Origin of the sequence: Pseudomonas sp. H3(2019) (assembly GCF_007713465.1) — a bacterium.
Classification (GTDB): domain Bacteria; phylum Pseudomonadota; class Gammaproteobacteria; order Pseudomonadales; family Pseudomonadaceae; genus Aquipseudomonas.
In genome coordinates this window covers 1-55536 of sequence record NZ_VMSG01000017.1, presented here as the reverse complement: position 1 = coordinate 55536, position 55536 = coordinate 1, and the positions used below count along the sequence as shown (strand labels likewise).

62 protein-coding genes and 1 tRNA gene (1 of these 63 only partly in view) are annotated in these 55536 nt (G+C 55.3%); 28 read left to right on the top strand and 35 right to left on the bottom strand.

What is annotated here, in order from left to right; all coding sequences use genetic code 11:
• Positions 1–157, top strand: partial view of a YajQ family cyclic di-GMP-binding protein gene (locus FPT12_RS17805; RefSeq protein WP_019693270.1) — the 3' portion only. The gene continues 329 nt to the left of window position 1, outside the view; 157 of the gene's 486 nt are visible here — the last part of the coding sequence; its start codon lies off the left edge, out of view; it ends in the stop codon at positions 155–157.
• 139 nt (positions 158–296) lie between these two features.
• Positions 297–1133: a mechanosensitive ion channel family protein gene (locus tag FPT12_RS17800; RefSeq protein WP_145017927.1), complete on the top strand. Its 837-nt coding sequence runs from the start codon at positions 297–299 to the stop codon at positions 1131–1133.
• 229 nt (positions 1134–1362) lie between these two features.
• Here FPT12_RS17800 and FPT12_RS17795 read toward each other — a convergent pair whose 3' ends face one another.
• Positions 1363–2721 (bottom strand): OprD family porin, encoded by a 1359-nt coding sequence (locus FPT12_RS17795; protein WP_145017925.1) that lies wholly within the window; start codon positions 2719–2721, stop codon positions 1363–1365.
• Between the two features lie 921 nt (positions 2722–3642).
• Here FPT12_RS17795 and FPT12_RS17790 point away from each other — a divergent pair.
• Both FPT12_RS17790 and FPT12_RS17785 read left to right on the top strand, forming a co-directional pair.
• Positions 3643–4068, top strand: a complete 426-nt coding sequence (locus FPT12_RS17790) for an HIT domain-containing protein (RefSeq protein ID WP_145018126.1) — start codon at positions 3643–3645, stop codon at positions 4066–4068.
• A 3-nt stretch (positions 4069–4071) separates the two neighbouring features.
• Complete coding sequence (locus tag FPT12_RS17785) at positions 4072–4278, top strand: SlyX family protein (protein ID WP_145017923.1); 207 nt, start codon at positions 4072–4074, stop codon at positions 4276–4278.
• A gap of 95 nt (positions 4279–4373) precedes the next feature.
• On the opposite strand, the gene FPT12_RS28215 is transcribed toward FPT12_RS17785, so the two are convergent.
• Positions 4374–4976: a cold-shock protein gene (locus FPT12_RS28215; protein ID WP_145017921.1), complete on the bottom strand. Its 603-nt coding sequence runs from the start codon at positions 4974–4976 to the stop codon at positions 4374–4376.
• Between the two features lie 614 nt (positions 4977–5590).
• Here FPT12_RS28215 and FPT12_RS17775 point away from each other — a divergent pair.
• From FPT12_RS17775 to FPT12_RS17690, 17 genes are all read left to right on the top strand, one after another.
• Positions 5591–5926 (top strand): ribbon-helix-helix domain-containing protein, encoded by a 336-nt coding sequence (locus tag FPT12_RS17775; RefSeq protein WP_145017919.1) that lies wholly within the window; start codon positions 5591–5593, stop codon positions 5924–5926.
• Between the two features lie 167 nt (positions 5927–6093).
• Positions 6094–6315, top strand: coding sequence for an FmdB family zinc ribbon protein (locus FPT12_RS17770; protein WP_010457489.1), 222 nt, complete (start codon positions 6094–6096; stop codon positions 6313–6315).
• Positions 6316–6423: 108 nt separating this feature from the next.
• Positions 6424–8199 carry an aspartate--tRNA ligase gene (aspS, locus tag FPT12_RS17765; RefSeq protein ID WP_145017917.1) on the top strand — a complete coding sequence of 592 codons (1776 nt, stop codon included), beginning with the start codon at positions 6424–6426 and terminating at the stop codon, positions 8197–8199.
• A gap of 130 nt (positions 8200–8329) precedes the next feature.
• Entirely contained in the window at positions 8330–9091 is a 762-nt protein-coding gene (locus FPT12_RS17760) for a YebC/PmpR family DNA-binding transcriptional regulator (RefSeq protein WP_145017915.1), read from the top strand.
• 190 nt (positions 9092–9281) lie between these two features.
• Positions 9282–9806, top strand: coding sequence for a crossover junction endodeoxyribonuclease RuvC (ruvC, locus tag FPT12_RS17750; RefSeq protein ID WP_019693260.1), 525 nt, complete (start codon positions 9282–9284; stop codon positions 9804–9806).
• A 118-nt stretch (positions 9807–9924) separates the two neighbouring features.
• Positions 9925–10533, top strand: a complete 609-nt coding sequence (ruvA, locus tag FPT12_RS17745) for a Holliday junction branch migration protein RuvA (protein ID WP_019693259.1) — start codon at positions 9925–9927, stop codon at positions 10531–10533.
• Positions 10534–11595: a Holliday junction branch migration DNA helicase RuvB gene (gene ruvB / locus FPT12_RS17740; RefSeq protein WP_103315014.1), complete on the top strand. Its 1062-nt coding sequence runs from the start codon at positions 10534–10536 to the stop codon at positions 11593–11595.
• 139 nt (positions 11596–11734) lie between these two features.
• A complete protein-coding gene (gene ybgC / locus FPT12_RS17735; protein ID WP_019693257.1) occupies positions 11735–12202 on the top strand; it encodes a tol-pal system-associated acyl-CoA thioesterase in 468 nt (155 codons plus the stop codon).
• On the top strand, positions 12192–12887 hold the full coding sequence (tolQ, locus tag FPT12_RS17730) for a protein TolQ (protein WP_145017913.1): 696 nt from the start codon (positions 12192–12194) through the stop codon (positions 12885–12887). Before ybgC ends, tolQ begins: the two co-directional genes overlap by 11 nt.
• A 23-nt stretch (positions 12888–12910) precedes the next feature.
• Positions 12911–13363 (top strand): protein TolR, encoded by a 453-nt coding sequence (gene tolR / locus FPT12_RS17725; RefSeq protein WP_162174768.1) that lies wholly within the window; start codon positions 12911–12913, stop codon positions 13361–13363.
• On the top strand, positions 13363–14442 hold the full coding sequence (tolA, locus tag FPT12_RS17720) for a cell envelope integrity protein TolA (protein ID WP_145017911.1): 1080 nt from the start codon (positions 13363–13365) through the stop codon (positions 14440–14442). Before tolR ends, tolA begins: the two co-directional genes overlap by 1 nt.
• 47 nt (positions 14443–14489) lie before the next feature.
• Entirely contained in the window at positions 14490–15740 is a 1251-nt protein-coding gene (gene tolB / locus FPT12_RS17715; protein ID WP_371922574.1) for a Tol-Pal system beta propeller repeat protein TolB, read from the top strand.
• Positions 15741–15792: 52 nt separating this feature from the next.
• Positions 15793–16290 (top strand): peptidoglycan-associated lipoprotein Pal, encoded by a 498-nt coding sequence (gene pal, locus FPT12_RS17710; RefSeq protein WP_054593710.1) that lies wholly within the window; start codon positions 15793–15795, stop codon positions 16288–16290.
• Positions 16291–16296: 6 nt separating this feature from the next.
• Positions 16297–17130 (top strand): tol-pal system protein YbgF, encoded by an 834-nt coding sequence (gene ybgF / locus FPT12_RS17705; protein ID WP_054593709.1) that lies wholly within the window; start codon positions 16297–16299, stop codon positions 17128–17130.
• Between the two features lie 169 nt (positions 17131–17299).
• Complete coding sequence (gene queE, locus FPT12_RS17700) at positions 17300–17947, top strand: 7-carboxy-7-deazaguanine synthase QueE (RefSeq protein ID WP_123584226.1); 648 nt, start codon at positions 17300–17302, stop codon at positions 17945–17947.
• Between the two features lies 1 nt (position 17948).
• Positions 17949–18641: a 7-cyano-7-deazaguanine synthase QueC gene (gene queC, locus FPT12_RS17695; protein ID WP_145017907.1), complete on the top strand. Its 693-nt coding sequence runs from the start codon at positions 17949–17951 to the stop codon at positions 18639–18641.
• Positions 18642–18704: 63 nt separating this feature from the next.
• Positions 18705–18780 (top strand) — tRNA-Lys (locus tag FPT12_RS17690).
• Between the two features lie 374 nt (positions 18781–19154).
• Here the strand turns inward: FPT12_RS17690 and xerC are convergent.
• Positions 19155–20507 (bottom strand): tyrosine recombinase XerC, encoded by a 1353-nt coding sequence (gene xerC / locus FPT12_RS17685; RefSeq protein ID WP_145017905.1) that lies wholly within the window; start codon positions 20505–20507, stop codon positions 19155–19157.
• The gene (gene mobH / locus FPT12_RS17680; protein WP_145017903.1) at positions 20504–22384 is read right to left on the bottom strand and encodes a MobH family relaxase; all 1881 of its coding nucleotides are present in this window, start codon (positions 22382–22384) and stop codon (positions 20504–20506) included. The genes xerC and mobH overlap by 4 nt, the downstream gene beginning before the upstream one ends.
• Positions 22385–22573: 189 nt before the next feature.
• Between mobH and FPT12_RS17675 the strand changes: the two genes are divergently transcribed.
• A complete protein-coding gene (locus FPT12_RS17675; RefSeq protein ID WP_145017901.1) occupies positions 22574–23035 on the top strand; it encodes a hypothetical protein in 462 nt (153 codons plus the stop codon).
• A 130-nt stretch (positions 23036–23165) separates the two neighbouring features.
• On the opposite strand, the gene FPT12_RS17670 is transcribed toward FPT12_RS17675, so the two are convergent.
• Both FPT12_RS17670 and FPT12_RS17665 read right to left on the bottom strand, forming a co-directional pair.
• On the bottom strand, positions 23166–23522 hold the full coding sequence (locus FPT12_RS17670) for a type II toxin-antitoxin system RelE/ParE family toxin (protein WP_145017899.1): 357 nt from the start codon (positions 23520–23522) through the stop codon (positions 23166–23168).
• A gap of 2 nt (positions 23523–23524) precedes the next feature.
• A complete protein-coding gene (locus tag FPT12_RS17665) occupies positions 23525–23815 on the bottom strand; it encodes a type II toxin-antitoxin system ParD family antitoxin (protein ID WP_145017897.1) in 291 nt (96 codons plus the stop codon).
• Positions 23816–23951: 136 nt separating this feature from the next.
• Here FPT12_RS17665 and FPT12_RS17660 point away from each other — a divergent pair, with 136 nt between their 5' ends.
• A complete protein-coding gene (locus FPT12_RS17660; protein WP_145017895.1) occupies positions 23952–24308 on the top strand; it encodes a hypothetical protein in 357 nt (118 codons plus the stop codon).
• Between the two features lie 58 nt (positions 24309–24366).
• Here the strand turns inward: FPT12_RS17660 and FPT12_RS17655 are convergent, their stop codons facing one another.
• The 17 genes from FPT12_RS17655 to FPT12_RS17575 all read right to left on the bottom strand — a co-directional run bounded on the left by FPT12_RS17655 (position 24367) and on the right by FPT12_RS17575 (position 40544).
• Positions 24367–25887 carry a conjugal transfer protein TraG N-terminal domain-containing protein gene (locus tag FPT12_RS17655; RefSeq protein ID WP_145017893.1) on the bottom strand — a complete coding sequence of 507 codons (1521 nt, stop codon included), beginning with the start codon at positions 25885–25887 and terminating at the stop codon, positions 24367–24369.
• Positions 25884–26264 carry a hypothetical protein gene (locus FPT12_RS17650; protein WP_145017891.1) on the bottom strand — a complete coding sequence of 127 codons (381 nt, stop codon included), beginning with the start codon at positions 26262–26264 and terminating at the stop codon, positions 25884–25886. The genes FPT12_RS17655 and FPT12_RS17650 overlap by 4 nt, the downstream gene beginning before the upstream one ends.
• Positions 26265–26274: 10 nt before the next feature.
• Positions 26275–27633, bottom strand: coding sequence for an integrating conjugative element protein (locus tag FPT12_RS17645; RefSeq protein WP_145017889.1), 1359 nt, complete (start codon positions 27631–27633; stop codon positions 26275–26277).
• Between the two features lie 22 nt (positions 27634–27655).
• Positions 27656–28561, bottom strand: a complete 906-nt coding sequence (locus tag FPT12_RS17640; protein ID WP_371922573.1) for a TIGR03756 family integrating conjugative element protein — start codon at positions 28559–28561, stop codon at positions 27656–27658.
• Between the two features lie 32 nt (positions 28562–28593).
• On the bottom strand, positions 28594–29025 hold the full coding sequence (locus FPT12_RS17635; protein ID WP_178098800.1) for a TIGR03757 family integrating conjugative element protein: 432 nt from the start codon (positions 29023–29025) through the stop codon (positions 28594–28596).
• A gap of 163 nt (positions 29026–29188) precedes the next feature.
• On the bottom strand, positions 29189–31711 hold the full coding sequence (locus FPT12_RS17630; protein WP_145017886.1) for a hypothetical protein: 2523 nt from the start codon (positions 31709–31711) through the stop codon (positions 29189–29191).
• A gap of 160 nt (positions 31712–31871) precedes the next feature.
• A complete protein-coding gene (locus FPT12_RS17625; protein ID WP_256676794.1) occupies positions 31872–32504 on the bottom strand; it encodes a DsbA family protein in 633 nt (210 codons plus the stop codon).
• A gap of 29 nt (positions 32505–32533) precedes the next feature.
• On the bottom strand, positions 32534–32830 hold the full coding sequence (locus tag FPT12_RS17620; RefSeq protein ID WP_145017882.1) for a hypothetical protein: 297 nt from the start codon (positions 32828–32830) through the stop codon (positions 32534–32536).
• Positions 32827–35814, bottom strand: a complete 2988-nt coding sequence (locus FPT12_RS17615; protein ID WP_145017880.1) for a conjugative transfer ATPase — start codon at positions 35812–35814, stop codon at positions 32827–32829. Before FPT12_RS17615 ends, FPT12_RS17620 begins: the two co-directional genes overlap by 4 nt.
• Complete coding sequence (locus FPT12_RS17610; RefSeq protein ID WP_145017878.1) at positions 35814–36257, bottom strand: TIGR03751 family conjugal transfer lipoprotein; 444 nt, start codon at positions 36255–36257, stop codon at positions 35814–35816. Before FPT12_RS17610 ends, FPT12_RS17615 begins: the two co-directional genes overlap by 1 nt.
• Positions 36235–37719, bottom strand: a complete 1485-nt coding sequence (locus FPT12_RS17605) for a TIGR03752 family integrating conjugative element protein (RefSeq protein ID WP_145017876.1) — start codon at positions 37717–37719, stop codon at positions 36235–36237. Before FPT12_RS17605 ends, FPT12_RS17610 begins: the two co-directional genes overlap by 23 nt.
• On the bottom strand, positions 37709–38572 hold the full coding sequence (locus FPT12_RS17600; RefSeq protein ID WP_145018120.1) for a TIGR03749 family integrating conjugative element protein: 864 nt from the start codon (positions 38570–38572) through the stop codon (positions 37709–37711). The genes FPT12_RS17605 and FPT12_RS17600 overlap by 11 nt, the downstream gene beginning before the upstream one ends.
• A gap of 33 nt (positions 38573–38605) precedes the next feature.
• Positions 38606–39259 carry a PFL_4703 family integrating conjugative element protein gene (locus FPT12_RS17595; RefSeq protein WP_145017874.1) on the bottom strand — a complete coding sequence of 218 codons (654 nt, stop codon included), beginning with the start codon at positions 39257–39259 and terminating at the stop codon, positions 38606–38608.
• Positions 39256–39636, bottom strand: a complete 381-nt coding sequence (locus FPT12_RS17590; RefSeq protein ID WP_145017872.1) for a TIGR03750 family conjugal transfer protein — start codon at positions 39634–39636, stop codon at positions 39256–39258. Before FPT12_RS17590 ends, FPT12_RS17595 begins: the two co-directional genes overlap by 4 nt.
• 12 nt (positions 39637–39648) lie before the next feature.
• Entirely contained in the window at positions 39649–39987 is a 339-nt protein-coding gene (locus tag FPT12_RS17585; protein ID WP_145017870.1) for a TIGR03745 family integrating conjugative element membrane protein, read from the bottom strand.
• Positions 39988–40005: 18 nt separating this feature from the next.
• Complete coding sequence (locus FPT12_RS17580; RefSeq protein WP_145017868.1) at positions 40006–40245, bottom strand: TIGR03758 family integrating conjugative element protein; 240 nt, start codon at positions 40243–40245, stop codon at positions 40006–40008.
• Positions 40242–40544 (bottom strand): RAQPRD family integrative conjugative element protein, encoded by a 303-nt coding sequence (locus tag FPT12_RS17575; protein ID WP_256676800.1) that lies wholly within the window; start codon positions 40542–40544, stop codon positions 40242–40244. Before FPT12_RS17575 ends, FPT12_RS17580 begins: the two co-directional genes overlap by 4 nt.
• A 253-nt stretch (positions 40545–40797) precedes the next feature.
• Here FPT12_RS17575 and FPT12_RS17570 point away from each other — a divergent pair, with 253 nt between their 5' ends.
• The gene (locus FPT12_RS17570; protein ID WP_178098798.1) at positions 40798–41631 is read left to right on the top strand and encodes a DUF6710 family protein; all 834 of its coding nucleotides are present in this window, start codon (positions 40798–40800) and stop codon (positions 41629–41631) included.
• Between the two features lie 59 nt (positions 41632–41690).
• On the opposite strand, the gene FPT12_RS17565 is transcribed toward FPT12_RS17570, so the two are convergent.
• The 10 genes from FPT12_RS17565 to FPT12_RS17520 all read right to left on the bottom strand — a co-directional run bounded on the left by FPT12_RS17565 (position 41691) and on the right by FPT12_RS17520 (position 51374).
• Complete coding sequence (locus tag FPT12_RS17565; RefSeq protein ID WP_145017864.1) at positions 41691–41996, bottom strand: hypothetical protein; 306 nt, start codon at positions 41994–41996, stop codon at positions 41691–41693.
• A 74-nt stretch (positions 41997–42070) separates the two neighbouring features.
• Positions 42071–43546 carry a UvrD-helicase domain-containing protein gene (locus FPT12_RS17560; RefSeq protein ID WP_145017862.1) on the bottom strand — a complete coding sequence of 492 codons (1476 nt, stop codon included), beginning with the start codon at positions 43544–43546 and terminating at the stop codon, positions 42071–42073.
• A 9-nt stretch (positions 43547–43555) separates the two neighbouring features.
• Positions 43556–44308 carry a TIGR03747 family integrating conjugative element membrane protein gene (locus FPT12_RS17555; protein WP_145017860.1) on the bottom strand — a complete coding sequence of 251 codons (753 nt, stop codon included), beginning with the start codon at positions 44306–44308 and terminating at the stop codon, positions 43556–43558.
• A gap of 26 nt (positions 44309–44334) precedes the next feature.
• On the bottom strand, positions 44335–46563 hold the full coding sequence (gene traD, locus FPT12_RS17550) for a type IV conjugative transfer system coupling protein TraD (protein WP_145017857.1): 2229 nt from the start codon (positions 46561–46563) through the stop codon (positions 44335–44337).
• Between the two features lie 15 nt (positions 46564–46578).
• Entirely contained in the window at positions 46579–47082 is a 504-nt protein-coding gene (locus tag FPT12_RS17545) for an integrating conjugative element protein (RefSeq protein WP_145017855.1), read from the bottom strand.
• Complete coding sequence (locus FPT12_RS17540; RefSeq protein ID WP_145017853.1) at positions 47079–47636, bottom strand: lytic transglycosylase domain-containing protein; 558 nt, start codon at positions 47634–47636, stop codon at positions 47079–47081. Before FPT12_RS17540 ends, FPT12_RS17545 begins: the two co-directional genes overlap by 4 nt.
• Entirely contained in the window at positions 47621–48400 is a 780-nt protein-coding gene (locus tag FPT12_RS17535) for a TIGR03759 family integrating conjugative element protein (protein WP_145017851.1), read from the bottom strand. Before FPT12_RS17535 ends, FPT12_RS17540 begins: the two co-directional genes overlap by 16 nt.
• A gap of 9 nt (positions 48401–48409) precedes the next feature.
• Positions 48410–49120, bottom strand: coding sequence for a methyl-accepting chemotaxis protein (locus FPT12_RS17530; RefSeq protein WP_145017849.1), 711 nt, complete (start codon positions 49118–49120; stop codon positions 48410–48412).
• A 200-nt stretch (positions 49121–49320) separates the two neighbouring features.
• A complete protein-coding gene (locus tag FPT12_RS17525) occupies positions 49321–50694 on the bottom strand; it encodes a heavy metal sensor histidine kinase (protein ID WP_145017847.1) in 1374 nt (457 codons plus the stop codon).
• A complete protein-coding gene (locus FPT12_RS17520; protein WP_145017845.1) occupies positions 50691–51374 on the bottom strand; it encodes a heavy metal response regulator transcription factor in 684 nt (227 codons plus the stop codon). The genes FPT12_RS17525 and FPT12_RS17520 overlap by 4 nt, the downstream gene beginning before the upstream one ends.
• A gap of 214 nt (positions 51375–51588) precedes the next feature.
• On the opposite strand from FPT12_RS17520, the gene FPT12_RS17515 reads away from it, so the two are divergent.
• The 4 genes from FPT12_RS17515 (at position 51589) to FPT12_RS17495 (ending at position 54045) form a co-directional block, all read left to right on the top strand.
• Positions 51589–51777 (top strand): co-regulatory protein PtrA N-terminal domain-containing protein, encoded by a 189-nt coding sequence (locus tag FPT12_RS17515; RefSeq protein WP_145017843.1) that lies wholly within the window; start codon positions 51589–51591, stop codon positions 51775–51777.
• Positions 51778–52350: 573 nt separating this feature from the next.
• Positions 52351–52794, top strand: a complete 444-nt coding sequence (locus tag FPT12_RS17505; RefSeq protein WP_256676793.1) for a DUF411 domain-containing protein — start codon at positions 52351–52353, stop codon at positions 52792–52794.
• A gap of 150 nt (positions 52795–52944) precedes the next feature.
• On the top strand, positions 52945–53220 hold the full coding sequence (locus tag FPT12_RS17500) for a hypothetical protein (RefSeq protein WP_145017839.1): 276 nt from the start codon (positions 52945–52947) through the stop codon (positions 53218–53220).
• A 162-nt stretch (positions 53221–53382) separates the two neighbouring features.
• Positions 53383–54045 carry an isoprenylcysteine carboxylmethyltransferase family protein gene (locus tag FPT12_RS17495; protein ID WP_145017836.1) on the top strand — a complete coding sequence of 221 codons (663 nt, stop codon included), beginning with the start codon at positions 53383–53385 and terminating at the stop codon, positions 54043–54045.
• Positions 54046–54308: 263 nt separating this feature from the next.
• Here FPT12_RS17495 and FPT12_RS17490 read toward each other — a convergent pair whose 3' ends face one another.
• On the bottom strand, positions 54309–54668 hold the full coding sequence (locus tag FPT12_RS17490; protein ID WP_145017834.1) for a copper-binding protein: 360 nt from the start codon (positions 54666–54668) through the stop codon (positions 54309–54311).
• On the bottom strand, positions 54665–55536 hold an 872-nt coding region (locus FPT12_RS17485; RefSeq protein WP_145017832.1), incomplete at its 5' end, for an efflux RND transporter permease subunit. The genes FPT12_RS17485 and FPT12_RS17490, both read right to left, overlap by 4 nt.

The window sequence follows — 55536 nt, the reverse complement described above, 5'->3', positions numbered from 1 at the left end:
TCACGTCAAAGACGCCAAGCTCAAGGTCCAGGCCGCCATCCAGGGCGAGCAGGTACGGATCACCGGCAAGAAGCGTGACGACCTGCAGGAAGCCATTGCGGCACTGCGCGCCAAGGAATTTGGCATGCCGCTGCAGTTCAACAACTTCCGCGACTGATCAGTCTTCAGGGAACCTCCGGGCGTTAATGGCGTCCGAGGCCCATGTAACGGCAGAAACGATTGAGCCATCAACACGGGCTCGATCTTTCTGTCGTGCAGTTTTTACGTGCCGGGTAGCCGGGAATCAGGAGAGATAGATGGACATAAATGCTGAAGTGGACAACCTGGTCAAGGCTTCCCAGGCCTGGATCCCGATGATCATGGAATACGGCAGCCGTGTGCTGCTGGCGGTCATCACTCTGGCCATTGGTTGGTGGCTGATCAACAAGCTGACCCAAAAAGTCGGCAAGCTGCTGGCCCTGCGCAATGCCGATCTGGCGTTGCAGGGGTTTATGAGCAGCCTGGCGAACATCATCCTCAAAGTGTTGCTGATGGTGAGCGTCGCTTCGATGGTGGGTGTTGAGACTACCTCGTTTGTCGCGGCCATCGGCGCTGCGGGCCTGGCGATCGGTCTGGCGTTGCAAGGCAGCCTGGCGAACTTCGCTGGCGGGGTGCTGATTCTGTTGTTCCGTCCGTTCCGTATCGGTGACGTGATCGAAGCCCAGGGCATTACCGGCACGGTCGACAGCATTCAGATCTTCCATACCCTGCTGCGCACCGGTGACAACAAAACCGTCATCGTGCCTAACGGTAATCTGTCGAACGGCATCATCACCAACCACAACCGTCAACTGACCCGTAAAGTGGTGTTTGACGTGGCTGTGAATTACGACGCCGATTTGCAGAAAGCGCGTGAGGTGCTGCTGGAGTTGGCCAAGGATGAGCGCGTGTTGGCTGATCCTGCGCCGGTAGCAGTGGTCTCGACCCTGGGCGATAGCTCGATTACGGTTTCCCTGCGCGTGTGGGTGAAAACCGCGGACTACTGGGATGTACTGTTCCAGTTCAACGAGCACTCTCGCGATCGTCTGAAGGCGGCAGGTATTGATATTCCGTATCCACAGCGCGTGATTCGTATGGTTCAGGAAACGGCGTAACCTACTTGGCCTGTTGGTCAAGTATCGGAAACGAACTCAAGGGGCGATAAGCCCCTTGAGTGTTTTTACAGTCTGCTGTTTTGTTGTTCTGAAAGCGGAATAGAACGTTGGCTTATTATTAGCTGGCTATTTATTAAAGTTGATTTCGTGCTGTCATCAAGCAGTCATAAAAAAAGGCCCATCACTGATGGGCCTTTTTTATATCAAGCGAACACTGTAGTCGTAGCGATTACAGGAAGTTGATTGGGTACTCGGTGATCAGGCGGAACTCGTCGATATTGCCTTCGGCCTGGTCGCTGTTGCCTCTGTGCCAAGCTTGGCGAGCACGGAAGGACAGGTCTTTAAGAGGACCAGTCTGGACAACATATTTGGCTTCCAGGTTGGTCTCGTTGTGACGACCGTCTTCGCCGTAGCCGTAGAGACGGTAAGGGCTGTCAGCAGCCATTTTGGTGCCGTCGATGCCTTGACCGTGAGCATAACGAGCCATGAAGCTCAGGCCTGGTACGCCGTACTCAGCCATTTTCAGGTCATAACGTACCTGGATGGATTTTTCTTCAGGGCCGTTGAAGTCAGAGTACTGAATCGAGTTGGCCAGGAAGATCGAGTCGCCACCACGGTTGTTATCGCCTACACCGATGTAGTCGAATGGCGTATCACCGTGAACCTGTTGGAATGCCAGGGTAACAGTGTGTGCCTTCAGGAAGGAGTAGGCAGCCGCCAGCGAGTAGGTGGTGTTGTCGATTTTGCCTGCTTTCGCTGCACCGGTATCGTTGGTCTGATACAGGTTGAAGTCGAAGTTCAGGGACTGGTCAGTCGCCAACGGAATGGTGTAGTTCGCGTTGCCGTAGTACTGGGTCCAGGTGTCCTGGAACTTGGCACCGTAGAGGGAAACGGTCAAGTTGTCGTTGATGCCGTATTTACCACCGAGGTAATCGGCAGCCTCGACCTTCGTGCCAGCATACTGGGTCCAAAGCTCGCCATTGTGACGGGTTTGGTCCTGGCTGCTACCGCCGGTGAAGTGACCGGCTTCCAGGTCGAGGTTTTTAATCTCGCTGCTCTGCAGTTGGAAACCGCTCGCGGTCTGCTGGAACATGCGGGAGCCACCAACAGCGAATACCGGGGCGGTGCTAGGTTGGAAGTCGCCGACTTTCAGCTCGGTTTTGGAGATGCGGACCTTCAGTGCTGCACCCGCTTTACCCATTTCGCTGTTGACGTCGTGGCCAATAACGTTGCCGTTTGCGTCGCGGAGGGTGGTGCGGCTCATGTTGCCCGTACCCGACTGCGCGTCAGTACCGTCCAGTTTAAAGGCGGCATCGCCGTAGGCTTCAACGCCCACGCCAACAGTACCCTGGGTATAGCCAGAGTTGAACTTGCCCAGTACGCCCTGAGTCCAGTCTTTCTGGTCTTCAGCGCCATTTCTGTTGTTGCGGTTGAAGTAGTAGTTCTTCAGTACCACGCCAGCGGAGGCGCCTTCAACGAAACCTTTTGCGTCAGCCTGGTCGGTTACAAACGGTTCGGCCATAGCGACTTGAGTGCCGGTAGCTGCAGTTACAGCCAGGGCGATCATGCTCCACTTCATCACGCGCATCGTGATTTGCTCCTTTGGTTTTTAGAAGAGTACTGCCGTCCCACCTGATTTATTATCTGGGCGGCTCTTTCTTTTTGTGTCGGCGCAAACTTATATCACGCCGACAATGTTGGCGATACTTGCGTATCTAACCTTTCAGCTTCTTTACGGCCCTGTCGCAAAATGCGCTGTAGAGGTCGTAATTTCACAATTTTTTTGCCTTCGGACTGACAACTTCAGCGTTGTTTTCCAAGGCTTCAGTATCAGAAAAAGAAATCCTTGTCCTGCACTTGAAGCTCCTTGGGCAGCCATGCCGCTATTGTTATGAGCCTTAAGGTTCCGGCTTCCAGCGGATGCCTTACAGGCGATGTGTGTATGAATGCAACAAGCGTGCACAAATCGGCTTTTTGTTGCCGGTTTTTTCAAAATTCCCTGTCCTAATGACTGAAACCTAATAAAACCGGGGCTTTCAAGGTCGATCTGTTTAAGCTTGACGTCGTGGTTCTTCTAGTGTTGCACCATCAAAGAGCATGGGTATTAGCACACAAATGTTACTGGTCCACCCTCGCGGGTGAGTAGACGGCGGATGCTCGACATTTTCAGCGTAGACGCAGTGTGCAGATTTGGTGCAAAAAATTTTCAAAGCTGTACGAAATTCGTACAGTGAAGACCTCGAATACAGGTCTATATCCGCTGGTAGGTCGTTGATTTTTTGACGAAGCGCCGAGGTCTGGTGCTGAGGTGGTGCGTCGAGAATGAAAATGTTCAGTACCGGGGCACTCGTGCGTTGAGCGTTTGTATCGGGTCGCCGACTCGAGGGGGGGCCTGTTTTTTCGCAGTGATCCGTGCGGCGTTCGCGGGTATGCTGCTGTTATATACGGGCGGTTAGCCTTCGGGCTGGGCGCTAAACTGAGTCTCATGCAAAGTGCGGGAGTGCACGCGGTGTTCGCCTTAGATCCACGACTTGAACAAGACACCCTGCCGATTGGGGATTTCCCACTAAGTCGGTTGTTGCTGTCCAATGATTCGAATTATCCCTGGTTCATCCTGGTGCCGCGTCGGGAGGATATCAGCGAGTTGTTTCAACTGGATGTCGCCGACCAGCAGCAATTGTGGCGGGAAACAACCGAGTTGGCCGAAGCGCTCAAGGATTCGTTCGACGCCGACAAGTTGAATGTCGCGACCCTGGGTAATGTTGTCAGTCAGCTACACATGCATGTCATTGTGCGTAAGCGCAATGATGCCGCCTGGCCAGCCCCGGTTTGGGGAAAACACCCGGCCAAGCCTTACAGTGCCGAAGAAGTGGCAGTAATTCGCGAACGGCTGCGTTTGGTTTTGACCGATGAATTCACGTTTCTGGAGGGCTGAATCATGAGCCTGGAAGAGCGCGTTACCGAACTTGAAAGTCGTCTGGCGTTTCAGGATGACACTATTGAAGCGATGAATGACGTGCTGGTGATACAGCAGCGAGTGGTCGAGCGCTTGCAGTTGCAAATGGCAGCGTTGCTCAAGCGTCAGGAGGAGATGGTCGGTCAGTTCGAGTCTTTCGAAGAAGAGGCTCCGCCGCCGCATTATTAAGTGCTGGCCAAGGCAACTAATCGGCAGGCAAAAAAAAACCGCGATGCAGCCAGGCTGCATCGCGGTTTTTTAGTGTGGGCGCAGCGGTACTGAAATCAGCGACGCGGCAACGCGGCGATCACGTCTTCAGCTTGCAGGCCCTTGTCACGGTTCATGACGGAGAACTCCACGCGCTGGCCTTCGACCAGGACGCGGTGACCTTCGCCACGGATTGCACGGAAGTGCACAAAAATATCGTCTCCGGAATCGCGAGAAATGAAACCGAAGCCTTTGGAGGTGTTGAACCATTTGACGGTGCCGGTATCACGATTGGTCATGTCGTAATTTTGCGTAGCGGCAGCAGGAGAGGATTTATAAAAGCTGATGGACAGGTGCAGAAGTACGGCGATCAGGGCGACGATGAGGCTAAGCAGAACGGCTGGCTGACCACCAATGACCGGCATCGGTGCGAGGAGTGTCAGGGTTTGCACGACAACGGCAAGCACCAGCAAGGCGCTGACCAGATTTTGCAGTTGGTGACGTGGACCTTTGTTCCAGTAAGGGATAACCGGTGCGAGGGTCAGGTTGAGCAAGCCGAAGAACGCCAGGTACAGCGCGTCAGGTTGTTGCAGGTAAGGTAAGGCTTCGGTTCGCAAGCTAGGGATAAAGGACAGCAGCAGAGCCGCTGCGCCCGTTAGCAGGTGGACGATTTTCAACATTTTGATTAACTCACGTTAAGACGGATCACAAGGAAGAGCTGATTGAGCACGGTTCGCTTCTGAACAATGGGAGGCGCTGGACACGTACCCGGTATCAGCCTATGCGCTGCACCCAGGGAAATAGAGGCAGCGACACGCCTCTATTTAACAGCAAAGCCCCGGCCTTCTCAAATCAAGTGCAGAGGGCGCGGGGCAGGAGAGACCGACGGTCTGCGCGGCGCTGCCCGCAGTGTCACCTGAAGGCTTGTTCTAGAGAGCTCAAGGCCGGCAGCGGGCAGGGAAGGTACCTTGAATTCGCAGGGTTGAAGGCCTCAGGCCAATTTGTCGCAGTGCCGTCAGTGCGTTCCCGATCCTTCGCGCGACAGGCTCCTCTGATGGGGCAATGTCCGAGCCCTTTGCGGCGTCTTTCGCTCTGTGGTTTTGACTTTTCCTGCAATGAAGTTCTGCTTTATAGATGAATGTAGGACCGTGTTAACAGTCTCCCTGCTGTTGTTGGCTTGTCCTACGTTGATGGTCATAAAGTCATCTGGATAATCACTATCCGCTTGCGTTTCTATAAGGAATCAGAGGGTTGTTCTGATTGAAATCAAGTATGACAAAGGAGTGTCAAGGGTATGGTTCAAGGAATAGTGCAGGGAACTCGGGAGGCAGTCAGGTTTCAAGACGCCAAAAAAGATCCCTTTGTCAGGGAGTTTGATATGGGGCTGGCACAACCCTTGTCCCGATCAGTGCGTTTGAATGGATTTGCCACCTGTTTGCGTCTTGAGCAGGTCTATTGGGATATTTTGGCCCGGATGGCGAAAATCAATTGTTGCTCGGTGAGCGCGTTGCTTTCCTACGTGGACAGAGAGGTGCACCTGCGTCATGGCGGGGTGAAAAATTTCAGCGGGCTGGTCCGGGTGGTGTGCGTTGTACACAGTTTGAATGAGGACGCCTGTAGCGTTGAATAACGTGCAGGTCCGTGGTGGGGACGGCTCGTGTGGTCAGGCGTCATCCGGTTGAGCGTACGCCTGTGCAGTGTTACGGCTGCACAGGCTCGATTTAATGGATATAATCCCGCCCTTTGCCGCGAAACCCGACGTTTGCGCGGTAATAATCTGATTGCCGAGACAACCCCATGCCGATGTACGACTATCAATGTGCTTCCTGTGGTCATCAGTTGGAAGCCATTCAGAAGATCAGCGCAGCACCGTTGGTCGACTGCCCTGCCTGCCAGGCACCCGAGCTTAAGAAAATGCTGTCCATGCCAGGCTTCCGCCTCAGCGGCACCGGCTGGTACGAGACCGATTTCAAAACCGGTTCGAAGAAGAATCTGGCCGGCGGCGACAAAGCTGACTAAGTTGAACGACACGCGTGAGCTCTTGCATCATCAGGCACCTTATTGAAGTGCGGTGGTGCGGCAAGGCCTCCAAACGAATTTCGAATTACGAGAAGTGAAACCACTACCATGATGCGCAGCCATTATTGCGGCCAACTGAACGAAAGCCTGGAAGGTCAGGAAGTTACCCTTTGCGGATGGGTCCACCGTCGTCGTGACCACGGCGGGGTGATCTTCCTCGATATCCGTGATCGTGAAGGTCTGGCCCAGGTGGTATTCGATCCGGATCGCGCCGACACCTTCGCTGCCGCCGACCGTGTGCGCAGCGAATACGTGGTCAAGATCACCGGTAAGGTGCGCCTGCGTCCAGCCGGTGCCGGTAATGCCAACATGGCTTCGGGCATGATCGAAGTGCTGGGCTACGAGCTGGAAGTATTGAACGAAGCGGAAACCCCGCCGTTCCCGCTCAACGAGTTCTCCGACGTTGGCGAAGAAACCCGCCTGCGTTATCGCTTCATCGACCTGCGTCGTCCGGAAATGCTCGAGAAGCTGCGTCTGCGTTCGCGCATGACCACCAGCATCCGTCGCTATCTGGACGAGAACGGCTTCCTCGACGTCGAGACGCCGATCCTGACTCGTGCAACCCCAGAGGGCGCGCGTGACTATCTGGTGCCGAGCCGCACTCACGCAGGCAGCTTCTTCGCCTTGCCGCAATCGCCGCAGCTGTTCAAGCAACTGCTGATGGTTGCCGGCTTCGATCGTTACTACCAGATCGCCAAGTGCTTCCGTGACGAAGACCTGCGTGCCGACCGTCAGCCGGAATTCACCCAGATCGACATCGAGACCAGCTTCCTCAACGAAGCCGAGATCATGGGCCTGACCGAAGGCATGATCCGCAACCTGTTCAAGGAAGTGCTGGGTCTGGAATTCGGTGAATTCCCGCACATGACCTGGGACGAGGCCATGCGTCGTTACGGTTCCGACAAGCCGGACCTGCGTAACCCGCTGGAACTGGTTGACGTTGCCGACCAGCTCAAGGAAGTCGATTTCAAGGTCTTCAGTGGCCCGGCCAACGACCCGAAAAGCCGTATCGCCGCTCTGCGCGTTCCAGGCGGGGCGAGCATGCCGCGCAGCAAGATCGACGACTACACCAAGTTCGTCGGCATCTACGGTGCCAAGGGCCTGGCGTACATCAAGGTCAACGAGCGCGCCAAAGGCGTTGAAGGCCTGCAATCGCCGATTGTCAAAAATATCCCTGAAGCCAACCTCAATGTGATCCTCGATCGCGTTGGCGCGGTTGATGGCGACATCGTGTTCTTCGGTGCCGACAAGGCCAAGATTGTCAGCGAAGCGCTGGGCGCACTGCGGATCAAGGTCGGTAACGACCTGAACCTGCTGACCTGCGAGTGGGCACCGATGTGGGTTGTCGACTTCCCGATGTTCGAAGAGAACGACGACGGCAGCTTCACCGCCTTGCACCACCCGTTCACCGCGCCGAAGTGCACGCCGCAAGAGCTCGAAGCCAACCCGGCGACCGCTCTGTCGCGTGCCTACGACATGGTGCTGAACGGCACCGAGCTGGGTGGCGGTTCGATCCGTATCCACCGCAAGGAAATGCAGCAATCGGTCTTCCGTCTGCTGGGTATCAGCGAAGCGGAACAGGAAGAGAAATTCGGCTTCCTGCTCGACGCCCTGAAATACGGCGCGCCGCCGCACGGTGGCCTGGCTTTCGGTCTCGACCGTCTGGTGATGCTGATGACCGGCGCCCAGTCGATCCGTGAAGTGATTGCCTTCCCGAAAACCCAGAGCGCTGCCTGCGTCATGACTCAGGCTCCTGGCCTGGTCGACGCCAAGGCGCTGCGCGAGCTGCACATTCGCCTGCGCGAACAGCCTAAGGCTGAGTAAAACTGAATTCCCTGGCGCATCGCTGATGCGCCAGGGTGTCAGCCCCAGATTGTGTTGCCCGTTCGCCTTCATGGGCGTGCGGGCATTGTTTTATAGAGAATTGTTTTAAAGAGAATTCGGAGCGAGTGTTATGGCGGGTCATTCCAAGTGGGCGAACATCAAGCACCGCAAAGAACGTCAGGATGCCAAGAAGGGCAAGATTTTCACCAAGTGGATTCGTGAACTGACTGTCGCGGCCCGTCAGGGTGGCGGTGATCCGGGCTCCAACCCGCGTTTGCGTCTGGCGCTGGACAAAGCCCTTGGCGCGAACATGAGCCGTGACATCATCGATCGCGCGGTGGCTCGTGGTGCTGGCGCTGCCGATACCGACGACATGGTCGAGCTGAGCTATGAAGGTTACGGTCCGGGCGGCGTAGCGGTGATGGTCGAGTGCATGACCGACAACCGCAACCGCACCGCAGCGGCTGTCCGTCACGCGTTCAGCAAATGTGGCGGCAACCTCGGGACCGACGGTTCGGTGGCCTACCTGTTCGAGCGCAAGGGGCAGATTTCCTTCGCGCCTGCCACTGATAAAGAAGGCATCGACGAAGATGCGCTGATGGAAGCGGCCATGGAAGCCGACGCCGATGACGTGGTCACCCACGAAGACGGCTCGATTGACGTGTTCACTTCGTTCGCCGGCTTCTATTCGGTTCGTAATGCCCTGGAAGCTGCCGGCTTCAAAGGTCATGACGCGGAAATCGTCATGCTGCCGACTACCAGTGCCGAACTGGACCTGGAAGGCGCCGAGAAGGTCCTCAAGCTGATCGACATGCTCGAAGACCTGGATGACGTGCAGAACGTTTATTCCAATGCAGACATCCCGGAATCGGTGGCCGCGCAACTGGGCTGACGGGCGACGCAGATCTGCTGTGGGAGCCGGGCTTGCCCGCGATGGCGTCGGCAGGCTCGACATTGATCTTGGATGTTCTACCGCTATCGCGGGCAAGCCCGGCTCCCACAGGGTTCTCGGCAGGGCTGCAAAATGTGCACCCGGCACAGCCTGCTCTGTGCTGGCCTCACTCTCTAAACCCGCAGGCGTTATGACTTTAATTCTTGGTATCGACCCCGGTTCGCGCATTACCGGTTACGGCGTGGTACGCGATACCGGCCGTGGCTGCGTGTACGTCGCCTCGGGCTGCATTCGTACCGGCAGCGGCGAGTTGCATGAGCGGCTGCAAATTGTTTACCGCGGTGTGCGTGAAGTTATCCAGACCTACGGCCCGGTCACCATGGGGATCGAAAAGGTCTTTATGGCCCGTAATGCCGACTCGGCCCTGAAGCTGGGCCAGGCGCGCGGCGCCGCGATCGTTGCCGGCGCCGAAGAAAACCTCGAAATCGCCGAATACACCGCAACTCAGGTCAAACAGGCGGTGACCGGGACGGGGGCGGCGAATAAAGAGCAGGTGCAGATGATGGTCATGCACATGCTGAAACTGACCAGCAAGCCGCAAATCGATGCCTCGGACGCCCTGGCAATCGCCATTTGTCACGCTCATACCCGTTCCAGCCTGTTACCCCATGGTCTGGGGACGGCTCGCAGTCGTGGCGGTCGCCTTCGCCTCTGATCTGATAGCATCAGCCCACTCATTTTATCCGTTGAGCGTTTTGCGCCTGTTTTGTCGGCCGCCACGCTCACTTTGGTACTCGTCAGCCAGATCTGGCCAACGCTTAAGGATTTGAAACGTGATTGGACGTTTGCGCGGCACCTTGGCTGAGAAACAGCCGCCGCACCTGATTCTGGATGTAAATGGTCTGGGCTATGAGCTGGAAGTGCCGATGACCACGCTTTATCGACTGCCGTCGGTCGGAGAGCCGATCACCTTGCACACCCATTTGGTCGTGCGTGAAGACGCCCAGTTGCTCTACGGTTTCATTGGCAAGCGTGAGCGCGATTTTTTCCGTGAACTGATCCGCCTCAATGGCGTAGGCCCCAAGTTGGCGCTGGCCTTGATGTCGAGCCTTGAAGTCGATGAGCTGGTGCGCTGCGTGCAGGCGCAGGACACGTCGGCGCTGACCAAGGTGCCGGGCGTCGGCAAGAAGACCGCCGAGCGTTTGCTGGTAGAACTCAAGGATCGCTTCAAGGCCTGGGAAACCGTGCCGAGCATGTTCGCGCTGGTGCCTAATCAGCCGGATGCGCCAATGCCGGTGGTCACCGCCGAAAATGACGCGGTGAGTGCGCTGATTTCCCTGGGCTACAAGCCGCAGGAAGCCAGCAAGGCGATTTCTGCCATCAAGGAGAAAGGCTTGAGCAGTGAAGACCTGATTCGTCGCGCCCTGAAGGGAATGATTTAAGTGATTGAAGCTGATCGTCTGATCGCCGCCACGGGTGGCCCCCGTGACCGCGAGGAAGTCCAGGACCGCGCGATTCGTCCCGTCAGCCTGGCCGAATACATCGGCCAGCCGACGGTTCGCGAGCAGATGGAGTTGTTCATCCAGGCTGCCCGTGGGCGCAACGAGTCCCTTGATCACACGCTGATCTTCGGCCCGCCGGGGTTGGGTAAAACCACTTTGGCCAACATCATTGCCCAGGAAATGGGTGTGTCGATCAAAAGCACCTCGGGGCCGGTCCTCGAGCGTCCGGGTGATCTGGCGGCGCTGCTGACCAACCTTGAACCGCATGATGTGCTGTTCATCGACGAGATCCATCGGCTGTCGCCGATTGTCGAAGAAGTGCTGTACCCGGCCATGGAAGACTTCCAGCTCGACATCATGATCGGTGAGGGGCCGGCGGCGCGTTCGATCAAGCTCGACCTGCCACCGTTCACCCTGGTCGGCGCCACCACGCGGGCCGGGATGCTGACCAATCCGTTGCGTGACCGTTTCGGTATCGTTCAGCGCCTGGAGTTCTATAGCACGGCGGATCTGGCGACCATCGTCAGTCGCTCGGCGAACATCCTCGGCTTGCCGCTGGACCCGGAGGGTGCCTTTGAAATTGCCCGTCGGGCCCGTGGTACGCCGCGTATTGCCAACCGCTTGTTGCGTCGGGTGCGCGATTTTGCCGAAGTCCGGGCCAAGGGGCATATCACTAAACCCATTGCCGACTTGGCGTTGAACCTGCTGGACGTCGATGAGCGTGGTTTCGATCATCAGGACCGGCGTTTGCTGTTGACCATGATCGAGAAGTTCGATGGCGGCCCGGTCGGGGTGGACAGTCTCGCGGCGGCGATCAGCGAAGAGCGGCACACCATCGAGGACGTGCTGGAGCCTTATCTGATTCAACAGGGCTATATCATGCGGACCCCGCGTGGGCGGGTCGTGACCCGGCATGCGTACTTGCATTTCGGTTTGAATATCCCGTCACGGTTGGGTGAAATGCCCGTGGTAGACGAGTTTCTTGATGCAGTAGACGAATGACGACCTCTGCGTGCCGATTTATTTCGGCTTTGTGCGGTCCTAGGGGACTGCGATTGCCGATCTTTCGCACGAAAGTCGTTCGAGAATGAAAAAACAGTTGCCTGGCCGGATTGGCAACCTGAGGAGTAAGCACTAGAGTATGCGCGCGCAAAACGGGCTTGAGTCGTTCGCACATCGTTGTCGCGTTTATTACGAGGACACCGATGCCGGCGGCATCGTGTATTACGTTAATTACCTTAAGTTTATGGAGCGGGCTCGAACCGAGCGGCTACGGGAGCTGGGCTTTGCCCAATCGCAGCTTGCTGGTGAGGACCTGTTGTTCGTCGTGCATTCCAGCGAAGCGCGCTATCACGCGCCGGCGCGACTGGACGACGAGCTTCTGGTAAGTGCAGAAGTAATCGAATTGAACCGCGTCAGCCTGCGCTTTAAACAGCAGGTCAGGCGAGCCGCGGATAATGCACTGCTCTGCGAAGGGCAGTTTTTGGTGGCCTGTGTGCGCACCCATAGTTTGAAACCCCGGGCCATTCCCGAAGCTCTACGTGCGGCCTTTGCCGACGTGAGCGGCGCGGGTACACACTCAGAGCAGGAGATAAAGCGTGGAAGCTAACGTCGTCGACCATTCCTCCATGTGGAGCCTGGTCAGCAATGCCAGCGTTGTGGTGCAGTTGGTAATGCTGATTCTGGTAGCCGCATCGGTGACCTCGTGGATCATGATCTTTCAGCGCAGCAACTTGCTGCGCGCCGGTCGGCGTGCCCTGGAGAGCTTTGAAGAGCGCTTCTGGTCCGGCATCGACCTGTCCAAACTCTACCGTCAGGCCGGCAGCAACCCTGACCCGGATTCCGGCGTAGAGCAGATCTTCCGTGCAGGCTTCAAGGAATTCTCCCGTCTGCGTCAGCAGCCAGGCGTTGATCCGGAAGCGGTCATGGAAGGTGTGGCACGTGCCATGCGCGTGGCCATTTCCCGCGAAGAAGAAAAGCTCGAGCAGAGCCTGCCGTTCCTTGCGACCGTCGGTTCCGTCAGCCCGTACATCGGCCTGTTCGGTACAGTCTGGGGCATCATGAACTCCTTCCGTGGACTGGCAACTGCCCAGCAAGCGACCCTGGCCACCGTGGCTCCAGGTATTGCCGAGGCACTGGTTGCAACGGCAATCGGCCTGTTCGCGGCGATCCCGGCCGTTATCGCTTACAACCGTTTCGCTGCGCGCAGCGAAACCTTGCTCGGCCGTTACTACACCTTCGCCGATGAGTTCCAGGCGATCCTGCACCGCAAAGTGCACACCAGCGAAGAATAAGCAGGTAATTCCCAATGGCTTTAATCGCTCGAGCTCGCAAAAAGCGCAAGCCGGTTGCCGAGATGAACGTGGTGCCTTACATCGACGTGATGCTGGTACTGCTGGTCATCTTCATGGTGACCGCACCGATGCTCAATCAGGGCGTGAAAGTTGATCTGCCCAAGGTTTCCAGCGAAGCCTTGCCGCAAGACAACAACACTCAGGTTCTGACCATTTCGATCAAGGCTGACAAGACCTATTACTGGAACCTTGGCAGCGAAGTCGACACCGATAAACAGCAGGACAGGGCCATGACCCTGCCGCAGATGACCAGCGCCGTGACTAAAATCATCAGCGCCGGTAATGAAAACGGCAAGCACACCCAGGTCTTCATTCGCGGTGACAAGAGCGTCGATTACGGCTCCGTCATGGGCGCCATGGGTGGGTTGCAGAAAGCCGGGGTCGGTAATGTTGGCTTGATTACCGAGGCGCCCTGATGCAGCAACAGCGAGAGCCGACAGCCTCGGAAAGCTACTTCTGGCCTAGTGTCTGGGCGATAGGCCTGCACGTGCTGGTGTTTGGCATGCTGTTCGTCAGTTTTGCCATGACCCCGGAGCTGCCGCCGGCCAAGCCGATCGTCCAGGCGACCCTGTACCAACTGAAATCGAAAAGTCGGGCGACCACCCAGACCAATCAGAAGATTGCGGGTGAAGCGCAGAAATCCGCTGCGCGCCAGACCGAAGTCGAACAGATGGAACAGAAGAAGGTCGAGCAGGAAGCGGTGAAGGCTGCGGAACAAAAGAAAGAAGCGGCGGCTCAAAAAGCCGAGGAAGCCAAGAAGGCCGACGAGTCGAAGAAAGCGGAAGAGGCGAAGAAGGCTGATGAAGCCAAGAAAGCCGATGAAGCGAAGAAGACCGCCGAAGCCAAAAAGGCCGAACAGAAACAATTGGCTGATATAGCCAAGAAGAAAGCTGAAGAAGAAGCCAAGAAAGCCGCTGAAGAAGAGGCCAAGAAAGAGGCCGCTGAAGAAGCGAAGAAAAAGATAGTCGAAGACGCGAAGAAGAAAGCCGCGGAAGACGCCAAGAAGAAAGCTGAAGCGGACGAGGCGAAGAAAAAAGTCGCCGAGGATGCGAAGAAGAAAGCTGCTGCCGATGCTGCGAAGAAAAAATCGCAGGAAGCAGCGCGTAAATCTGCCGAAGAGAAAAAGGCTCAGGCCCTGGCTGATTTGCTTTCCGACACGCCGCAGCGTCAGCAAGCCTTGGCCGATGAGCAGGGCGATGAAACCGCGGGCAGTTTCGACGATCTGATTCGTGCTCGGGCAGCGGAAGGTTGGGCTCGTCCTCCTTCGGCACGCAAAGGCATGACGGTCGTGCTGCAAATCGGCATGCTGCCCGATGGTACGGTGACTTCGGTCAGCGTGGCCAAGTCCAGTGGCGATGGTCCGTTCGACTCGTCGGCTGTGGCAGCGGTCAAGAATATTGGACGTTTGACAGAAATGCAGGGAATGAAGCCGAGCGATTTCGCTCCGTATCGTTCATTCAAGATGACATTCACACCTGAGGATCTAGCCTTGTGAGAAACCTTCTTCGAGGAATGCTTGTCGTTATCTGCTGCCTGGCAGGGATGGCGGTAGCAGACGAAAAAAACATTCTGGTCACCAGCGGCAGTGATCGGGCTACCCCGATCGCAGTCGTACCGTTCGGCTTCCAGGGCGGCACCGTCCTGCCGGACGACATGGCCGAAATCATTGGTAATGACCTGCGTAACTCGGGCTACTACTCGCCAATTCCAAAGCAGCAAATGATCAGCCAGCCGAGCCAGGCCAGCGAAATCATTTTCCGTGACTGGAAGGCGATCAGCGCCCAGTACATCATGGTCGGCAGCATTGTTCCGGCAGGTGGTCGCCTGCAGGTGCAATACGCACTGTTCAACGTCGCGACCGAGCAGCAAGTGCTGACCGGTAGCGTGTCGGGTGGCGTCGATCAACTGCGCGACATGGCGCACTACATCGCCGACCAGTCGTTCGAAAAACTGACCGGCATCAAGGGCGCGTTCTCCACACGCCTGCTGTATGTAACGGCCGAGCGCTTTTCGGTGAACAACACGCGCTACACCTTGCAGCGTTCGGACTACGACGGTGCTCGTGCCGTGACCCTGCTGCAATCGCGTGAGCCGATCCTGTCGCCGCGTTTCGCTCCCGATGGCAAGCGCATCGCCTATGTGTCGTTCGAGCAGAAGCGTCCGCGCATTTTCATGCAGAACATCGACACCGGTCGCCGCGAGCAAATCACCAACTTCGAAGGCCTGAACGGCGCACCAGCCTGGTCGCCGGACGGTACTCGCCTGGCGTTTGTGCTGTCCAAGGACGGTAACCCGGACATCTACGTGATGAACCTGGGGTCGCGTCAGATCAATCGCGTAACGGCTGGCCCTGGCATCAACACCGAACCGTTCTGGGGTAAGGATGGTTCGACCATCTACTTCACCTCCGACCGTGGCGGCAAGCCGCAGATCTACAAGACCAACATCAATGGTGGTGGTGCGGAGCGTGTGACCTTTATCGGTAACTACAACGCCAACCCGAAACTGTCGGCTGACGAGAAGACGCTTGTCATGATTCACCGTCAGGATGGCTTCACCAATTTCCGGGTGGCGGCTCAGGATTTGCAGCGCGGTAGTGTAAAGATCCTGACAGACACCAACCTAGATGAGTCAGCCACTGTTGCGCCCAACGGCACCATGGTAATCTACGCCACCGCCCAGCAGGGCCGGGGAGTCTTGATGCTCGTGTCCATCAATGGACGCGTAAGGCTCCCGCTTCCTACCGCTCAAGGCGAAGTCAGAGAACCTTCCTGGTCCCCTTACCTGAACTGACGCGGCGCTACACGTTTTACTTAACACATTGGGGTTCATTAGGAGTTTCACGATGGAAATGCTGAAGTTTGGTAAGTTTGCTGCGCTGGCCCTGGCCATGGCTGTAGCTGTAGGTTGCTCGTCCAAAGGCGGCGACAACGCCGGTGCAGGCGCTGTAGATCCAAACGCTGGTTACGGCGCTAACACTGGTGCAGTTGACGGCTCCCTGAGCGAAGAAGCTGCTCTGCGCGCAATCACCACCTTCTACTTCGAATACGACAGTTCGGACCTGAAGCCAGAAGCCATGCGCGCTCTGGACGTTCACGCCAAAGACCTGAAAGGAAACGGCGCTCGCGTTGTTCTGGAAGGCAACACCGACGAACGTGGTACTCGTGAGTACAACATGGCACTGGGCGAGCGTCGTGCGAAAGCCGTTCAACGCTACCTGGTACTGCAAGGTGTTTCCCCAGCTCAGCTGGAACTGGTTTCCTACGGTAAAGAGCGTCCAGTTGCTACTGGCCACGACGAGCAGTCCTGGGCTCAAAACCGTCGCGTCGAACTGCGTAAGTAATTCGTCATGCGAACGTGCCGTCGTGCTGTAACTGTTCTGGCTCTCAGTCTCGCACCGCTTGCGGTGTGGGCTGCGGTTCCTGTGGTCGATGACAACTCCGGTTATAACAATAGCGGGAGCAGTTATCCGCCTGCGGGTTACGGTACGAACGGCGCCTATGCCGGGGGAGGGGTTACGGCCCCTGCCTCGGCACAAGGCGTGCTGTTCAACCAACTGCAACAAATGCAGGAGCAAATCGCGCGGCAACAGGGTGCGATCGAAGTTCTGCAAAATGATGTAGCGCGCATGAAGCAGGAAAACCTGGAGCGATATCAGGATCTTGATCGGCGTATTGGAACCGGCGGTGCACCCGCTGCGGCTCCTCAAAATTCTCCAGCCGGTGGCGATATGAATAATGCCGCCGGTGCAGCTGCAGGTGCGAGTGCTGCCACTCAAGCCCCTGCGGCCAGCAGCGAACCGGGTGATCCGGCGAAGGAAAAGCTCTATTACGATGCGGCCTTCGACCTGATCAAAGCCAAGGATTTCGACAAAGCCAGCCAGGCGTTTGCGGCATTCCTGCGCAAATACCCGAACAGTCAGTACGCGGGCAATGCCCAATACTGGTTGGGCGAAGTGAACCTGGCCAAGGGCGACCTGCAAGGTGCGGGTCAGGCTTTTGCCAAGGTTTCGCAGCTGTACCCCAAGCACGCCAAAGTGCCTGACTCGCTGTACAAGCTCGCTGATGTAGAGCGCCGCCTGGGTCATACCGACAAGGTCAAAGGCATTCTGCAGCAGGTGGTTTCCCAATACCCGGGTACTTCCGCCGCTCAGCTGGCCCAACGCGATTTGCAGCGCATGTAAGGCTGTTTGACCCGTTTACAAGAAACCCGCGCTTGCCGCGGGTTTTTTCGTTAGAATTCACCCCCCTTTTTTATGAAACACCGCTTTTTGGGATCTGCGCGTTGGCGGGGTTCCTTTAAGTGCCTGACGGAGGCGGACAGCCTGTTTAGCTGTTACGCCCGTGGCGACTATGCAAGACACATTGAGAATTACCGAAGTTTTTTACTCGTTGCAGGGTGAAACGCGGACTGCCGGGCTGCCCACTGTATTTGTGCGCCTGACCGGTTGCCCATTGCGTTGCCAATACTGCGACAGCGCCTATGCCTTCACTGGCGGCACCGTTCGCCCGCTCGACGATATCCTCGAGCAAGTGGCCGGCTTTCGTCCGCGCTACGTCTGTGTCACCGGCGGTGAGCCGTTGGCACAACCTAACGCTATCCCTTTGCTCAAGCAGCTGTGTGACGCCGGTTACGAGGTGTCGCTGGAAACCAGCGGCGCCCTGGATATTTCGGCGGTTGATCCACGGGTCAGCCGAGTGCTCGACCTGAAAACACCCGGGTCGAAAGAAGCGCATCGCAATCTCTACGAGAACATCGCACTGCTGACGGCCAACGATCAGGTCAAGTTCGTGATCTGCTCTCGCGAAGACTACGACTGGGCGGTGTCCAAGCTGATTCAGTACGGTCTTGACCAGCGTGCCGGCGAAGTCCTGTTCTCGCCGAGTCACCATGACTTGAGCGCGCGCGAGCTGGCTGACTGGATTGTCGCGGACAACCTGCCAGTGCGCCTGCAATTGCAGTTGCATAAATATCTTTGGAACGACGAGCCGGGGCGCTGAAATGACTGAGCAACTGAACAAGGCAGAAAAACGCGCAGTGATCCTGCTGTCTGGCGGTCTGGACTCGGCAACGGTCGTGGCGATGGCCCGTGCTGACGGTTACAGCTGCTACACCATGAGTTTCGACTATGGTCAGCGCCACCGTGCCGAGTTGCAGGCTGCCGAACGTGTAGCGCGCGATCTGGGCGTGATCGAGCATAAGGTGATTGGCCTGAACCTGAACGGCATTGGTGGCTCGGCGTTGACCGACAGTTCCATCGATGTGCCTGAGGCGCCGAGCGAAGGTATCCCGATCACTTACGTGCCGGCCCGCAATACTGTGTTCCTGTCCCTGGCATTGGGCTGGGCTGAGGTGCTCGGTGCGCGCGACATTTTCATCGGCGTGAATGCGGTGGATTATTCCGGTTACCCGGATTGCCGTCCCGAGTTCATCGAAGCCTTCGAGCGCATGGCCAATCTGGCGACCAAGGCCGGGGTAGAGGGGAACGGTTTCCGTATCCAGGCACCGCTGCAAAACCTCAGCAAGGCGCAAATTGTCCAGGCGGGTGTGAAGCTTGGCGTCGACTATGGGCTGACGGTTTCCTGCTATCAAGCGGACGATAACGGCCGTGCATGCGGAAAATGCGACAGCTGCCGTCTGCGTGCAGAAGGCTTCCTGGCGGCCGGAATCAGCGACCCAACCGTTTATTTTTGATTTATTTCAAATTAGGTGTTGAATAGTCCTTAAAAATCAGTATTATACGCGCCACCACACAGCGGGTCGTTAGCTCAGTTGGTAGAGCAGTTGGCTTTTAACCAATTGGTCGTAGGTTCGAATCCCACACGACCCACCATTTTTATAGCAGTTCAGAAAATCCGAAAGGCCCACGTAAGTGAGGATTTTCGGGTTTTTTTTTGCCTGCAATACAGTGGGGGTGCGGGTCTGGAGGGTGGGTAGAGCTATCACCAACGTACAGACATGCAGCCGTCTGGATCGAACATTAGTTTCGAGTCGTCGTGATGTCAATATGGAATAGGGCGAAGGCCGGAGCGAGCCTGCTCCGTTTTGTCAACGAAAGTAACTCAGCTAACGCTGGAATTCATTTCTGAAAAGTCGATTTGAGGGCGAAACTTATCCTCCAGATCAGGCCTGCTTCATCCCAATCCAGACAGTAACGAGGGCTGCTTACGACAGTCCTGTCCCAGCGGTCGAACATCAGGGGCTGCTTCAGCTCCAGCTATAAGACTTGATGCCAACCCTGTTGATCATCAACGTCAACAGTAGCGAGCTTTCGGACACCTCATCTCCTGAGGAGGCGGGGGGTATACCGAGTTCTTCCCACCACGTTCCTGGTCCATCCCAGGTCAGCTCATGACTCAATCCAGTTCCGACCGGCAGAATTGCCTGCTCCAGAGTGAAGCGTTCCGAGGTTATGCTGGCGACGTGTGTTAGCAGCTTTGACTCCGAGGGAATCGGAATGTGTGAGGAGCACTCTTTGCCCCTAACTTCGTCTGCCTCGAACACCATCGGCTCCATGCATACATCTGGTTGAGGCAAAGCAACTGGTTCGGGCAGGACGGGAAGTGGCTGAGCCACCGGCACAGGCATATGCTCGTCGACCCGTCTCTCAAATGCTATCGCACCCTGTGAAAGGCTTCGTTCATGCAGCACTGCTCGCATGTGATCGTAATCCACCTCGATATAGCTGAGCGTGGTGGCGATATTTGAGTGGTTCAGCAGGCTCTTGGTTAGGTGGATATTTCGCTCTGGCTGTCTCATTAGATCCGTTGCGAGGGTATGTCTGAACCTATGCGGGGTCATGCGAATTCCGACTTCCCGAGTCAGCTTGCGATACATGCCCTCGATCTGGTCGATGTTCATAACCGTTGAGCGATAATGTCTGGAAAAGCGATTCACGTTAAAAAGCTGGTCGTCTGGTGCAAATCCAATTTCCTTTGCTGCCTCGAGCAGTTTCAAAATATGGGGTTCCAGGCCTGGCATGATGGGTATTGAGAACTCGCGGTGAGTTTTCTCTGTGTCAGCCTGGACTTTGATAATTCTGTTGTCCCAGTCCACATCTCCGTATCGAAGTGTCAGTAGGGCATTCAGTCGGATGCCGGTGTAGTAAAACATTTCGAAAACGGCGAGCCAGAACCAGGCCGGTGTAATGGCGCTACGTTTCTTTGAATAACACTCCTCCGCCACCATGGATTTGAGCCAATCCCGCGCTCGTTTGATTGCATCACGTGCGACGGTTTTACTGGGGCGTTTGGGTGGGATGACAGTGGTTTTTTTGAACGGGTTAATGGACGTGTGTAGCAGCGTTCCCTGTTCAATGGCATACCCCCATACAGTCCGGAGATGGTTTGAATAGGTGTTCCAGCTCTGTTTTGCCAGCCCACGCTCCAGCTCTTTCCGACGCCATCCTAGGATCGAACGGTGATCTATGGATTCAAGTGAAATTTCTTCTCCAAAGTGTCTGGTCAACGCTCTTGTGGCCGCAAAGTAGATCTTCGCGGTGGCATCTCTTAAGTCGTGAGTAAAGATGTAGTCCTTGGTGAGGGCTAGAGGTGTGCTCATTCAACACCCTCCTTTGCTTCGGTCACCAGGCTCAGGCTCGCGTTATCGAAAGGTACTTCGGAAAATACGGTGAGCGGGTCCTTCAACAGGTATCCACGAAGCTGTTTTGTCGTTCTGGGACCAGTGACCTTGCACGTCCAGATGTTGAGGCTCTTCTCGGTTTTTCTATGCAACTTCTGCTTTTCAAAGCTTCGCTGCACCAATTGCCAGCCGTTGATTTTTTGAGATTTTGCCTGCACTTCAATGGCAGGAAACTCCTGTACGTAGCGCTTGAAGATTCCAGGTGTAACAAGCATTGCAGTCCCCGATACGGTATGCACCAAAGCCTTGGTGTCATTGATGATGATTCGACGGGAGACGAGGCCATTCCTAAGCCATTCAACAAATCCCTGACCCAGCTCGCTGTTTGTTCTATGTATCGAAGCATCCGTGTCGGCTATGACTGCCGGTAAACTCTCTACGCTGGAAGCTGTTGCTGGCTGGGCGTCTTCCTGTCCAAAAGGCGCGGTCTCTGCCGCCGAGGTTTTGGCTTCTGGGTCGATTTCTGTCTGTAGTGGCGATGTGATGTTATCAAGCAGATCCATCAGCGCAGCAATCTCCGCTGGATTACCTGGTGTGTCGGGGGAGATTTTTCCCGTCGGGAGGGACGGGTTCGAAACAAATGCGGGAGGGGCTGTGACAATCTGAGTCGAGAGAACTTGTGAATTTTCGACGGTACTGTCCACGGGATTACCGGCTTCGACCTCGAGTGTCCCTGCGTATACCGGTGGGCGATCACTCGGATCATTCCAGATTAGTGCCGGCGAGAGCTTGAGAAGGGTAAAAGTGTTTTTCCAACCATTACCGTTGTCGATGGTGGCTTTCCAAATAGCCTTGTCCTGTGCATTCGTCTGGATCACCCCCTGATCCTGCAGCATGTTGAAGAAGGGGGCGTTCGAGCTCGGTACTCCATCGACCCCTTGTGTCAGTAAATAGGCTCGAAGTTGATCTGCAATCGGCTTGCTCACCAGCCATAGCGCATCCTGTGCCAACCATCCATCCGAGGGGCCGTCTGGCTGATTCAGTTTGAACTTGTCACGGACCAGGTAACGCAAACCATCGGCCAGTTGCCGTTGTAGGGACTGTTTCGGCGCTGCCAAAGCTCGGGACGGATTGCCGCCCAGCTCCAGAGCGACTGACGCTTGGTCGGCCTGCACCACGATCTCACCCAGGATGCCGGCGTTTTCGTACTGACCGGCCAAGATAAAAATCAACTGCGACCACACTTCGGGGAATCCGCTGAGCCAATCCAAAATGTCAGGGGTCAAGACTTGGGCGTAGATGAGGGCTGCGGCCGCGCCGTGTAATTGATAGTTACGCCCCTTCACGTAGCGGAAGCGGTAAGGGCGCTTTATCGGCCCGTGCCAAGGGTGCCAGATCTTTTCGCCATGAAGTTCAACGTGGACGTCGACCGCGACCTTGCCGATGTCGTGCAGCAGAGCGCCGTAAGCCGCAGCAGCGGTCCAGGCTTCGGCCTGGGCTGACTGGGATTCCGGAGGTGCACCAATCGGAAGTAGATAGGACTGCCGGATCTTCAGGGCGTAGGCAACGATTTCCAAACCGTGATCAAGCATGCCACCTAGGTGTGCATGGTGGTGATTTTCCGAAGCAGGGAGCTGCTGGACCAACTCCGCGTAGCGTTCGAGAGGCTTACGGTAAAGATCGATAAATTGCTGGCGTGACAATGACGCGCGTTGCCATATGTTTTCCATGAGCTTCTGTCGACGCGGTGATGCCAACAGATCCTTTGCAGGGGCTGGTTGTAAAAAGCCCTGGGGTGTATGTGCCACACTGGTCGTGGCTTTGCTGCGTCGGAAGAAGAACATCGCCTGCTCCATGAAAGAATCATGGGGCGGGCTTTTCCTCTATCGGAGGGGAAGGGAACAATAGGAAAGTATCAATTGGTACCCTGCGGATTTCTTTGGCAAAGTGCCATCTTTTGATGGTGGTGTGAGCCGAACGGCGGCAGAATTGGCGCGAGCTTGGTCCTATAGCATGAAGCCGTAGGGCTTATGGAGAGGTAAAGAATGGTAGCGCTACGGTACGACGTAAAATCCACCTCAGTGAATGTTCGAGCGCTTTGCGACATGATCAGAGATGGAAATTCCGACCAGATTATTCTATTCGCGAGCGAGCGAAATAAACCGGATGATGAGGATGATAACAATCTGCCCTTAGTCGCAGCCTTAGTGCAGTACACGATCCCTCACATCGGTCACGTGTATGTAGTTTTCGATGGCCTATTTCTGACCGCCGCTCGTTATCCTCGATATCTGGAGGTGCGTGATTTATTGGAGCTGGCTGAGTCGTCTGGGAAGGTTTTTTTCTGCCAACAGCCGGTCCCGCTTACCAGCAGCTTGCCCCCTGAACAGGCAGTAGAAACGATGAAAGCGTTGGGATCGATCAAGCCTTTAGACGTCAGTTCACGGGCCAGCTATTTTTCATTACTGAGTCATTTCTCTGAACAAGCATATGTAGATATGCACTGAGTGAGTTAATCCAGAGGAGAAGGGGTAAAGCCTTTTTCGCTGAAAGCGGCCCTTTCAGGTAAGGCTCTTACCCTTGTGAACCATTCCCTTCGCTTGAAAAAGCCATTTACCATTTGGGCCATTTGGTGGGTCAGTCCTGCGGGAGGTGAAACCTGGCCTCCATCGCATCATGCAGGATCCGGACGATCTCGATAACCTGATCGTCGGCTAGTCGGTAAAAGATGATATGCCGAGGGCGTTGGACCATGCCATTTGCCGTGGCAGCCCGTTTGCGCGAATGGACCAGATGAAAGCTTCTTAAGCCGAGTGCGACCTCGTCTCGCATGCTGCTACCGATTCTGTTCGGCACGAGGGCCAAGTCCTCGATAGCTGTGCGTAAGAGCTCCTGGTAACGGACTCTGGCGCCGGTGCCGAACTGTAATTGGGAGTGTTTCAGAATGTCCGCTATGTCAGAGAGCGCTGTGTCAGAAATTCGGTACTGCGTCATGCTCAATGTTTCTCTGCGACGGATTGGGCGGCCTGATTACCGATATCCGCCAGAAGGTTGCCTAGATCCTCACTGCGGACTTCAATGAAGCGGCCCTGTTCTAGATCCATTAATCCTATCGAGGTGGCATGTCTCAGCGCGTCGAGCTTGGCGGCTTCTTCGGCTTCGCGCTTTTCCAGTAGACGGAGGCCTTCACGCAAGACTTCACTGGCATTTTGGTAACGACCCGACAGAACAAGGTCATTCACGACCTTTTCCAAATGGTCGGTAAGGACTACGTTTCGAGTGGCCATGGTGTGCTCCAGTTGCTAAGGGGAGGGCGGCATTTCTTGTTGGCATATTATGCCAATTGACTTGCGAAAGCCTAATTTTCAGTTTATACCTGCTACAAAGATGCCTCGTCTAAGAGGCTCAACGGAGAATCGCGTCATGACCGCACAACGACCACAGGGAATTGCTCATAGCCTTGGCTACGGCCTGGGTCGAGTTGCGGCCACGGTGTTCTCCGGCGGTAATGCTCGACTTCGTTGGTTGAAACGGATCGCTGTGGTTGTTGTTGCTATGGTAGTCATCGCCCAATTCGGTAGCTGGTTAGCGGCGACCGCAATGACTTTGGTTTCGATTGCGTTAATCCTCTGGGGGCTGTCTAGAGTGAGCCCGGCCGATGAAGGTATGGCAGGGGCGGATGAGGCGGGCCTGTTCGAGAAAGACGTGTTTGGTCGCAAGTTGAACTGGCTTGGCGAGCTTGAAGTTCCTGATCAGAATCCCGCAAACGAAAACCACTAAATCGGATGCATCCACGTCAGTTGAGGAGGCCTTTATGGCCCCCTCGTTCATTTAAGCGTTATTTCCCCTTCAGACCTCCTTTCACCAGCTCAGCGGCACTTCCACCGGCTTGCTGTACGGGTTGGGAACCTCTTGCGAGACCGCCAAGCACATCCCCTGTCGCAACACCTGCCCACCCTAATGCTGCGATCCAAAAGAGCGGCAAGATCACAAACATCGCACCCATCACAAAGTTGAGAATGGCGTCTTGGGTTGCAGTGTTCAGCCCCATCACTGGATCAAAGCTCAGATGAGGTGAGCCTGAACCGTAGAGGGCATCGAGGATGGTGCTGTCCACCCACCTTGCCAGTTGGAACCAGAAGTCGACGAAGATCAGCGAAAAGAAGACCACTGTCATAGTCATGGCAGTTTTCAGCTGGTATGCCCCGACCACCAGGACCATGGGCATGCTGATCACCATTGCCATCTTCAAGAAGGCCATGATCATGGGAAGCGCTTGGCGCACCATGTCCATAGCCGGAAAGTAGGCGAGTGATCCAAGAGCAATACCAAACGTACCGCCAGTGCGGGCCATGCCGTTCCAGACGGTACCGCCGATCTGGCCTCCGTAGTCAGAGTAAACATCTCCCTGGACTTGGCTTGAAGGGGCTACAAGTTGCCTGATCACTGCCTCATTGACTTCATCCGAGGACAGCCACTTGGCCCAGCCAAGGAACTTGGTCATCAGGTCCGGATCCACTTGAGCCTGAATCCTGCCCTTCAGCCCGATTCCTCCGTCTGACCACCACTGTTTGCACGTCGGATAACCTCCACCACCCGAAACTTCCGGAAGACCGGCATCTCGGGTTGCGTTGTATGGCCACGAGGTCCGTGGCGTCTTGGAGTAGTCGGTGTCGTAGTACCCAGAGGTATTAAGGAAGAAGTGTGAGCCGATCCAGCTCAGATCCTGCAGCGTTTCAGATTTGCTTGCAGCAGACCCTAACTCGGGTTGTCGCATGAACAAACGAGCTCGGGAGGGGCCGTAGCAGTCATGGGTGAAATCGGCGACTTCCTGGGCGAGCAGAGGATTGCTGATGCGCGCGTTGTCGACATCCATCCGCATCTGCCTAAGGTCTGTGCCGCAAGGGATCGACGCGACAGCCCCATTGGTTACCCCTTTGGAGAGGGCGTGCATGAAGGCCCACCAGACTGGCATCTGCGCGCTTTTCCCTGCCAAGCTACTGAACGACGTGTTCCATCCGGTATCGGCCGGGGCCGGAAGGGTGTACTGACACTGCTGTGCCCGGGTTTGATCGAAGTGCAGAGTATCGAAGCTGACATTGACAGCTGGCACGCCACATAACGCAACGACAACGTAGCCGACATAGATACTGGTTTCGATCCGCGCCAGGGAAAGTACACCCTTGTTACCCTCGTCAGCGCCTTCCCCGCGGACTTTGAGCCACTCCCTAAGCACGATAATGCAGAAGGGCACAGCGAATAACCCAGTGTCCTGGATCATCGCCCAAATACCGTTGTTGATCAGCCAACCGACCAGCGTCAGGTAATACTCCAGGTAGTCATTCGTGTAGAGGGTCACAACACACCTCCCGGTTGGAACGCCAGTTTGCTGAGCTCGATGAGCAGCACCAACAGCACGACCAGAACCTCTACTTTACGTAGGCGTTTATTGCTCTGCTTCGCGGCCTGTTCCGGGAGGCGCGTTTTCAGTTTGAACCAGGTAATGGCCAGACCGGTGTAGAGTGCCAACCGCCATGCCAGAAGGTGCCAGTAGTGATCGATACGCCATTCCTGCCAGGCCTGCACACCACCGAAGAAACGGAACAATACAGCGTTGAGCATGATCGCCAGGGCGCTGAGCAGAAAAAGGCAGATCACTGTTACGAGTGTCCCCCTTATCACTCTGCGAGCCATTGAACGACGTGGTTTGATGATTACATCCTGAGTATCGATCATGGCCAAGTCCTCACTGATTAGTCTTTGGCGACTGCAGCTGATTCAGGCGACCAGTTTCTGGGTTACCCTGCAGCACGCCACGGGAGTTCTCGGCTCTAGCTTTGCTTCTTTCGATAATCTTCATCGGCGAGTTCTGCGCGAGCTGTTGGCGCATGTCGAGCTCAATCTTCAGGTTTCCGATCTCCTGCTGGAGCGCAGAACTCTGTTGGCTCACCGCCTGCACGGCGAGGTCATTGGCTGCGACGTTGGGCTCCTTGCTGCCGGCCATCATCGTGCGTTGCAGTGCCAGAGCTTTCTCCAGGACATCGGAGAGAGCCACCTCTGAAGCAAGCCGACGGGCCAGAACATCCTGATCACGTTCGTCCTTCAAAGCGCTCACGACGCCTCGGGTTATCGGCAGCGAGTTGCTGCTCGCTGCCTGGAGATTTTCTACGGACATGGCTTTGCTGCCGGTCAGCAGCTCCTGCAACGCTTTCAGTTTGGTGTCATAGGCTTCCTGGATCAGGGGAGTGAGTCCTACCCCAGCAGCGGTCACCGTTTTTGGGCAACTGTCACAGGTTTGTTGTTGCTGTTCGCCAAGCACGCGGTTGGCAAAGGTGGTTGCCTCCTGTGGCGAAGACCATACATTGCAAATCAGGCCGTTGTTACAGCTATCCTTGCTGATCGATGAGGTGTCGCCGGCAGCTCGTTTGTTCAGCAGGTTATAACCGGCCTTGGTCACATCCCCCACGATCCGGATAGGCTTTTGTCCTGAGCCCCCGGCTCGATCGCCACCGACCCAGGTAACACCATCGTCACCACCCTTTTTCTCGACTTGTTCAATCGCCGAGACGGCATCTGTGTTTGCCGCCAGGGTCTGGCTCATTGCCTGACCCTCAGCAATCTTGCCCCATCCCATCTGATTGCCGGCGACATCTGCCATCTTGTCTGCAATGGCCCGGCAGGTACCTTTCGACCGATCAAAGTCGAGCCTGGCCTGCAAGATTCCGTTGGTGATCAAGTTGTAGAGTGCCGGGTTGGATCGCTGGAGAATCAGTGCCGGCAGAGAGGCGACGGCACCGGTGGCGTTTGATACCACCGAGGTCATGATGTTCTGGAATCCGGAGGTCGCCCCGTTCAACTGGTTTTCCAGTGTGTTGCTCAGGTTCATATTTCCGCAGACCAGGTTGTTGCTCCAGCCACCTCCCACCGAGATGCTGTCCATGTTGCCAGCACTGCCCATCGTCACTGCATTGCCGCCGCCGATGCTGTAGAGCACGTCGTCGCCGATCACACTGCCTGACGATGAGGCGTTAATTGGGCCAGCAGATAACGCTGCTGCACTGACGAGACTGCAGGCGAGTCCGATCGCCCAAGGACTGAGTTTCATATCGTGCTCCGATCGCTGAGGTTCATTGGAAGTCAGTGCTGCCTAAAAACGTTTGACCGCGTCGCTGGCAGCATGAATACGGCCGCCACAGCGCCCAGGCGTAGCCACCGTCCTGGGCTTGAACTTGTGGGCCGCTGCTGGGGAACACCGCGCATGACTGGCTAAGCGTTGGTGTGAGTTCCTGCCACTTGCCAGTGATGGCGTCACCTTCCTTCAGCTCTCCAGCGGGCCAATAACCGTCCTGAGCTGTTGCGAGCATCGGGAGATAGACGTGTATCTGACCGTTGCGCGTGGTGATGTCGCCTGCGCGCTGGGCGATGACGGCACCGGTCTTGTAGTCATCGGTCTGATGGAGGAAACCACTGCGTGGGTAAATGTTTCCCCACTGATTGCCGGTCATAGTGCTCCCGACTTCACGTCTTCCTGGAATGAAGGCTTCCGGATACACGGCCTCGGGTACGCCATATCGCCAGGCGATAGGGTCGAGCGTGCTGAGAAAGTACGGCACGAGTGGCAGAGTCGCACCCTTGCAGGCGTAGCCCGATGCGCTGGCAAATTGGCTGAAAGTCGCGCCTCCAGGGTGTCCGATTACATCGGCTTCTTTGAATTTGGCGATGTTGTTCTCGCCGATGTGGTTCGTAGTTCCGTCATTGCCAGCTTGGGCCATCGCGTTCGGAGAGCCGAGGCCTGACATTTCTGTCCAAGGACTCAATCCCGTGTCCGAATAGCTCGCTACAACAGCATCAGGAACGTAGTGACGAACCTTGGTTGAGGTTCTGACTTTGCATCCGAAGGGGGTGCAGAACAGCCAGTAGCAGATCCCAACGATCTTGTATTCCAGGCATTGTGGTGAAAGCGTCGACGAGATGATTGCAGCTGAGTTAATTGCCGCAGATGCTGAAAAAGACAGGCTAAATATGACTGCCATTGAAATCGACCGGAGCGAGTGATGATTGAGCTTCATCGCTGAATACTCCTTGCTCTTTCGATGAGTCGTGTCGCGGTGGCCGCATCCGGTTCCCCGTACACAACGTACCGACGGTCCACGACAACGGCTGGGAGTTTCTCTATTCCGATGCTCCATGCGTCGGTAGCATCCTGTTGTGCTTTGGCCAGGTCGTTCTGCAGTTGCTTGCCTGCTGTGCTGGCAAGGAAACGTCGCACAGCCTCAGAGGCTTGGCGCGGGTCTACTGGCAAAGACTTCGACAGTTGCTCTTCAAGTCTCTGTTGCGCATCGAGTTGAATGACGCGGGTGCCGGCAACAGCAACGATTGGATGAGCCTTGTCCGTGATAACCCAAGTTTCGCCATGGGCCAAAGAGGACATACATAAAATGGTGAGTGCAGCCAGCCATCTTAGTGGTCGATTGGAGTCGGGTAGGTGGTTGATCATGACGCCGTACCTGAATGGAGTTCAGGTGCAGAAAACAGGATGGGCCGGTCGAGCGCAGCAGAAAATAGGATATAGGAAGGGGGCGGATTTCTTCTCGGGGCAGGATGAGGGCTTGCTCAACAAATCGGCCAGATTGTTTAAAACCCCCAAAGAAGCTGTACTCCTAGTGCGGTGCGTCAACGTAGTAATTGATTGTAAATCTGACTTTTTCGCCATCATCCGAGTGACTGATGCTTATTGGGAGGCCGCTATCCATATGGGTGTAATCCACGATCAATAAGCTTTCGCCTGGTAATACCAAGTAGTAGCCTGTGCCCTCGCAATTAACTTCATAGAACCTCATGTTACCTGTTCCGTCAGGCCAAATAATATTTCGCCCTGATGTTGTAAAGCCAGCTGCTTCGAGCTTGCTTAACGCTTGGGATGAACAGATTATCCAGTCTGCGTTGCGAGTTGGAAGTGTGTTCTCAGCGTCTTTGGTATGTTTATTGTGAAGTAATATTTGAAGATTAAGCCAGTTGTGGACCTCTTGGGCTAAATTGGGGCCGTAAATATCAAATATGTAATGAGTTCCAGTCTTGGCGAGAAAAGCTTCACGTGGTAGGTCGATATTTGAAGTTATTGGATTTACGGGGGCTATAGTCAGTCTCCGAAATAAAGGATACGTTGATACTGATTTCGCGAGTTTTTTTGTGACTTCGGTTTTGAATCTGTCTAGTGAGGCTGGGTCTAATTTTTGAGTCGCTAACTCGGTCTTGGTTTTATCAGTCAATGCTTTGCTAAGTAGCTCGCAAAGCTGGCAAGCATAGTCTCTGAGAGTTGATATTTGCTCGGGTAGAATTCCAAGGCGATCGGTAAAACGACTGTTGGCTAATATTTTTAATAGCGCTGTCTTTAGTAAAGGTACTCGCTGGTTTGCAGCTTTCAGCTCCCCTATGTGACAGGTGGGGAGTGTAGGTATGGATATTTCTGATTTGATTGTAGTGCCAGTTGCTCGCAAAATGTAGAGATTCCAGAGTTCATAAACAATAAGGGCTCCAATGGCGTCAACTATTTTATATTCCTGGATTTCATTTAGGGATCTGTAAAACTCACTAAAGTTGTTAGCCGAAACAAATACGCCGATACATTCGGCTAGAGATGTAGGAACCGGAGAATGTCCAACGTTGAATGCGCGCGCTCCAGCAGGATTACGCAATTCTCTGCATTCGATAAAAATTTCTGGGTTTCTAGTCAGTAGGGAACTTAGTGCTCGTAGTGTTTCAATCTCTATTTCGCGTGAAAAGCTGTTTAAATCAATGCCTTTCCAAAGCTCAGTTATAGCGATGTCTAAATTTTTGAATTCATCTTTTAATATTTTCGGTGGGAAAACGTTTTTTTCTAAGTGTGCTTTCATCCCAGGTTGGTATTTGCTTTCAATCTTTTTTTCGAGCTCTTCGCGCAGCATCCGTCCAGCATGAACTTCGGTAATGTCATGATCGAACTCGGGCAGGCTTGAGTAGCCCCAAAGCTCAGCTATTCGTTCAGGGAGCTCCCATCCACCTTTGTTGTAATTGCCTTTGTATTGTATGATTTGGCGGACATTGTCCAGTAGCTCTGGAACGTTTTCTGGTTGTTCATGAACTGAGGTCCAGATGAGTAGGCTGAAGTGTTGTTGAAGCTGTTTGTATACTTCGCGTTCGGATTTTTCTTTGTGAGCAAAGCTGCTAAATAAACGTCCGTTTCGGCAGAATCGACCATACGAGGGAAGCTTGTCTTCTCTGAATCTCGCTATTCTTTCAATTACACCGAGTTGGGGTAGATACTCTTCCTTGGCTAGAATAGCCGTCATTGTTAAACTCAAATAGTAGCCTGCTATTCTTTGGTAAACATCTGCTTCCCTAGCAGTCTCAACTGCCGCCATTACGGCGGGAAGCGAAGCTAGCAACTGACGTGTGAATTCATTTGCGTTATTGTCGTAAAGTTTGTCTATTGCTTCATAAGAAATGGCTCTAATTCGTTTGTCTAAATCAAATTTAGTTGGCTCGGTGCAAAGTAGGTGGGATTCCAGTTCGATTAATGCTGTTATGTGGTCTTGAATGTTTGCAGGGCTTGAAAACCAAGCTTTGACTTTAAATAATAAACTTGAGGTAAAGCCTTGCTTGTTCGGTTTTTTCATGAATGTAGAATTTGCGTGCTTGCTGATGGTTAGATATATTTTGTTGTGAATTGTTTCTATGTTGGACATGAATGTGTATGTGAACTTTAGATGCTTATATACTTTGTACATGACGAATCCGAACCATGCAGTTAGTAAGCATAGGTACGGGGTTAATGATATTAGGTTGAAGGCGTGTATTGAGATTAATAATTTGGCGGTGAGGGACGAGGCTAGCGCCAAGAATAGCGCTCTATTTAATTTTTTTGTGTCTGTACCTGAAAGGGTGGGTGTGATTTTAAGTAGGGATGGGCTCCTATAGCGCGTTCTAGTAGCTTCAATTACGTTTAAGGATATTGGGAGTGCAAGTGCGCCAAGGGCTGCTGCAATAGTGATTATGTCTGTAATTAATGTTGCCCATATTGCACTCTTTTCATCCGATATTGCTGAATCAGCGGAAGCTATTATAGACGTGCGCAGGGTTAAGGCCGATTGAGCTATTTTGGTGTAGAGCTCGGTCATAGTGTGTATAAGTGCTGAGAATTCCATTTCCGAGATCTCATTCTATAGTTCAGATAATCTATTCAGGGAAGCGACGTTTACATGGCTAACCTGTGAGTTATGCTGGATGTTATCACGTCCGACGCTGATGATTCTCTTGCGGTACTTTTTCAATTAGTTTTGATGGTCTCCGATTAAAAATTTGCATTCAGTGAGGTTGGTACGAACCTCGACTAGGGCTGGCGTTAGCCTGTGACAACCAATCGATAGCAGAAAGCAGTATCGCGTTATCAGCGGGTCCTTCGATTTTCAAGGATTTTCCTGTGGTGTTGTCTCTGATCACCAGCGACGGTGTCGCTTGAATGCCGGCTTTGGCGGCTTGCTTCACCTGCTGGTCAATACGCAAGGCGACCTGCATGTTGTTGGCAGCGCAGGCCTTCAGCTCTTGGTTATCGACATTGGCGATATCAAGGTGACCATCAAATCCTTGGCCATTGCTACGCGTGCGTTCGAACACTTGGCCAATGGCTTCCCAGAAAGCTGTAGCTCCACTCAGCTTACCGGCGCACTCGACAAGTCTGGCTTCCTGCCGTGCTGGCTGGCCGTGGAAATCCAGTGGCAGGTGATGCCACTGGAGGTTCACGTCATCTTGTTGCTGTACCCATGCCTTCAGTATGGGCGTATAGGTCTTGCAAAAAGGGCATTCCAGGTCGGCGAATTCGGTGATGGTCCATCGTGCATCTGCTCGACCGAATATCCACGGCCCTTGAGGGTGTGAGGGGAACAGTTGGTCTCTGATTAAAGGAAAGGTGGCTACCAGCAGGCCTGCAAGAGCGGCCATTGGTATCGCCCAGCGTTTGCGAAGGTGTGTCATACCGATACCTTGCTGGGTTTGGGTGAAGTCAGAGACTGTGTTTGCAACGCTTTGAACAGTGCTGCTTTTGCGTGCTCGGGCTGAGGGTGTTGCTCAAACCACTCGTTCAGCACCACTCGGAGCTGGGACTCGATGTCTCGTCGGTCCACAGCCCTCACCAAAACCTGTTGCAGTTGTTCAATCAAGACCGGTGCGCAAACCTCAAGGGTTTGAAGAGCGTCCTCCCCGGGTTTTTGGAGCAGCTGGGTTAGGCTTTCAATCAGGTTCTGGGTCAGGGTATTCAGTGTTCTCATGCCTGGCGCTCCAAGGCCGTAGTTTGTTCGGGAAAGGTGATGATGTGCGGTTCGATGCCACGCAGCCGGTCCAGATCTGCTGCGATCTGAATGGCGGCGCCGAGCTCGTCGACGCCGGTTGCCTGCATTACGTCGTAGCGTTGTTTTTTCTCTTCGGGTTCGGTCATGGCCAAGGCGAGATAAAGGCTCGGTGGGACAGCACGGAAAAGCACCTCCATGCTTTTCGAGAGAATGACTCCTTCGGTGTATTTGCCGCTCTCTTTACGCGCGGACAACATCAGCGCCTTCTGAGAGGGGGTCAGCTCCCGAAACCTGGCGATTTTTTCCACTTCATCCGGTGGCATGTTCAAGCAGATCCACCACTCAATCATGTTCAGCATCGGCGCCGCTGCCGGTGGCAAGTCGTCGACGTTCTGCGTGGCGAGCCAGAACCAGGCGCCGAGCTTTCGCCACATTTTGGTGATCTTGACGGCGTAGGGCGAAAGCAATGGGTTCTTGGTGATGATGTGCCCTTCGTCAGTCAGCTTGACGATAGGGCGGCCCTTGAACTGGTCGCGCTCAGCGATGTTGTTCACGGTGTTGAGCAGCGAGATATAGGCGATCGACAACTGTGCGTTGTAGCCCTCACGGGAGTAGGTGGCCAAGTCAACGATCGTCAAATCCGCCTCAGGCCAAGGCGTACCTTCGCGGTTGAACATCTCGCCGTCGGCGCCCATGCAGAACATGTCCATGGCCTCGGCCATCTCCAGCATTCGGTTGCGCCGTGGCTCAGGCATGCCTTCCTGCATGCCGGCTGCACGCAGCGAGTCGCGGACGTCCTGAGTCAATACGGTCCGATTGTCAGCCACACAGGTTTTTGCAGCGTCGAGGATGCAATGGCGAATGGCACTGCGATCGGCGCGAGTCAAACGGGCGTCCTCTTTCTCCTCGCCACCGGTGATCATCAGGCGAGCGACGATCTCCAGCTCGCCGAGGATGTCCCGTTGATCGTCTTCTTGGCTGTCCAGGTGCGCGTCGGATGACTCCAGGTCTTCGGCATCGAGGATTTTCACCTGGTCAGGGGCTTCTACCAGCCGAGCTGCGTCAGCAAAGGGAGCCAGGCTCACACCAGAGCCCGGGGAGAGCTTGATGCGGTTGACGGTCAACCCCAGGCGTTGGGCAAAGTCACCTGTCAGCCCAAAGCTGTTACCGGCTTCAACGATAAACAGGCGCGGCCGGTAGACCGCTATCAGCTGATTGACCAGGTTGTTGAGGGTCGCGGACTTACCGGCCCCGGTGGGACCGAACACGAACAAGTGCGCGTTCATCTGTCGGTCGAGCTTGTTCAGTGGGTCAATCGTCAGTGGCGCGCCACCTCGATTGAACAGCGTCAGGCCAGGATGCCCGGTTCCGGTAGACCGACCCCAGACTGGAGCCAGGTTAGCGATATGCTGGGCAAACATTAGTTGGGTGTACCAGTCGAGCGCTCGCCGCTGGTTCGGGTCGAAATTACCGGGCAGCCAGCGAAGGTAGCTATTCAACGGCGCGACCTCATCCCGTGGTTCTACCGGTGCCATGCCTGCTCCCAGCAACGCGTTGCTGAGCTGGAGGCTGCGCTCATGTAGCTGCGATTGGTCGTGAGCGCGCAGAAAGAACGCCACGCTGCCCCGATACAGTTTGTGTTTGCGACCCAGTAATTGACGCGCGGTCGAGACGTCTTCACGGGTGAGGATCGAGGCTTGAGTGTCGCCGACAGCTTTGCGGGACAATTGCTCTAAATGACCTTCAAGTGTGTCCTGCGGGGTGATGACCAGGGTGATGCAGAGGATGGTGTCTTCCGGCATTTTGTCGAACAGCGCATTCAGCGCGTCGCCGCCCTTACGGGTCTCGCCGGTCAGGTGTCCGGTCTTGGGTGGCTCGCGTAAGCGATCGAGCATGACCACCCGGTGAGGCATACCATCGAAGTACCACAATCCTTTTTCCACGTCGGACAGAGGCTCGCGATAGCAAATGTTTTGCGAAAAGTCGGTGCCGCTGGCGAGCGGCAGTTCACCTTCCTCAGTGGTTGGAGCTTCGTCGCAGACCAGGTCGTAGAAGCGGCGGATATCTGCATCAGTCGGACCGAGATGATCGGGGCGTGGGTTGAACCAGTGGACGAGCCAATGACGGATCGCCTGTCCGTCCATTCGCTTGGCCTTGATGCCGGCGTTCGCCAGCCCACCCACCAGGCGATCACAAATAACCTTCAAGTAAGGAGCCGGTTCTTGGCCACGAACGTCGCTTCCACTTTTGGCGCGGCGATAGACCACGATACGAACGCGGCGCTGTTGGCCTCGCCACGGAAGTTGGCTGACTTTAGTGTCTTCGAAGAGGCCTCCCGGTTTGGAAATGGCTTCGAGATGTTGCTTGAACAGCTTCAGGTACAGCTCGGTAAACGCAGTGCCTTTGGCGCGGGGCTGAATGTAGTTGTGCAATTGCTGGAGATACTCGTCCCAACTGGTTTCGTCCTGAGCGTACATCTGGACGACCCACGGGGAGGTTTCCAGTTCGTCAAACGAATCCTGCAGCGCGTTCTCCAAGGCGTCCCGGGCTTTGCGAAGCCATTCAGGGTCACGTCCCTCGGTGCCGATCGGTGTCAGCTCGAAAAAGGCAGCACGAGAAACCCCATCCTCCAGGAGCATGGCCTTCTCGCCGTGCAGGTAATCCACCCAGGGCAGTAAATCCACGAACGACGGGTTGACGTTGTACAGTTTGGCCACGTCGGCGGTCGTGGCAGGTTTCAGCTTTGGATTTCTCCAGTCATCAGGGGAGGGAATTCCAAGGGCCGCAAGGCGTTCGAAATATCGCTGTGAGGCGGCTTCGAACTGTTCGGCAGGGGATGCTTTCGGGCTTTTATCCCCATCGATGGGGGCGGTGGCCACGTCGATATCAACGTTGGTCGGCTGCACACCCGGTTCAACACGTTCGGCGTCTTTACGTGTTTTGAATCCTTCAAACAGTCCCATCAATAGTCCTCCGTCCGTTCTCCGGGCATGGCGTACTGCACGCGTTGGTAGAGCGGGAATACTGTTGTGTAGCCCGGCACTGGCGCCGGGTCAGACCCCGCGAGATGGGGGAAGATGTACATGACCAGGTCCGGGTTCGGCAGGCGCTTGAACTGGCTGTAGATCTCGTTTTGCGAAGTTCGTGTGAAGGCGCTATTGGTCTCCAGCGACTTTCCTTGATCCGACTCCAGCGGCCTGCGCAAGGCCAGACGTGCATCTAGGAGTTGACGGTTGCCGGCACTCCCGATGGAGCCCGCGGTGCCCTGATCCCAGACATCCAGCATGGTGCTGTCGCCGTGGGGCAGCATTTCATCCTTACTCGTCGAGCAGCCCGGAAGGAGCAACGCAATGATCAGGCTGATGCAGACCTTCAGGCCCAACTTAGTCGAGAGTGGTAGAGACATGACCGGCTCCAGAGGTGTAGTCGACCTTGCGGCCCTTGAGCTCGTAATCGATGGCGAGCTGTTGATCTAGGTGAACCGCAACCTTCGCCCCGGGTTGCACGTATACGGCGGCAAAGGCCTGGCCATAGAGTTTGTTGACCCAACTGGAGACATCGTTGACGCCTTGGCCAATGATCTTGCCCATGGCCTCGTTGCCAGAGATCCCGGTGGTACTCACTGTCCCGCCGGGGGTTGAAACGACGGAGCTGCTGTTCCCGTCTGATTTGATCAAAGACGCAGCGCCGGCGCCGGCGGCGGTGATCAGCACCTGAGAACCGATGTATTGAGAGGCGTTGCTTTTGCGCTCACCGCTGATGCACGGAATACCGTAAGCGTCGCTGATCCAGCCCAGACCGCCTTGGATGGTTTGCTGATTTCCGCTGTTCTGACTGGAGTTCTGGTTGCCATTCGCCTCGTCGGCCGGAGCGGGAAGTGTTCGCACGGTGCCGTCATTGAAGACAAAGGTCAGGCTTCGAATTTGGCCGCGCACGCACGACAAGGTCCAATCGCCGGACGCAGTCCCGCTGGCGACTGCCCCTGCAACGTCGGGTAAATCAATGCCATTGGCCGTCAGATTTTCCGGGCCTATCAGAACCTTGAAGGGGTAAGGGTCGTTGACTGTTCCATCAATAGGAATTCGACCAATCAGCGCTGACATGGCAACGGATCCCATGAGCGTTGAGTTCTGTGGAAGCGTGTAAACCTTGCGTACTTGTTTACGTGCTTCCTGCGAAGACACTTCGCCGGCAACATTCTGAACACCGTTGCTGAGGGCGTTTTGTCCGCGATCCAGTGTTGCGCCAAATGATGTCGGGAAGTTGAAACCATTCGCGGTCTGGTTCGAACCGTTCGGGATCGGCTTGCCGTTGGCATCAACCGGTGTGGCGTCCTGCGGTTCTATCCAGACCATCTCCAGGCCAGGGGTACGCTCAAAGCCTTGCCCGTCTCCTGGTTGCACGCCGAACCCAATTGGGAGGTCTGCTCCAGCAGAGTTACCAATGTTCTGCTTGTTGGCCAACGAGTCGTACTGCTGCTTCAACGTATCAACGAGGCTTTGATTTTGTTGCTGGGCCTCCTGTTTCAGCGTGTTCTGGACATTTTGCAGCCGGCTATCCACCGTCTGATCGATGTTCTGCAGACGCCTTTGCAGTTCCAGATTCTGCTGCTTCAGTTCGTCGTTTCCCTTGAGCGCTGTGTTGATCTGGTCTTTGAGCTGTTTGCTTTCCGCGACCATCGTCCGAAGGGTATCGCTGGCTGTGTCACCGTCCACGCCGAGCTTTTTGGCTTGTCCCTCAGTGAGCTTCGGAGTTCCTTCGCTTTGTTGCTGTTGGGCAGCGGATGAGCCGAGCATCTTTACCATCAGGACGATCGCCAAAATGGCGAACGGAATGACCAGAAATTTCAGGAGAGGATTATTCTTCACGGCGTCCTCCCTTCGGATCGATTTGCCCAACTTTCGACGGCAACAGAGACTCTGCTAACCCGTGGCCGCGAGTTACCAGGTAGGCGGTCGTCGTGTCGCTGGCATCTCCTTTCACCCCCAAATAGGGATGCTGAAAGGTGGCAGCCACGAAATCGCCCATCAATTCACGGGGATCCAGCGTCAGGTGTTGGGCGCTGGTGTTTCGAAGTTTCACCGCCGTGACCCAGTAGTCATCCATACGCCAGGCCCCCAATGCCGAAGCTTCGACAGGCAGGGTAGGGATTAGGGTCGATAGATCGAGGCGCCGGTTGAGATTGACCTGGGAAATGCCCGCGACAGGTTCAACGGTGCGAAGGGGGGCGTACAGCATCTGGGCGGCATAGCGAGTGATGACTACCGGTACCGGGGTTTCACGCCTTACAGCAGGAGGATCCTCGCTGGACTCCTGAACTACCGATTCTTCGCGGGAACGATTCAGTGTCGATTTCTGTGGTGTGCTGACCTGGCCATAACGGCTGCTTTGCTGCTCGCCGGCAACGATTTTTACGGGTTCGAGTGCCGCTTGATTCGCTTTGCCAATACTGGCTGCAATATCGACCAACATGATCTCGCCGGAGGTCATGTTCTGCAGCTGTAGGCGGGTAGGCTCGATAGGTTCGTTGGCCAATAAGTAGATGGCACCGCCCGTGCTCTGAACCCGTAGCTTTCCTACCAAGGTGCGCGGATGTCCGACGCGCACGTTTTGGTCAACGAAGACAATGCGTTCTTGGCCCACAATCAAGGGCACTGCCAGAGGGATACGTTCCCAGCGCTGTATTTCAACAGCCTGGGCGTATCCAGTCAGGCAGGCCATCAGGATCAATGCATAAGTGAAGGTCCGCACGATTTACTTGCCTCCAGCTTTCACAGGGGAGTCGGGGACCTCGATGCGCTGAGGGTTGCTGCTGTAGCAGTTCCAGGTAAGGCCGAAAGGATTCTTTTCCGGGTCGGTGTCGGACCGAATGATGTGCAGCGGATACCGGGCAAAAGCACGCTTCACGCGTTCGCCGCCGTAATACTCATCCGCAACAATATCCAGGTTGACCGTCCAGTCGTTGATGCTGTGTTGCTCGATATGCTGTTCAGATGCGTCGTCAATACCTCGCCCGGGGATTTCGGAAACACCGCGCTCGCGTTTGCGCAGTTCTCCGCTGTTGCGCCGTAGCTCGAAATCTTTCTCCAGATATGTTCTGCAACTGGGTGTCAGGTAGCCGGCCAGCCGAGCAATATTGTCCTCGTAGTCCGTCTCACCATCTGACGTCCAACGGTTCATCTGCTGGAAGATGTACAAACCAAAGGAATAAACCGACTCTGGTGGGATGTCCCACCATTTCCGGGTACTGCCTGAGCGAAGGTCTGGTGGGACATGAATGGTCAGATCGCGCGGCGCGCTTTGCCATCCGTAAGCCATGTACAGCCCCAGGCCGATCAGCAGACCAATGACCAGACGCAAGCTGTAGATGTGGGCCTGCTGCGAGTCGACTTTCTTGCGGTAGCTCATGCACCCTCCGTGCGATGACAGGTCCACGCGCCGGTGCGTGTAATGAGGCGGGATGAGTTCCAGGACGGGAAGTGAAGGGCGACATTCAGTTGGAGCTGGCGGTACACCCAGGTTTCTGGACGACCACGTTTCATGCGACGTAGGACCCGACTGGCCACGGTCAGCCCAAGCACTCCGCCGACCAGCGCTCCAACGATGATCAGCGACCAGTTATGGAAAAGAATCGCAATCGGAATACCCAATACGAAGCCCGAACCTGCACTGATCGCGACAGTGGCCCACATCTCGTCAGCAGTGAGGCCTCCCATCACAACCGGCTGGTTGTTCAGTCGCACTGGTAAGAAACTCAAGGTGCCGTCGTCCAGAATGTCTGCCATGACAAGCGCTCTTTAAAGGATGCCGGTGGCTTTGGTTACCAGATAAATGCCTACACCCAAAATGCCCACACCCACCGTCGCCGTGGCCCCCAGGTCACGCCACTTTTTCTTGCCATCGTGTATTTCGTGATAGACACCGAAGGCATGCCAGGCCACGCCTAAGAACATGACGCCCAGAATGAGTAGGCCGATCAGCATGAAACCGTCAAATCCCCAGTTCTGAATGGTCTGGAGAATATTGCTGCCTTCGCCGCGAGTCGGGGTTTGAGCTTGGGGAAGTGCGGCTGATGCCATCTGAGGTAGGACGACAGCTCCTGCGATCGCAGATTTCACTTTCAAGTTACGAGACATGGTTTAACTCCTGTGTGGTTAGCTGAGAACAAAAACGGTGAGGATCATGCAGAGCAGAACGGTGCGTATCGCTGAGGGCAATGCGATCGAGCGATCAAGGTTTCCAGTTGCCCAACCTCGGTAGCAGCTATAGAGAGCCCAAGCCCCCCAAAGGAATGTAAGTCCCACGGCGAACCCCACGAACAGCGTGTAGCTGGACGAGGGTGTGAAACCTGCGGCCGCTTGAAACGCTGAGGACTGTGCACCGCTCATACTCATGGATTGCCCACTCCGGTTTTGGTGTAGTCCCCTGAAATCTCTGCCGGATCACGCGGTTGTGCCCGGCTGGGGGTCAAGTAACCCTCCAGGCCGTGGCGAATGCGCTCAATGTCGCCGGCAAGACGTTGGTAATCGAAGAAGAAGCGCTTACCTGGTTCGTCAGCGACTTTCGCGCTACGGCGGGCGGTGTCCTCCAATGCGTTCAATTGGCGGATCATCACTTCGAGATTGGCCTGCTCTGAGGCAGATGCAGCAGCAGCGAGGGGGATGTGCGTGCAGCATCCGATCAGAACGATCAGGCCCGCCCGGGCAAGGCGGTAAGTCAGGGCTGTGAGGGGCTGATACTGGTTCACGGCTGGGCTCTGGTAATTCCTGTTGCCGTCAGCTTGCCGTGTTCAGGGAGGGGGTTGCCGCAAGAAATCCATTATCGAGATCTCTTGGATTTCTTCTGATGCTCTGCGATCTTGAGATCCTGGGAGTGGATGGGAGAAGCCCTAAACCTGATCGCCGATTGAACTATGATTTGTAACTGTCCATTTACGAGATTGAAAAATGACCGATGAGATTCCTTCAATCAATATTTCATATCGAAAGACTTTCTTGCTTAGTAGATGGCAGCGATTTAGGCAGCGGAAACAGGAAGAACATGCAAAGCGACTTAAATCGCATCCACTCGCTTGCTTCGAGCACCTCATTAAAACGTCAAAGCTCATCGCAGAGACCAACCCTCGGGGTTTGGTTGACTTGGTGCGTGCCATCCTTCGCCCCCTTCAATCGGAGTATCTCCTAGGTGTCGCTGAGCGAGGCCAGGACGCTCTGCCGACGATCGACTCCAATACTTTTTTCGGGGAGGCAACCCGAACGCGAATGTTTACCGCAGACGGTATGAGTTTTCGTGGTGTAAGGCTCGAGGGTAAAGATTACAGCTTGAAGCTATCACGCGACATTGTGCTTCCTTGGGCCTGGAGCTTTAGACGTTACGTCGATGCAGTAGCGACGATTGGCTCCAGCAAAGCGCTGATTGATGGGAGTGAGTGGGACCGCAGCTTTCAGGGGGCTTGGTGTCAGGATGAAAACCATCAAATCGAACTCTGGCTACCTTGGGGTATTGGCTTTGTTAACGGAGGTAATCACTCAATCACTGCCGGCATTTTAGCTGGTGAGGGCGAAATCGTACCTGACTACGTTTATGACATGGGATATTTGCTCGACGAACTCCACTGCGATGGGAAGTACTATTTTGATACACGTACCGGCGATAAAGTTGCCCCAGTCGAAGACGCACGCAGGGCTGCGGTTTTTGAGATCGGAAGAGTTATGCGCGATCTAAGTTTTCCTGCCTTTAAGTCCGAAACTGAGGGGGCGAATATTCTTCTGAAGCTGTAACTAGTTGGAGGCGGGTTGCGTTGATCAACCCGTTCAGAAATTGAGCAAATGGAGTGCAATTACGATACAGGACGCTTAAAGAACATCAGGTATCCGGTGGGTAAGGCAATTGCGTATGCCCAAGCCTGTGCATTCTGATTCCCAACCTTGATATCTCCCTTCACCACCGTCTGAACGGTGACCAACTCCCAGCCATCTCGACCTAGTCTTGCGAGCCGTTCCTTGTATTCCGGATCCTGTAAAAACGCGCCAATGTCCGGCTCTGTAGTGGGCTCCTCCGTCTTAAACAGTAGAAAACCCTTGGTCTGCACCCGGTACAACAGCGGGCAGAATTCAGTGTGGTACTCGAATGCCTGGTTACTCATGTCACGTCCTCAACGTTATGAGATTTCAGGCTTCCAGTTCCGAGCTCGAGCGGGCAATCGGAAATGCTCGTTCGCTACCCTCTGGATTTCTTTTGTGGAGCTGCGGTGGTGCGGGCGTCGACGTAAGCCTGCATGATTGAAAGGACAATCGCATTGAGAGCCAGGATCTTCATTCCACGGGTCACGGCCACATAGAGCAGATTCAGCTCATCGTTCTTTCGTCCTTGGTCGATGTCTGGAGCCAACGGATCGGCAGTGAAGTCGTCGTAAAGGCTAACGAAGTCCCACTCCAGACCTTTGGCCTTGTGCCCGGTGGTGAGGGTAATTGTGGCATCCAGCTCGTTATCGACCGTTCGAGACCGCAGTGCCAGGATCCGCTGTGGCAGATCCGGGTACGCAGCGATGATCTTGATCGACCGGAGCATTTCACTGTCTTGGCTGACTTCGGCGATTTCGACGTATTGACTGTAATCGCGGTAGTCGCGCAACAGCTTCTTGTTCTGCACCTCCTGGTTACGGCCCCTGCTGAACAGGTACAGGTCTTCGAGGTCGCGTAACGAGTAGCTGTCGATGCCTCCAACCCAGAAGATCTTGGGTTCACTGGTCACCAGACGCAGCGCGTTCTCGATGACGCCGGTGACGGTACGATGGATGAAGGTGCGGTGCGGAAGGTCTTCGGGTAATGCTCGCTTGACCTGGGTATTAGGCCCTAGTCCCTGGAGTTTTCGGGTTTCACCCTTGTAGAAGAGAATGATGTTGGCCACGTGGGCGACAGCGGGGCCGAAGCGAAAGCTCTGGGTCAGATAATGTCGCTCGGCATCTGCCATCCAGTCGCTGTCCAGCGCGTCTTCTGCGCCTCGGAAACGGTAGATCTGCTGATGTGGATCGCCCACCGCTACTCTACGGATGCGTTGGATCTTCACCAGGTCTGCGATCACCGGGTTCACGTCCTGACCTTCGTCGAGGAGGATGCCTTCAAAGCGCTGACTCAGGTCTGGCTTGCTCATCTGATACAGCTTCAGGTAACCGTCGTGAGTGATGGGCATCCCGGTGTCCTGTAGATCGATCATCCTGTTCCAGATGGATTTGGCCACGCCCAGCGCATTGTTCAGGAAGCGCTCCTGAGCACTGGTCAGCATCTGTTTACCCTGGAAGCGAGGGAAGTGCGACCGACCGAGCTCCATATCGGCGCTGGCCATGAAGTTGTTCAATGTACTCAGCACGTCGCGGACCAACTCCCAGTCTTGAGTGTTGATCGCCCTTGCGATGTCGGTGAGTCGAAGGTTGTTGGTTTGTTTGGCGGCGTACTGGCTGCCGTAGACCGCATAGGCGAGGCCATGCGCAGTTTTGCAGACGACATTGCGCGGGAATTTACCCTTGGCTGCCAGCTCCACAGACTTGTTGTAGCAGAGGTACAGCATCTTCACTGACGCATGGTGCTTTGCGTAGCCCACCAGGGTGGTGGTTTTCCCGGTTCCGGCGAATGCCTGAACCAGTAGCTTGCCGGCCGTCGATTCAATGATGGGCTGTTGCTCGTGAGTCCACTGCATGTCCAACTCCTACAGGTATTTTTTGAAGCTTGAGACCGTGATGCAGACCGACACGCCCAGCAGCAAGGCGCATGGCAGCAGGATCAACAAAGGACTGATGCTGATCGGGATGGCCAGGTAGACGGTCCAGGGCACGATGGTCAGCGGCAGAATCGTCCCGCGTGCTTTGTGGTAGAGGTAGCTCGACTCACGTCCTGAGCCAAATTTACGAAGATCCCGCCTGACCAGACCGTCGACCAGGCCGGTGAATGCAGCCAGCAGAAACAGCGGGATGGTGAGGGTCAGGATCACCATACGAACGCAGAAGGTGAGTACGGTGTACAGCGCAGACAAGCCGTAGTCCTGAAACTTGATCATCGCCCAGCCGATTTGATAGCGCAGATCGAAGTTTCCAGCCTGCGAGTGCGCGGTCCGGGCGTACTGAGTCATTGAGTTGATGTTGTCCTGCAGGCCGGTTTTCACCATCACCCAGTCGTACACCCACTGAGCCAGCCATGCGGCAGTTCGCCCAGGCTCTTTGATGATGACGCTTTGCAGCAGGTCCTGAGACAACCAACTCAACTCATACTCGAACATCTGCTGGGCATGCTTCCAGCCGGCATCCGGCCAGAAGAAATACAGACATAACCACTCCACCAGGATCGCTCCCAGCAGCGAGCCGAACATCACTCCGAAGAAGTGGAAGGGCATAGAGAACAGCATTCCCAGGAAAGTCTTCTGCCCTTCCTGTTGCTGTTGCGCTTTTTCTGCAATATCTGCCATGGCGTTGTTCCTGTAAGGCCGACCTTTTACGCAGCCTTGTCGCCGTTGGCCATGTTCCTGAAATCATTCACCAGGTCATCGGGCAACGATTCGCTCAATGCCTGGTAACCAGGCGCTTGCCACCATTCGCTGGTGTTTCCAGGGCCTTTACGCATGCCTTCGGCCAGCGCTTGCAGATCCTTGGGCATGACCTCGTCCGGGTCGCTCGCCGGCAACGGCATTCGGATCTTCCAAAGGTTGCCACCTTCGATGAGCGCAAAGCACTGCCCCTTGGGCAGACCGACGACATGCGCGGGCTCGATCATGGGCACACTGACGCTCTGGATCTGGTCATGGGTGTTCGACGTGAACGCGGCTTTGCCATCGATAGCGTCGTTGGCACTACTGGCTGGCATGCTGGTGAAGACCTGAACTTTGGGCAGCTGGTTGGTGAGCAGTTCCGCCGTCGCGGTTTCCCGCACCCTCAGCATGAAGAGGTTGTTGAAGTTACCGATCACTTGGCCTGCCTTCGCGCGGCTGCCGATCTTCGCCTCGATGTCGCTCATGGTCTGGGTGTATGCGGTTACCTGCATGCCGGCGCCGCCGCCCTTGTTGATCATCGGGATGAACTCTTCACCCATTAACTCGTTGAATTCATCCGCATGGACGTTGATCGCCACCTTGCCGCTGGTGGCACCAGGCAGACCGTCATCGATACCGAACTTGTAGATATGGCCTGCGACAGAGACCAGGTCGCTGAACATGGAGTTGCCGACGGCAGCGGCCACCTCCGTGTCGGACAATGCGTCCAGGCCGATGTAGACCACAGCCCTTTTCCGAATCACCTGCATCCAGTCGAAGATTGGGCGCGGATCCTCAAGGTCCATGTAGTCCGGAGACAGCAGCTCCGCGATACGGCCGGTGGTCAGTTTCTCGAGCAGCGGAAGCAGGCTGGCCACGATCTTGTCGAAATAGGTCTTGTCGTAGCGAACTGCGGAACGAAGCCCGTCAAGAACGGGATCGGAGATGCGTTTCTGTGTGACATATTGGTCGATGGCCACCACACGTAGCGGCCGATCCTTCATGGCAAAACTGAGGTTCTTCCGATCGATGCTGCCCTCGATCGCAATGATGGTTTCCCAGGCTTTAGGGTCGTGTTCAGCGAAATATTTCTGCGCGTACTCGACGAACAGGGCGTCGATGTTGATAACGTGCTGCAGGATTTGTTCGTAGTCAGGGCGGCGGCCGAGGGCGACCAGAGCGCGGGCGATGATGTTGACGAATCGCCATGCGAACTCTCGGAAGGCAGCAGAGTTGCCTTCGCCGGAAAGCTGACCTGCAATTCGTGTGGCCACCTCGGAGATCCGGCCAAAGCGGCCCACCGCGTTGTAGCGCGCCGAATGGTCTGGCCATCCCAGATGGAAGACATAGAACTCATCCAACCGGCCAGCCCGCTTGCATTCGATGTACATGCGTTTCAGCAGGTCAGCGTCACCCTTGGGGTCGAAGACAATAACGACCTCGCGGTCGAGGTTCATCTCTTCATCTTGTTTGACGCTGCGTTGGCTTCGATGAACGGGCTGTACGCGGCGTCCCATTTGGACGCGACGTCGGGATCTTCTACGGGTGCGTCTGATGTCTTGGGTAATGAACAGCTCGGCGAGCCGGGTTTTTCCTACGCGTGTCGTGCCCAGCACCAGGGTGTGACCCACGCGTTCACCCAACGGCAAGCTGACATCACCTTCGTGAGGTTCGATACCGTGGAGGCGCGGAAGGCCGCCCACCGGGGGCAGCGGGCGAACCGGGTTGAATGCTACGTCCCATGCTGTCGCCCGGGTAATGAGCTTGAGGGGGAAGGGGGCGAACTCCAGCCGCTCCTCAATGCGCCGTGCCTGCCGGTACAGCGAAGTGGGTTCCACATACTCGGCATACTTCGGCAGGTAGGTGTCCATAAGCCGCTGGGTATGTTTTTGTGTCCAGCGAAACCCTTTGCCAATGAAAAGGCGCTCATTGCTGACCGGTATGTCTTTACTGGTCATCGTGTAATGCGGGAGGCGACGTATATTGCGTCGATATCGCAGGACCACCAACGCCTGTCTCAGCCGAATGTAGGCCAGGCAGAGATACCCACAAGCTGTCACAACCCCGAACAGTGGAGATAGAGCGAAAACCCAAGGCGCGAACACACACAACATTGCTGCTGCGATGCAGACCAGTACCGTATAGAGCTCGACTGCAGGGCGAAGTAACGATTCAATGGTGTAGGTGCTGGCCACGATTTTCGTCCTTACCTACTGTTGAATGGTGGTGGCTGTAATCAGGAGCGGGTAGTGGCGGATGCCCAGTCGTCCAGCCAGATCGTCCCCAGGCGCGGGCACCATCTCAAGATCAGCTGCCCAGCGACGCACTTCGGCAAAGCGCTCAGCATTCGCTACGTTGACCACCACTCCAACTGCCTGCATCTGCTTCAATTGTTCTCGGCGTTGCAAAAGCCAGGTTCTGGAAAGCTCGTCATCACCCAAGACGAACATAGGCTGGAGGCCAGGTGCATTGATCACCCGGCCCTGCACTTCGCCGGGCGTAAGCTGCGTGGACCGTACAGGGAACGCGCCCGTCCCTCGAACACCGATGTTCTGTTGTGTTGCTTGCTGATCACTGGGTTCTGGCACCAGGTCCTGGTAGTAGGGCAGAGCGGAAGAACCGCCTCGATCCTCGACGATGATCAGTGGGCTGGCCATACATACGTTCGGAAGTGCCAGGCACGTCAGAAGAAAAAAACAGAGGTGTCGATTCATTGGTTATCCACCATTAATTTGATGCCGGTCACACGGCTGAGATGCTTGGTAAACGCACGTCGATAGCGCTCAGCGGGTGCACCACCCGCTGGCCGGTGGTAACGCCCAGCAGCAGTTATCCAGTCGCCACCCTTGGCTTTGTGTTCAGCGAGGATTTGCGCGGTGACTTTCAGGTTCTTGTACGGATCCAGCCCCTCACAGGGACTGCCGTACCGATATCCGTTGGCCTTCATATTGGTTTGACCAAGGCCGACGTCGACGCGTGCGGGGCCGACGCTGACAATGGCGATCATCAGCGCCTGGCAGGCATCGCTTCGGGTTGCAAAACGATAACCGGCACCGGCTACGTTCAGCGTCCAGGGCCATGGGACGATATGTCCACGGAGTTTCGTGCCGCTTTCCTGCAGGGCAACTGAGTACAGAACCTCCGAAGGCACACCCTCCGGGATTGCGATCAGTTGGTAAGCCGGTGGCGGAATCTCTGCTGCATGAGCCATTGCGGTCGCGCAGATCAGGGCACTGGCAAACGCTGTGCGGACTATTGGCGTTGCCATTTTCCATTCACCTCACGGACGAGCGCCGGTAGATCGCCGCCGAGTCCAAGGCCAAGCCAGCGACCGCCATCGTGATTCAAGGTGATTTGTCGGTTACGGACACTCGTGGGCTCAATGCCAGCAAGAATCGCCCAACGGCGGATCCGCTCGTCATCACCCTGGCTGCCCACGAAATACAGGTCGAAGGCTGTTTTCTGTTCCTGGAGATCCTTTATTTGTGCGATGCACACCGTGCAGTTTTCGCGCACAAAGATCGCCAGACGACCATCGCTCACCAGTGCCGGTTGGCCTCCCGTAGAGGGGGGCGTGGGGTTGGCGGAAATCTGGATGATCTTCTCGTTGGGATACAAGCGTGCGAACGCTTGGTCATAGGCACGTTGGTAGTCCAGCTCCTTATCGATCCGTTGCCGCTCGGCTTGAACCTGCAGTTCTGCGTAACGTCTGCGCTCTTCGGTCGTTCTGGCTTCAATACCGAGCGCGGTAAGCGGGTCGAGTCCTGGAGAGTACGTTCCACGTGGGCCGTCCATAACCGTCTGAAACCTGCTCCACTCCTGGGGAGTCAGCCCCCATTCACGGGCGAGATCAGTCTGGCTGTTTCCCTGCTGGAGGCTTCTTGCTTCAGTGCTCTCTTGAGTGTGCGCTGTCGAAACCGGTGGAGGCGCCGCAAAACTGGCGTAGGAAAATATGAGTCCTGCCAAGCTGGCAAATAGCTGTCCCGCTATCGCTGACTCGCTTTTCCTTGTGCCGATCTTGGTGTCATGCATGGGAGGGTCCTATTGCGATACGGTTACGGTTTGTGGAGCGCCGGCCACGTCGAAACGAGCCGATCTGCCGTCCAGCGATCGGAGTCGCCAGGAGGTGCCTGCAACTGCATCTCCTGGCCGGATCAGGTAGATCTGACTCAGCTGTGTACTTCCAGGAGGGGCCACTGATAGAAACCGCTCGCCGCCCCGATACTCAATGCCGACCACGGTGAAGGGAGGTGTCTCTGGGATTACGGCGCTGGTTTTGGGCTTTTGGGCAGGTTGTGTTTTTCGCTCAACGCTCTTCGGCTTAGGGGCAGCGGGAGGAGGTTGCTTGGCCTGGGGGTTGCTGAGCTCCTGGAGGCGGCTGTCCATGGTCTCGACGTTTGCCTTGAGCATGACGAGCTCCCCGGCTGACGCGGCGTTACGGGAGATATCCTGAGCTGTCTCAGTTGCTTGTTTCGCATATGCCTGGGCGGCATCAATCCGGTTCGACAGTGCCTGCTGAGCAGAACGAAAATCATCGTTGGTAACCAGGTGCTTGCTATCGACCGTGTCCAGGCGTTCGTCGACCTTACTCAGTCGCTCCAGAATGGCATTGAGCGAATCCTTGTCGGCGGTCGTGTCCAAACTATCGTGCAGCTTGGTGAGCTGGTGATGCTCATAGCCAAGCGCTCCCGCCAGGAGAATGAGGCAGAGACTGAGCGTCAGGGTTGTACGGGTAGGGCGTGGTAGGTTCATGGGTGTCCTCGCGCGAAACCGCAGACACCCTCTCAAACCGCATTAATCGGTGCAGTAGGAAATAGGTTTTCCACTCGGAGTGGTTTTTTTAGAGACTCTCGCTGTTATGGACTCTATCGAGTCGGTTCAATTTAATTGGCTGGATAGCCATTGCCGGCAAGAGACTTTCAAAAGGAGGTGAACTCTGTGAAGCGGATGTCCTATGGTGTGGGAAATTCCAGGTGAAATGCGGTTCTGCCGTTGGCAGAGGTGCACCAGACCTTCCCTTGATGAGCTTCAATAATGGAGCGGATGATGGCCAGACCCAAACCTGCATTACTCTGGCTGCCTTCGCGTCGAGTTGGATGGACCCGGTAGAACCTGTCGAATAACTTTTCCAGATGCTCTGGCGGGATGGTTTCGCCGGGATTTTCCACTGTCAGAACCGTGGAGCTGTCGTTCTGGCTGAGCTGTACCCTGATGGTTTTACCTTTTGGGGTGTATCGCAGCGCGTTGGACAGGAGGTTGGAAATTGCGCGATGCAGCATGAGTACATCGCCTTGAATACTTCCGCAACCAGACAGTTCAAGCTCAATACCGCGTTCATCCGCCAGCAGGCCGTAGTACTCAAGAAGTGTGTCCACCACTCCCTCAAGGGCGACCCACTCGCGCTCAGGGGTGATCAAACCATTGTCCGCCTTGGCCAGGAACAGCATGTCATCGATCATTCGAGACATGCGCTTAAAGTCCTCTAGGTTCGAGTACAGATTTTCCTCGTAATCTTCGACGTTTCTCTTTTTCGAAAGAACTACTTCCGTGTGCGTCATCAGATTGCTGACCGGTGTACGCAGTTCATGGGCAATGTCGGCAGAATAGTTGGAGAGCCTTCCAAAGGCGTCGTCCAGCCTTGCCAACATGGCGTTGAATGAGGAAACCAACTGCCGTAGCTCCGCTGGAATTGACACCATTGGAATACGCTCTTTGAGCGAATTAGCAGAGATTGAGGCCGCAGCCCTGGTCACCTGCTCCAGTGGGCGCAAGCCTCTGTGAGCGACTATCCAGCCCAGGCCGGCGCAAACGACGGCGCAGATCAATAACCCTACCCAGAGCCACCACTTGAGAGTTTCGAATAGGAACATATTGTCGGTGACATCGAGAGCAATCATCACCGTCATGGGTTTCTCTTGCCCTGCAACGGCTACCTGCGTGGTCATGCCGCGAAACATCCGTTCCTGACTCTGCCATTCCCAGGCCTGACTGCTTGCAAAAGTGCGGAACCGTTCGGGTACGTTCATTCCGGCTGGGTGAGCAAAGAGCACCTTTCCACGGCCGTCGGAAATGACTGCTATGAGATCTTGATTCGTCCCGAGCAATGCTTGTAGTTGTGGCTGTAGCTCGTCGAAAGCATCAATGCTGGGCAGCGCCCCCAAAATGCCTTGGCTGGTTTGCAACTTTTCGAGCAGCGTTTGCTGGTCAAGTGAATTGAAGTGCTGTTGACAGAGATAGTTGAAGCTGAGCCCTGCGACCGTCAGCACCGCAGCGACAACGAACATGAACATCAAACTCAGACGTGTCGTCAGGGAGAGGCTTTTCATACCGACTCCGGTGCGTCGAGCATGTAGCCCATTCCCCGCACAGTACTGATCAACTTGGGTTCGAAGTCATCATCAATTTTTGCCCTAAGCCGCCTGACTGCAACCTCGATGACGTTGGTATCGCTGTCGAAATTGATGTCCCAGACTTGCGATGCGATCAGCGACTTGGGCAACACCTCACCCCGTCGGCGAAGTAACAACTCAAGAAGGGCAAACTCTTTGGCTGTGAGGTCGATGCGCTTGCCTCCCCGAAGGGCTCTACGCTTCATCAGGTCGATTTCAAGGTCAGCAATCTTGATATGGGTCTGTGTCGGAGCACTGCTACCTCGCCGTAAGAGGCTTCGAACCCTGGCCAGCAGCTCGGAAAAGGCAAAGGGTTTGACCAGATAGTCATCAGCACCAAGATCTAGCCCTTTAACCCGATCTTCCACCCGGTCGCGAGCGGTCAGAAAGAGCACGGGGACGTTCTTTCCTGCGGCGCGAACCATACGCAGTACTTCCCAGCCATCCAGGCCGGGCATCGTAACGTCCAGTATCAGCAGGTCATAGTCTTCGCTTAAGGCGTGCTGAAGCGCGTTGGTGCCGCTAATCACCAGATCTACATTGAATCCCGCCTCATTCAACCCCTGTTGCACGTAGGTACCAATTCTCGGTTCGTCTTCAGCTAACAGGAGTTTCATATGGGGGTGCTCACGTGGATGACACCTGGAGTTTGCAGGGGGTTGAGGTAACCCACCAGACGCTTACAGAAATGTAATTTTCGCTTCAGCTTCCCATCAGGGAGCGCGGTCTAGGGTGAAGCCATGAGCACCGTGTAGGGCTCATCTCGACAGCCAAACGTAAACCCTATTCTAGGTTGTCGTTGAACATTTACCCGCTTGAGGAGACTGTCTCATGAAACTCATAAAAGCCGCGCTTGTGATCGGTTCGGTCCTTCTGTCATCCATGGTGTGGGCTGAAGGCGGTGGAGACCGTGTTTTTGCACGCTTTACCGCTCATCAGGATCAGGGCAAAAGCATGGTGCAGCAAGCTGTGAAAACGCAGCCAGCGCCTAATCTAAAGGGGGTGATGGTTCATAAATAGGCTTGAATCAGGTATGAGCCGCTGTGTGGTATTGGAGCGCTTCTGAGCTGGCCTCAGGTCAGGCGTACTCTTAAAAACTGAGGGAGCTATACACTGTGATGGCTCGAAATTTAAATAAGACTCTGATCAAGCTGCTCATGGTGCTGCTGTTTGTCCTGGCAGCAGCACATGGTTTGAGCTTGATGTTTAAATCCGAACCTTCAAATACCGCTCTTAACTGTGCGGCAGCGCAGAGTATGCTTTCTGAATCCAGCAGAATGAATGTCTGTCCTGATATGTCGAACCAAGTCGCTTGCTCGATAAATTGTTCCATTCCTTCAACGGGAGCGGTCACGTTTCTTGTTACAATCTGGCACGCCTTAAAGTCATCTCCATACGACTGCTATACAAATTCACTCGGTCGCATGCCCGTTGCTCCAGATCCTTTTCCTCCTAAACATTCCCGCCTGTCCTAACGCGCCAAGGGCTAGCTCGTTTGTTCTTCAGCAACATTGCCAAAAGAACATTAAGACCGTCGCTCGGGGCTACAACTAATATTTTTTGTCGTCAACGGAAAAGGATTAGGTGGTTGCCGTGAATAAATCATCCACATTTTGGGGTGGGATGTTACTCGCACTCACAGCCCTTGCGATGCCTATAGTTAACGCTGCTGAAGAAGCTGTTCTCTATAAAAATCCAAGTTGTACATGCTGCGATAAATATGCGGACTATCTGCGCGAAGGTGGTTTCAAGGTGTCGATTGTCGCGGACTCTGCACAGCTTCAGCAGGTCAATGAGGCATCTGGTCTTCCGTACTCTTTGGCAGGCTGCCATGCCGTTGCAATTGATGGTTACGTTATTAGCGGCCACGTCCCGCTAATAGCTGTCAATAAATTATTGGCAGAGCACCCTGCCATTCGTGGTATCACCTTGGCCGGGATGCCAGCTGGATCACCCGGCATGGACGGCACCCAGCAGAAACCGTTCGAAATTTACGCCTTTGACGGGGCTAAAAGCTGGCTCTACATGAGCCAGTAGAAACGTCTGAGCGTTAGTTTTGTGACTGAGGTATGTAAATAAATACCCGAAAATTTAGAGGATTAACCATGACCAAGAATAAGGCTCCGGATCAGCCATTGCTTACCCAGAGCCTGTCGAAAATCCAGGTCGTTGATCAGGAGAATTATCATGCGTAACTCTATTACCTACACAGCCGTACTCGCCGCCATCCTAACTCTTGGAGCTATTTCCACGAGCTTTGCTGAGCAGCCTCAGAGCACTACTAAGGACAGCTCTGACATGATGAAAGGAAAGGATATGCCGATGATGGAGGGCGGTAAAATGCCGATGATGGAGATGATGCAGGACATGTCGGCAATGATGAAGAACTGCAATACGATGATGGAAAGCATGAATAAGCACATGGGCAGTGAGCCCGCCCAAGGCAGCACTAAAGTGCAATAACAGTTTCTTTAGTCGCAGGTCTTGTGTCCTCTTAGGCAGAGAGAAACCAAGTCCGAGTAGTGGTATCGCACTCAAGCTGTATCGCTACTCGGATGCTCCGATGTTTCTTCCAGGTGTCGGTGCTGAATTCCGATCTGCTGTTGATCGAGATGGAGCCTAATCATGAATGACTTTTCCATGCACTATGGGCACTGGGGGTGGGTGCTGATCATGGTGCTCATTGCATCCTGGGTCCTCTACCGCTTCGTCTCTCCACGCAGCTGGCACGACTGGATGGGTGCAGGTTTAGTGCAAGCGTTCATCATTGCGTTATACGCCGAGATGTACGGCTTCCCACTGACCATTTATCTACTGACTGGTTTTCTGGGAATCGATCTCCCGCTGACCGGATTCTCGGGCCATCTCTGGGCAACGATGCTGGGCTATGGTGCTATCGGGGCCATGCTGGAAATGATGTTGGGCGGGGTGTTTATCGTGGTCGGCCTTGCCCTATTGATCCGGGGCTGGGTTCAGGTTTACCGCACAAGTCTGGAGGGGAAACTGGCGACACAGGGTGTCTACGGTGTGGTCCGCCACCCGCAATACACCGGGATCATGCTAGCGGTCTTCGGGCAGGTCATTCACTGGCCGACGGTGATCACGTTATTGCTGTTTCCGATCATCGTCTGGGCTTATGTCCGTTTAGCGAAGCGGGAGGAGTCGGTCTTGGCCGAGCGCTTTGGCGAGGAGTATCAGACCTATCGACAGCGGGTGCCCATGTTGTTCCCACGTTTGCGGAATTGGCGGGAGTTTATCCAATCACTGCTTTTTGCTTACCCGGAATAACCTGGCGCCCCCGAACCTATGTGACGATCACGTCATCGCAAAACGGATTGCACGGACTACTTGGCCAAAAAAAGGCGCCTAACTCAGGCGCCTGAAACCGTCCTCCAAACCAAAGGAGCCAAACAGGAGGACGGTGGAGCAATCAACTCTTCATTCACACTGCATCGCCGCAAGCCTTTCACTGACCTGTGCGCCTATGAATGGTGGATAGCTGGTCCGGTATCAGCTTGTGAAGGTCGAACCAGCCATCCATGCCATTGTTACTACAGGGGCTTGATCGACACGATGGTGGCCCCCATGCCCTCGACACGAAACTCAAACGCTACTCGATCCCCAGTCTTCAGGCCTGCCAGTTGTTTGCTTGTAGCGGTGAATGCCATGGTCATGGCTGGCCACTGCACAGCCGGTACGGCGCCATGGGCGATAGTCACCGTATGTTTCGTGGTGTCGACAGCCTTGATCGTGCCCTCGGCTTTGGCCACTGGAGCCTGCTGGGTCTCCTGCGCCATCTCCATGCCCTTCATGGGCATAGCGTCCATCTTCATACCCGGCATGTCTTCTGCCTGAGCAGAAAGAGACAGTGCGACAACGGTGCTTGCAACGGCGATCAGGGTCAGTTTCATACGACTTTTCCTTGAGGGGTGGTGGATACAACGGGGAGGTGCCGACGGCGCATCAAACGGTAGGCCGCCGGAATAACGAATAGGGATAACAAGGGCGCAGTGACCATGCCGCCAACCATAGGCGCGGCGATGCGACTCATCACTTCGCTGCCGGTGCCGCTGCCCAACAGGATGGGTAACAGGCCGGCGATAATGACGGCCACGGTCATGGCCTTGGGTCGAACGCGCTGCACTGCGCCTTCACGAATCGCAGCGACGAGCCCACGCTCAGTGCTGTCACCGAGGTCTTCACGTTCGGCCCAGGCGTTCTTCAGGTAGAGCAGCATGATTACGCCAAATTCGGCCGATACACCGGCCAGTGCGATAAAGCCGACCCCGGTGGCCACCGACAGGTTGTACCCCAACAGATAGAGGAACCATGCGCCGCCAGTCAATGCGAACGGCAGAGTGGCCATGATCAACACGGCTTCATCGAAGCGGGCGAAGGTCAGGTAGAGCAGCACGAAAATGATTAGCAATGTGGCCGGCACCACCAGCTTGAGCCGTGCATTGGCCCGTTCGAGAAACTCGAACTGTCCCGAGTAGCTCAAACTCATACCCGGTTGCAGTTTGACTTGCTCGCTGACTACCCGGCGCAGGTCGGCGACCACCGAGGCAATGTCCCGGCCGCGCACGTCGATGTACACCCAGCCAGAAGGTCGGGCGTTCTCGCTCTTGAGCATCGGCGGACCTTCGCTGACCTTGACCTTTGCCACCGTGCCCAGGGTGATCTGGTAGCCCAGTGGCGTGTAGATCGGTAGTTGCTCCAGAGCGCCGAGCGAGTCACGCCACTCACGGGGATAACGGACGTTGATCGGGAAGCGGGCGA

Bases quoted from the DNA above. Each gene is read 5' to 3' on its own strand.
- FPT12_RS17800 (WP_145017927.1), top strand. From the start codon at position 297: ATGGACATAAATGCTGAAGTGGACAACCTGGTCAAGGCTTCCCAGGCC.
- FPT12_RS17795 (WP_145017925.1), bottom strand. From the start codon at position 2,721: ATGCGCGTGATGAAGTGGAGCATGATCGCCCTGGCTGTAACTGCAGCT.
- FPT12_RS17785 (WP_145017923.1), top strand. From the start codon at position 4,072: ATGAGCCTGGAAGAGCGCGTTACCGAACTTGAAAGTCGTCTGGCGTTT.
- FPT12_RS28215 (WP_145017921.1), bottom strand. From the start codon at position 4,976: ATGTTGAAAATCGTCCACCTGCTAACGGGCGCAGCGGCTCTGCTGCTG.
- FPT12_RS17775 (WP_145017919.1), top strand. From the start codon at position 5,591: ATGGTTCAAGGAATAGTGCAGGGAACTCGGGAGGCAGTCAGGTTTCAA.
- FPT12_RS17770 (WP_010457489.1), top strand. From the start codon at position 6,094: ATGCCGATGTACGACTATCAATGTGCTTCCTGTGGTCATCAGTTGGAA.
- aspS (WP_145017917.1), top strand. From the start codon at position 6,424: ATGATGCGCAGCCATTATTGCGGCCAACTGAACGAAAGCCTGGAAGGT.
- FPT12_RS17760 (WP_145017915.1), top strand. From the start codon at position 8,330: ATGGCGGGTCATTCCAAGTGGGCGAACATCAAGCACCGCAAAGAACGT.
- ruvC (WP_019693260.1), top strand. From the start codon at position 9,282: ATGACTTTAATTCTTGGTATCGACCCCGGTTCGCGCATTACCGGTTAC.
- ybgC (WP_019693257.1), top strand. From the start codon at position 11,735: ATGCGCGCGCAAAACGGGCTTGAGTCGTTCGCACATCGTTGTCGCGTT.
- tolA (WP_145017911.1), top strand. From the start codon at position 13,363: ATGCAGCAACAGCGAGAGCCGACAGCCTCGGAAAGCTACTTCTGGCCT.
- tolB (WP_371922574.1), top strand. From the start codon at position 14,490: ATGGCGGTAGCAGACGAAAAAAACATTCTGGTCACCAGCGGCAGTGAT.
- pal (WP_054593710.1), top strand. From the start codon at position 15,793: ATGGAAATGCTGAAGTTTGGTAAGTTTGCTGCGCTGGCCCTGGCCATG.
- ybgF (WP_054593709.1), top strand. From the start codon at position 16,297: ATGCGAACGTGCCGTCGTGCTGTAACTGTTCTGGCTCTCAGTCTCGCA.
- queE (WP_123584226.1), top strand. From the start codon at position 17,300: ATGCAAGACACATTGAGAATTACCGAAGTTTTTTACTCGTTGCAGGGT.
- queC (WP_145017907.1), top strand. From the start codon at position 17,949: ATGACTGAGCAACTGAACAAGGCAGAAAAACGCGCAGTGATCCTGCTG.
- xerC (WP_145017905.1), bottom strand. From the start codon at position 20,507: ATGAGCACACCTCTAGCCCTCACCAAGGACTACATCTTTACTCACGAC.
- mobH (WP_145017903.1), bottom strand. From the start codon at position 22,384: ATGGAGCAGGCGATGTTCTTCTTCCGACGCAGCAAAGCCACGACCAGT.
- FPT12_RS17675 (WP_145017901.1), top strand. From the start codon at position 22,574: ATGGTAGCGCTACGGTACGACGTAAAATCCACCTCAGTGAATGTTCGA.
- FPT12_RS17670 (WP_145017899.1), bottom strand. From the start codon at position 23,522: ATGACGCAGTACCGAATTTCTGACACAGCGCTCTCTGACATAGCGGAC.
- FPT12_RS17665 (WP_145017897.1), bottom strand. From the start codon at position 23,815: ATGGCCACTCGAAACGTAGTCCTTACCGACCATTTGGAAAAGGTCGTG.
- FPT12_RS17660 (WP_145017895.1), top strand. From the start codon at position 23,952: ATGACCGCACAACGACCACAGGGAATTGCTCATAGCCTTGGCTACGGC.
- FPT12_RS17650 (WP_145017891.1), bottom strand. From the start codon at position 26,264: ATGATCGATACTCAGGATGTAATCATCAAACCACGTCGTTCAATGGCT.
- FPT12_RS17645 (WP_145017889.1), bottom strand. From the start codon at position 27,633: ATGAAACTCAGTCCTTGGGCGATCGGACTCGCCTGCAGTCTCGTCAGT.
- FPT12_RS17640 (WP_371922573.1), bottom strand. From the start codon at position 28,561: ATGGCAGTCATATTTAGCCTGTCTTTTTCAGCATCTGCGGCAATTAAC.
- FPT12_RS17635 (WP_178098800.1), bottom strand. From the start codon at position 29,025: ATGATCAACCACCTACCCGACTCCAATCGACCACTAAGATGGCTGGCT.
- FPT12_RS17630 (WP_145017886.1), bottom strand. From the start codon at position 31,711: ATGGAATTCTCAGCACTTATACACACTATGACCGAGCTCTACACCAAA.
- FPT12_RS17625 (WP_256676794.1), bottom strand. From the start codon at position 32,504: ATGGCCGCTCTTGCAGGCCTGCTGGTAGCCACCTTTCCTTTAATCAGA.
- FPT12_RS17620 (WP_145017882.1), bottom strand. From the start codon at position 32,830: ATGAGAACACTGAATACCCTGACCCAGAACCTGATTGAAAGCCTAACC.
- FPT12_RS17615 (WP_145017880.1), bottom strand. From the start codon at position 35,814: ATGGGACTGTTTGAAGGATTCAAAACACGTAAAGACGCCGAACGTGTT.
- FPT12_RS17610 (WP_145017878.1), bottom strand. From the start codon at position 36,257: ATGTCTCTACCACTCTCGACTAAGTTGGGCCTGAAGGTCTGCATCAGC.
- FPT12_RS17600 (WP_145018120.1), bottom strand. From the start codon at position 38,572: ATGGCCTGCCTGACTGGATACGCCCAGGCTGTTGAAATACAGCGCTGG.
- FPT12_RS17595 (WP_145017874.1), bottom strand. From the start codon at position 39,259: ATGAGCTACCGCAAGAAAGTCGACTCGCAGCAGGCCCACATCTACAGC.
- FPT12_RS17590 (WP_145017872.1), bottom strand. From the start codon at position 39,636: ATGGCAGACATTCTGGACGACGGCACCTTGAGTTTCTTACCAGTGCGA.
- FPT12_RS17585 (WP_145017870.1), bottom strand. From the start codon at position 39,987: ATGTCTCGTAACTTGAAAGTGAAATCTGCGATCGCAGGAGCTGTCGTC.
- FPT12_RS17580 (WP_145017868.1), bottom strand. From the start codon at position 40,245: ATGAGTATGAGCGGTGCACAGTCCTCAGCGTTTCAAGCGGCCGCAGGT.
- FPT12_RS17570 (WP_178098798.1), top strand. From the start codon at position 40,798: ATGACCGATGAGATTCCTTCAATCAATATTTCATATCGAAAGACTTTC.
- FPT12_RS17565 (WP_145017864.1), bottom strand. From the start codon at position 41,996: ATGAGTAACCAGGCATTCGAGTACCACACTGAATTCTGCCCGCTGTTG.
- FPT12_RS17560 (WP_145017862.1), bottom strand. From the start codon at position 43,546: ATGCAGTGGACTCACGAGCAACAGCCCATCATTGAATCGACGGCCGGC.
- FPT12_RS17555 (WP_145017860.1), bottom strand. From the start codon at position 44,308: ATGGCAGATATTGCAGAAAAAGCGCAACAGCAACAGGAAGGGCAGAAG.
- FPT12_RS17545 (WP_145017855.1), bottom strand. From the start codon at position 47,082: ATGAATCGACACCTCTGTTTTTTTCTTCTGACGTGCCTGGCACTTCCG.
- FPT12_RS17540 (WP_145017853.1), bottom strand. From the start codon at position 47,636: ATGGCAACGCCAATAGTCCGCACAGCGTTTGCCAGTGCCCTGATCTGC.
- FPT12_RS17535 (WP_145017851.1), bottom strand. From the start codon at position 48,400: ATGCATGACACCAAGATCGGCACAAGGAAAAGCGAGTCAGCGATAGCG.
- FPT12_RS17530 (WP_145017849.1), bottom strand. From the start codon at position 49,120: ATGAACCTACCACGCCCTACCCGTACAACCCTGACGCTCAGTCTCTGC.
- FPT12_RS17525 (WP_145017847.1), bottom strand. From the start codon at position 50,694: ATGAAAAGCCTCTCCCTGACGACACGTCTGAGTTTGATGTTCATGTTC.
- FPT12_RS17520 (WP_145017845.1), bottom strand. From the start codon at position 51,374: ATGAAACTCCTGTTAGCTGAAGACGAACCGAGAATTGGTACCTACGTG.
- FPT12_RS17515 (WP_145017843.1), top strand. From the start codon at position 51,589: ATGAAACTCATAAAAGCCGCGCTTGTGATCGGTTCGGTCCTTCTGTCA.
- FPT12_RS17500 (WP_145017839.1), top strand. From the start codon at position 52,945: ATGCGTAACTCTATTACCTACACAGCCGTACTCGCCGCCATCCTAACT.
- FPT12_RS17495 (WP_145017836.1), top strand. From the start codon at position 53,383: ATGAATGACTTTTCCATGCACTATGGGCACTGGGGGTGGGTGCTGATC.
- FPT12_RS17490 (WP_145017834.1), bottom strand. From the start codon at position 54,668: ATGAAACTGACCCTGATCGCCGTTGCAAGCACCGTTGTCGCACTGTCT.